The sequence below is a fragment of the Cohnella algarum genome (assembly GCF_016937515.1).
Lineage (GTDB): Bacteria > Bacillota > Bacilli > Paenibacillales > Paenibacillaceae > Cohnella > Cohnella algarum.
Genome location: NZ_JAFHKM010000002.1, coordinates 6,101,666 through 6,159,336 on the forward strand (window position 1 = coordinate 6,101,666; position 57,671 = coordinate 6,159,336).

Consider the following 57,671-nt stretch of genomic DNA (forward strand, 5'->3'; position numbering starts at 1 on the left):
GCATAAAGGACGTACTCCGTTCGCATGACCCGGTGTGGGATTCCGTAAGATTGTGCGGGGGTGTGCGGGGGGTGCGGGGGTGCGGGGGGTGCGGGGGGTGCGGGGGGTGCGGGGGTGCGGGGGGTGCGGGGGGTGCGGAACGACGCTGATTCGACGATGCTTGGTTGGAATTTATCCAACCCAAATCGGCTTTTTCGCAAACCTTTTTGGCTTGATTGGATTTTGTCCAATCTGGCGAGACCTTTACCGCGTTTTCGCCCCAATTTCAGGCTCCTCGTTGGATAAAATCCACTCTAGATCACGATTTCCCCGTTTTCCGCTCCCTTGATTGGACAAAATCCAACATAGGCCTCTATCCGCTTGAGCGATCCCACTCCGCCTCCCCTTATTTTTCATAAAACTCTTTGGCAAGGCGAAGAACTTGAACGTTCCAATATGCCAAGCAAAACGCTTGGCATATTGGAACGGCAGCGCCTTCGTAGCGGGACGAAGCGCTAGAGGGGGAGACCGGATGAGCAAGTTGCGCGGCGAACGAGCCGATGAAGGCGAAATTTTCGGGTACATTCGAGGGTTGCGCGGATTCAAAACCGGACATGCGCCCGGCATCGCGAACCGATTCAAAAAGCAAGCTCCATCGCGGCAAGCAGGAAAGGCGCGACCCCTTTCGGATCGTCGCAGACGACGGGCTCCCCGACGTAGTAGGCGAAGGAGCCGTCCCGATACGGATGGCCGCCCAGCCCGGCGACCCGGTTGATGCGGCAGAGGCGGAACGTTCCGTCCGCATCGGCGCGCGCCGCATGCCGGAGCAAGCCCGCGAAGCCCCGCTCGGCCGTCCCTTCGAAGACGGAAGGAACGACGCCAAGCCGGATTCCTTTCAAAATGGCGTAGACGAACATGGCGGTCCCGGAAGCTTCGGCGTAATTGCCTTCGCGGCCGCCCGCGTCCGTAATTTGATGCCACATGCCGGTTTCGGCATCCTGGTAAACCGTTACCGCCGACACGAGCCGCTCCAACATCGCGGCAAGCCGGCTCTTCCCGACGTGCCCGGCCGGAAACCGCTCGAGCGAATCCGCGAGCGCCATCATGTACCAGCCGATCGAGCGGCTCCAGAAATGCGGCGAGCAGCCGGTGATGCGGTCGGCCCACGCCTGCTCCCTCGATTCGTCCCAGCCGTGGTAAAGCAGGCCCGTCTTCGGGTCGCGCGCATGACGCTCCATCAGCTCGAACTGGATCGCGATATCGTCGAACTCCTCCGGCCGGCCCGATCCGAACGCGGCCGCGAGCATGCAGCGGAACGGACCTGCCATGTACAGCCCGTCCAGCCACATTTGCCGCGGATAAATCCGCTTGTGCCAGTACCCGCCCTCCGTCGTCCGGGGCTGCTTCTCAAGCTGAAGCGAAAGCAGCCGAATCGCCTTCGCGTACTTCTCCCGGCCGGTCCGCTCGTACAGCGGAAACAGCAGCCGGCCCATGTTGATCTGATCCAGATTGTAATCGGTCCGTTCGTACGTGCGGATCGCGCCGTCTTCCGTCACGTAACGGTCGACCTGCTCCCGGACCAGCCCGAAATGCCGTTCGTCTCCCGTTAGCTGGTATAGCCGGTAGATCGCATGCAGCATCGTGCCGTTCTCGTAATTCCAGGTGTCGGCGTACGGCGGCTTCCGGCCGGCACGATAGATTCGCCCGGCATAGGCATCCGTCCACTCCGCAACCTTCTCGCGCAATTCGGCCCGGTTCACATCGCTTCCCTCCCGTCCGCAGCTTTCCGCCGCGCGTCTTCCGCGAACGCGTGCCGGTGCGGCGCCGGGCGTCTTTTCCCGGCGCCGGTCGGCTCGCCCGCTCTCCGTCACTTATGGATGCTGTCGTAGGATTCCTGGAACTCCCGGATGACCTCGTCGCCGCCCGCTTTGCGCCAGTTCTCGATTTCCTTCTGCCAGCCGGCTTCGTCGATCTCGCCCATGATGTACTTGGTCATGGCGTCGCCGATCATCGTCTCCAGCTCGTTGCCCCGCTCCGAGTACATCGCCGACGTCAGCGTCAGCGCCTCGTTCGGCACCGCGTACTGCAGGTTCTCTTTGGCCATTCTCGTCCCTTTTTCGCCCTGCGGCGTATCTTTGAGCGGCTTCGTGTTATACCCTTCCACGTACAGCAGGTTGTCGCGGTACGGCTTGACCTCCAGCTGGAACGCGTCGAAATCGGTTATTTCCGTCTTTCCGTCGTCCGTGTCGGCGTAGTGCACGTCCTTGATTCCGCGGACGAGCAAATTCGCCGCGTCCTCGTTCATCATATCGTCAAGGAAGGCCAAAATCCGTTTCAGCTCGTCTTCCGTCTTGACCGACGACTTCGGTATCGCCAGGAAGCCGTTATGCCCCGGCTCGCCCGCCAGGCGAATGCCGTCCGGGCCGATAAAGCCCGAGTTGTCGACGACGGCGTCCGGATCCGCTTTCGTCAGCCGCTCATGCTGGCTTTTCAAAGCTCCGGCGACGGAATTGCCGAAGCCTGCCGTTCCCGCATCGAACTTCAGGCCGACCTCGGACCCGTCCAGAACGGCGAAATCCTGATTGATCAGCTTCTCCTCGTACATGCGGCGGAACATGCTCAGCACCTCGAAAAACTCCGGCTGCGTAAAATCCGGCGTCATCTTGCCGTCGACGATCCCCCACTTGTTGACGCTGCCGTTCGCGACCGCAAGCCTTGTGAGCAGCGCGGAAATGCCCGTGTTGTACTGTTTGTCTAGCATCCAACCGTACGTGTCGTCCTTGCCGTTGCCGTCCGGATCGCCGGTGACGAACGCCTTCTGCGCCTCGTACCACTCGTCCGGATTGGTCGGAATGTCGAGCCCGAGCTTGTCCAGCCAATCCTTCCGGTAGTTGAAGGTAGCCCTGCCCATGTCGCGAAACAGCGGCACGCCGTAAATTTTTCCTTCTACCGAGATGTTTTTGTAATGCTGCTCGTCCTGCGCGGACAAATTCGGATACTCCGGCAAGTACGGGCCGATCTCCCAAAAATCCCCCGACCGGATCGCGTTGATGACGAGCGGCACGTAGTTCAGCTTGATGATTTTCGGCATTTCCTTGGACGCCATCATGACGCTGACTTTCTCGTCGTAGGCGGACTGCGGGATCCACTGGATGTCGAGCTCCGTTTCGGTATACTCCTCGAGCAGCTTTTCGACGGCGTTGTCCTTGGCCGGAATTTCCCCGACCTGCGTAAGCGCCATGCTGACCGCCAGCGGGCCGCCGTCTTCCGCCTCTCCGGCCCCCCCGGTTTCGCTTCGGGCGCAGCCCGCGAGCACTCCCGCGGCGAGCACGGCCGCGCTCACGCCCATCCACCAACGTTTTGCTGTCATTTCGCAATCCCCCTATTCGAATTGTAGGCCGGTCAGCCTTTGACCGAACCGAGCATAACGCCTTTGACGAAATGCTTCTGCAAAAAAGGATAAACGAGCATAATCGGCAGCGTCGCGAAGACGACGACCGCCATCCGGATCGTCAGCGGCTGGATGTTCATCTCCTCTAGCCGGGACGAATCGCCGATATTGCTTTGCGCCAAAATGACGATTTCGCGCAGGTATACCTGAATCGTCCACTTCGAGCTGTCGTTCAAGTACAGGACCGCGTTGAAAAACGTGTTCCAGTGATCGACGGAATAAAACAGCGCGAACGTCGCGATCGCCGGCCCGGACAGCGGAAGAGCGATGCGGAAAAACACCTCGACATCGTTGCAGCCGTCGATTTTCGCCGAATCCTCCACCTCGGACGGAATTTGCTGAAAAAAGTTTTTGAGCACGATCAGATTGAACGCGCTGATGGCGCTCGGGATCATAAGCGACCATAACGTATTCGTCAGGCCGAGCCCGCTGACAACGAAATAAGTCGGGATCATGCCGCCGCTGAACAGCATCGTAATGAGCACGCCCAGCAGGACGCCCTGCCGGCCGCGAAGCCTCGTTCTCGACAAGGGATACGCCATCGTCGTCGTAAAAATCAGGTTGATGAGCGTGCCGACGACGGTCACGTAGACGGTGATCAGCAGGCTGTTCGTCAAGGTGCCGGTCGAGAAAATATATTCGTAGGCGGCAAGCGACCATTCCCGGGGAAACAGGATCAGCCCCCCGCGGGCCACTTCCTCGGGACTCGTGAACGAGACGGCCAATACGTAAATAAACGGCAGAATGCAAACGCAAGCGACGGCGGACAAAATCGCATAGTTGACGGCGTCGAACAGGCGCCCCCCCGGCGTCCGGTCCCGCATAACGGCGAATGCCTCCTTTCGGCCGCGACACGCGGCTTAATATACGCCTTCCTGGCCGAACTTTTTGGCGGTCCAGTTGGCGCCCAGGACGAGCGCGAGAGCCACGACGGATTTGAACATCCCGACGGCGGCGCTGTAGCTGTACTGGCCCTGCGTCAGGCCCTTCGTATAGACGAACGTGTCGAACACTTCGCCGACTTCGCGGTTGGTCGCGGTCAGCATCAGGAAAATTTGCTCGAAGCCCGTGTCCAGAAAGTTGCCCAGCCGCAGAATGAGCAGGATGACGATCGTGCTGCGGATGGCCGGCAGCGTCACGTGCCAGATTTGGCGCAGCCGGCTCGCGCCGTCGATCCGGGCCGCTTCGTACAGCTGCATGTCGACTCCGGTCAGCGCCGCCAGAAAAATGATCGTGCCCCAGCCGACTTCCTTCCAGATTTGCTGCGAAACGATGACGGTGCGGAACCACTCCGGACTTAGCAGAAACGGGATTTTTTCGCCGGTAAGCCGGTACAGAAGCTCGTTGACGACCCCGTTTTCCGTCGTAAACAGGATGTAGCAGATGCCGACGACGACGACCCATGAAACGAAGTGCGGAATGTAAACGAGCGTTTGCACGAAGCGCTTGAATTTTTCCCGGCGGACCTCGTTCAGCATGAGCGCAAGCAAAATCGGAGCGGGAAAGAAAAAGACGAGATTGTAAATCGCAAGCAGCAGCGTGTTGCGGAACAGCCGCCAAAATTGCGGCTCTCCGAACAGACGCTCGAAATGCTTCAAGCCGACCCACGGGCTGTTCGTAAACCCGAGCCCGGGCCTGAAATCCTGAAACGCCATGACGAGACCGTACATCGGAACGTACTTGAAAATCAGGAAGTACAGCACTCCCGGCAGCAGCATGATGTAGAGCCATTTGTCCCGGACGACGTCCTTGAACAGCTTCCCCGCGCTCTCCTTCCGGATGGCGGCAGCCGTTCCCGCTTGACCGGCCACGGTCGTTCCCTCCCTTCGTCTTGTCTGTCCCGATTATCGCCCGGAGCCGGATGCCAATAAATCCTCCGCTCTTAACCTCTTGGCGCCGGGGCGTTGTTGTAAGCGAATACAAAGAGGGATGCGCAGCTTTTAACCGCCCGATATGCCGCTTTGAACCTCGAAGCTCCGAATTCCGAACCTTAAAGCTGCTGCCGGCTTTCCCGGTATTTGCCCGGCGTCGTTCCCGTCGTCTTGCTGAACGTGCGAATGAACGCGCTCGTGTTTTTGTACTGCAGCTTTTCCCCGATTTCGGCGATTTTCATTTTCGTGTTTTCCAGCATGTCCTTCGCCTTGTTCATCCGGTATTCCGTCAAATACTCGCTGAACGTGACGCCGACTTCTTTTTTGAACACGCGGCTCAAATAGACCGGATGATAGCTCAAAAGCGCCGCGCACGATTCCAGCGAAATTTCGCTGTCGTAGCCTTCGTGCACGAACTTCAGCATAAGGCTTGCGATGCTCTGGTATTGGGATTCGGCTTGCTGGCTCAGCATTTCCGACACGGGCCCGAACAATCGCTCCCGGAACCACAGCACGACCTCGGCACGGGTGCCGAGCGTGAGCAGCTTTCGCGCGATTTGCTCGCCGTTCAGCCAATTTCCGGCGGCGATGCCTTGTTCCTGAACGAGCTGGACGATTTTTCCGACCAGCTGGAGCAGGAGCAGCACATGCTCTTTGAAAAACACTTCCTTTTCGAAAACGGCGGCCAAATATTCGTCGAACGCCTCGTCGCGTTTTTCCGCGTCTCCGGCTTTCAAATAATGGACGATCCGTTCCTCCATCACCTTCAAGTGCGAATAAACCGCGGTTTCTTCCCTGCTTCGCTTGCCGCTGTCGTCGAACCCGGCGATAATGCCGTTGCCGAGGCTCATCCTTCCTTTCAGCGCGGCCAGGCTTTCGCCGTAAGCTTTGACCGTGTCCGCCAGATCGGCGAACGGACGGCTGATGCCGATGCTGACGGTAAGCTTCAAATAATGCTCGACCTGCTTTTGCACCGATTCCGCGGTCCGGTACGCCCGCTCCTTGCCCTCCTGCGGCGAATCGGAGCGGTCGGCGAGCAGCGTCGACTGCGACTGGTCGAGCAGCACCGGATCGAACCTTTCGGAGGAGGGAATCATTTCCGAAACGATGTTGCTTACGGCGAACAGCAGAAGCTCCCGGTCATGTTCCCCGTAGTGCGTATTTTGCAGCGTATCGATTTGCACCGTCATGACGAAAAGCCGGTTCCACGCCTCCGGAAACGCGAACGTCTTCGACTGGGCAAGGAAATGCTGCGCCTTGATTTGCCCCGTAAACAGCTTCAGGACGAGCAGCTCCTTCAAATGGCCGAATTGACTGTGGACCTGGCGCTGAAGCTCGCTTTTCGTCGTCCACAGGGAACGAATGCTGTCCTCGATGCGGAGCATTTCGTTTTGGCGCCGGGATTCCCCCGGCGCCTCCGGCTCCGCTCCGAGTTGGCGGGTCAGGTCCAGCAGCTTCTGAATCGGCATGTACATTCGCCGGCTTCCGTAAAACGCGAGTCCGAATACGAGCGCGAAAATCAGCAGGCAAACTCCGATCGTCAGCAGCGCGATCGCCTTCGTCTGCTTCGTCATTTCGGACACGGAAGAAACGGAAACGTAAGCCCAATCCCCGCCGGGCGAGGACCGGTACGTGACGATGACGGGATCGCCCCCGAGACGGGCGTCGAACGTTCCTTCGGCCATCTGCCCGTCGCGAATGCGGGACCAAATATCGCGATGGATGGCGCGATAGGTTTCCGCCAGCATCTCCTTTTTCGGCTCCGTAATTGGAAACGTTTGCAATAAATCGTTGCCTTCGCCGTCGATCATATAATGCAGGCCGAGCGTATCGGTGTCGGCAAGCAGGCTTTCGACGTCTTTTTTGAGCAATTGGACAACGAGCAGCCCTCTTGGCGGGGCGTTCGAAATGAGCGGTATTTTTTGCACCATCGCAAGCGTTTCCGAATTCGTTTCCGGCCGGCCGGCCGTTTCGGGGAATTCTCCGGTTTCGAAGCTCGCGCCCGTCTCTCCGATCGATTCGCCCGACGCAAAGAAGAGGCTGTTCGGATGCGCGGCGAACGACTCGATCGCCTTCCGGTCCTCATATTCGTCCAGCGGCTTGAACTGGTTGTAGCCGACCAGCCACTCCCGCTCCAGGTTGACGAAATACGCCTGGTGCACCATGACCGACGTCTGCAAATTGCTCAGTCCCTTTGCCATTTCCCGAACCTTGACGAAGTCGCGGGGCGTCCAGGTTTCGTCCAGCGCCTGTTTGACGAGCGAAGTTTGGGAAAATTGCAGCGCTCCGGTTTGCAGCGTTTTGACCATTTGTTCGACGCGCATTTGCGTCTGCAGCAGCAACTGCATGTTGCTGTCCTTCACCTTGTTTTCGATATCGGACGAAGCTATGTAATAGGAAAACAATCCGATGACGATGACGGGAATCGCTCCGATCATAAAGCTGAACCGCAGCAGCCCGATCAAGTAAGTCCGCATGCTCCGAATCCTCCCCCGGTAGAACGATGCCGGACGTATGCCGAATTTAACCTGTACGCCCGTTTGTTTAGAATCGCATACGAACGCCGTTTCCGTCTATATGCAGGGATTAACCAAATCGGGAAAAACGAAAAGAAGCGAAGCCCTCGCGGCCCGCTTCGTCTTTGTCCCGCCTGCTCTTGTCTTTTACCGGTTATGCGGCGTGGCCGGCGCGTTTTGCGCCGGATGCGGAGCGTCGTTCGTGCCGCGAATCGTTTGCTCGGCGAATTCTTCCCCGCGCTTGGCATATTGATTGCCTTTGTTTTTCTTGTACTTGTCTCCCACGAAGCTTCCTCCTCCCGTTTCATGTCGCGTTTCCAAAATGCCCATCGACTCGATATGCCGCTTCGTTTCCTCCGTGCCGAGACGATGCAGCAAACCGTAAATATTTTGCAGCTGCGAATCGTAGAATTCGTTTCGGCGTTCGTCGCTTACGCTGAGCGCCGACGGAAAATGAAACGCCGCCGCCTCGTCCGCGCTCGACAGCTCGCCGAACAGTTCCTGCAGCTCGTTCACTTCCTCGTCGCTTGCCCGGATCTCGAATTCGAAAGCGGCGGCTTCTTTATCCTCCAGCACCTGACCGGCTCCGACCGCCACGTAATACGTTTTCCGGTTTGCGTCCGCGGGCGGGTCCGCGTTTTCGACAGCTCCGGTTGCACCGCCCGTTTCCTTGCCGATTGTTTCGTCGTTTTGCTCGATTGCCAACGCGACAGCCTCCTTTCACTTCCCTATGGTAACCAACGCGTCGGCTTTCATGCTTGTCCAGAGTCAAAACGGGCCCCCGCGGAATACAGTGTAATCGGGATGTTTGACTAGAGCTTTACCGTCCGTGCCCGGATGGACGAAACGGGGAGGATGAATGTTTATGTGCGGAATTACCGGTTGGATCGATTGGAAGGTCGATTTGACGAAACAAGCGAACATCGTGGAAAAAATGACGGAGACGCTGCAGCTGCGCGGACCCGACGCGTCCGGCACATGGCTATCGCGAAGCTGCGCGTTCGGCCATCGGCGGCTGAGCGTCATGGACCCGCTGAACGGCGCCCAGCCGATGATTCGCCCGACCCGAACGGCGGACGATCACGACTGCGTCATCGTCTATAACGGAGAGCTGTACAATGCGCCGGAGCTGAGAAAGGAACTCGAGCTGCGGGGACATTCCTTTCGCACGACTTGCGATACGGAAGTGCTGCTGCTCTCCTACGTCGAGTGGGGGCCGGCCTGCGTGGACAAATTGAACGGCATTTTCGCGTTCGCGATTTGGCGGACCGACGAGGAAAAGCTGTTTATGGCGAGGGACCGGCTTGGCGTCAAGCCGCTTTTTTATCGGCGGGAAGAAGGCAGGCTGCTGTTCGGATCGGAGCCGAAAGCGATTTTGGCGCATCCGGACGTGCCGGCCGAAGTGGACGGCGAGGGGCTTGCCGAGCTGTTCGCCCTCGGCCCGGCGCGCACGCCGGGAGTCGGCGTCTGGCGCGGCATGTCCGAGCTGAAGCCGGGACATTGCCTGACGTACGACCGCGACGGCATGAAAATAGCCGCGTATTGGCGGCTATCCAGCCGGCCGCATGAGGAAGACGAGCGGGCGACGGCCGAGCGGGTCGGCGAACTGCTCGACGATACGGTGCGGCGGCAGCTCGTCTCCGACGTGCCCGTCTGCACCCTGCTCTCGGGCGGACTCGATTCGAGCGCCCTGACGGCGCTGGCCGTCCGCTATTACGGGGAAACGGAGCAAGGCCAGGTCCATACGTACTCGATCGACTACGTGGATAACGACAAGCATTTTACCGCCCACGACTTCCAGCCGAATTCGGACGCTCCCTGGATCAAGAGAATGAACGAGTTTCTCGGCACGAACCACCATTACGTCCAGTTCGACACGCCCGAACTCGTCGAAGCGCTGGAAGCGGCCGTCCTCGCGAAAGACGTGCCCGGCATGGCGGACATCGACGCGTCGCTGTATTTGTTTTGCCGGGAAATCAAAAAGGACGCCACCGTCGCCATTTCCGGCGAAGCGGCCGACGAGGTGTTCGGCGGCTATCCGTGGTTCCACCGGCAGGAAGCGCTGACCGCCTCGACCTTCCCGTGGTCGCTGTCGGCCGGGCTTCGGGAAAGCGTCCTGTCGCCCGAGCTTAAAGCGCACATACGTCCGCTCGACTACATCGCGGACCGGTACGCCCAGGCGCTGGGCGAAGTGCCGAAGCTGCAGGGAGAAGACGAAGCGGCGGCAAGGATGCGCGTCATGTCGTACTTGAACATCACCCGCTTCATGCCGACGCTGCTCGACCGCAAAGACCGGATGAGCATGGCCGCCGGCCTCGAGGTGCGGGTTCCCTTCTGCGACCATCGGCTCGTCGAATACGTGTTCAACATCCCATGGGAACTCAAAATGGCGGGACAGCGCGAAAAAGGCATTTTGCGCCGGGCGCTGGAAGGCGTGCTGCCGGACGACGTGCTGTACCGGAAAAAAAGCCCCTATCCGAAAACCCACAACCCGGCCTACCTCGAAGCGGTTCGCTCGCTCCTGACGGAGCGGCTGAACGACCCGTCGTCGCCGCTGCTGCCGCTCATCGACGCGGAGCATATCCGCGGCCTGGTCCGGACGGCCGACGCGCGCTCCCATCTGCCGTGGTTCGGCCAGCTGATGTCGGCGCCGCAGCTGTTCGCCTATTTGCTGCAATTCGATTTCTGGCTGCGGAAATACAACGTGTCGATCGTGTAAAAACGCGCGCGAAAAGCCGGAAATGGCCATGGCGGCGGCCGTCCCGGTTTACCCGTTCCGGCCCGAGTCCGGCTGCAGCTGCCCGAGAAGCTTGCGCAGGGCGTGGCCGCGGTGGCTCAGCGCGTTTTTTTCCTCGACGGTCACTTCGGCCATCGTCTTGCCCAGCTCCGGCAGCCAGAAAAGCGGATCGTAGCCGAATCCTCCGGCGCCCGCCGGCCGGTCGACGATAAACCCGCGGACCTCGCCTTCCGCCGCCGCCCGAACCCGGCCGTCCGGATATGCCAGCACGAGCGAGCTGACGAAGCGCGCCGGACTTAGCAGCCTCGCCCCTTCCGGCAATGACGCGCCGGCCTCCGCGGCGATAACGGCGGAATCCGCCGAGCGTTCGCCGACGGCCGCCGCCAGTTCCCGCAGCAGCTTCGCGTTGTTGTCGGCGTCGCCGGCGCCTTCCCCCGCGTAGCGCGCCGAGTAAACGCCCGGCGCGCCTTGGAGCGCGTCGACGCAAAGACCCGAGTCGTCGGCCAGCGCCGGCAGTCCGGTCGCTTTCGCGACGGCTTGGGCCTTGATCAGCGCGTTATCGTAAAAGGTCGCGCCCGTCTCCTCGATCTCCGGAATGTCCTGCTCGAGCTCGTTCAAATCTTTCGTCTCGAGCCCCAGCTGCGCAAAGGCGGCGCGAAACTCCCGCGTCTTGCCCCGGTTGCGGGTCGCGACGATGACCGTTCCGCCGGCGCCGATCATAGGTGCACCGTCCCGATTCTCGCGCCCGCTTCGCCGAGCGAATCGCGCTGCATCGCGATCAGCTGCCGGATGCCTTCTTCGGCCGCTTCGAGCAAATCGTCAAGTTCCTCCCGCGAGAAAGGCGCCTCCTCGCCGGTCCCCTGCACCTCCACGAACGAACCGTTGCCGGTCATGACCACGTTCATGTCCACCTTGGCCTTGGAGTCCTCTTCGTAATTCAGGTCCAGCAGCGTCTGCCCTTGAAGCTGTCCGACGCTGATCGAAGCCAAATAGTCGGAAACCGGATAGGTCGCAAACGAAACCGTCTTGGATAGCTTATGTACGGCGAGAGCGAGCGCGATAAACGCTCCCGTAATCGAGGTCGTCCGGGTTCCGCCGTCCGCCTGCAGCACGTCGCAGTCCAGCGTAATCGTTCGTTCGCCGAGCGCGTCAAGGCGAACGACGGAGCGCAGCGCCCGGCCGATCAATCGCTGGATTTCCATCGTGCGGCCGGTCAATTTCCCCCGGCTCGCTTCCCGCGGGTTCCGCGTTTGCGTCGCGCGGGGCAGCATCGAATATTCGGCCGTCACCCAGCCCTTGCCCTGCCCTTTCATGAAGGGCGGCACTTTCTCGTCTACCGTGGCGGTGCAGAGCACCTTCGTATCGCCCATCTCGATGAGCACCGAGCCCTCGGCAAATTTATTCGGATGTAGCGTTACGGCAAACGGCCGCAGCTCGCGGGGTTGCCTTCCGTCGGATCGCATATCGGTTATTCCTCCTGATTCTCGTCAAATCTCTCCCATTTTACCAAAGTCCCCGGTCAAAAGCACACCGCCGGAAGGCAAACGCGGGAAGCGGCTTCAAACGTATGGCTTTCCGGCCGGCGGGCAATCTAGGGAAACCGCGTTCCGCGGCGAACGCCCGGCCGGAGCGTTTCGAGGGCAAAAGACAGACTGCGCCTCCTCCTTGAATCGGAAAAGGCGCAGCCGTTCGGCGCGGCGGAAAACGGCTTTTCGAAATCCGAAATCCCTTTTCCGCGAGGGCGTTTTTCGTTCGATGCTCTTCCAAGCTTCGGGCGGTACGTTAGCGGGTCAGCGCGTTGATTCGCTCGGGGCGGCCGACCGGTTCCGAATAGGACGTCTTGGCGGAATCGACCAGCGATTCCTCGCCGTTGATGGAAATATGGACTTTCCGCGAGCCCGCGGATTCCGTAATCGTAAGCACGACGGCCTGCATCATGTCCGCAGATACCGTTTGTTCGGGCTCCCACCCCGCATCCTTAAGCGAAACGTCGATCCGGTCGGACGCCGTCGCGAGTTCCTCCACGGTAACGGACGGGGCTACGACGGGCAGCAGATGGTCGCGGTCGCCCGGCCCTTTGATCAGCTCCTCCAAGGCGGCCCGGCCTTTGTCCGCGGTGCGTTCGACCAGGCGAGTAACCGGAATGAAGTAGCCTTCTCCCTCTTCCGATCGGGCGGAGAAGTAAAGCGTGACGGCCATCGATCGGCTGGCCTGAATGCCGGGAGTCCGCTCGAGATTGATCCCGTAGCTCCGGGTGAGGGTCTCGGCCAGCGGAAGGCCGGAAGCCGGAAGCTGGCGGAGCGGCTGACCGCCGCTTTCGATTTTGACCTGACGGATGCCGGGAATTTCCGTCATCGTCCAGACGATAGCTTCGACCGTTTTTCGCTCGCGGTCCGCGGCAAGCTTCGGAAACGGCTGGGCGAAATTCACGGTTGCGGTCCCCGTTTCTTCGTCGGTTTTAATGGATTCGAAAACCGTGCCCTCGGGCAAAATCGGGGCGAATCCTTGCGGCAGCTGCTCGGCTTGACCGGATTTTTCGACGAGCCAGGCGGCCGCTTTTTCTTCCTGGGAGCGCTTGTCCGCGCCGTTTTGCGGAAGGCTTAACGTCATCGGCGCCAAATAACCGTTGCGATCCATCAGATAGACGGTAAGCTCGTCCGCTTGTTGGCCGGCCGCTTCCGCCGCTGCGGGATGCGAGGTTCCGGACCCGGATGGCGCTCCGTTGCCGGAAGCCGCCTGCGCTCCGATTTGGGAATCGGCAGGCGTTTCCGTTTGCGCGCCGGGTTCCCCTTCCGGTTGGGCGACGGCAGGCGTTTCCGGCTCGCCCGTTCCCGTCGGGGCCTGCAGCCCGGCCTCTGCGGCCTGAATCATCTGCCGTTCCAGCTCTGCCGGCGGCGGGTCGATGGGGTTCGAGCTTTGCGAACCCAGATCGCCCAGTCCGCAGGCCGCGAGAGGAATCAGCACGGCTACGGCAAGCAGCTTGGCGTAACGGCTTCTTCGTTTTTTCCGTTTCATCCAAATTCCTCCTAGTCGGGGGATTCGTTAACACCCTTTTCCCCGTTTGTAGTACTATGTATACGAGCCCTGGGAATAAGATATGAAAGGTTTGTCCTGCCGCTTTGCGAAAACGGATCGAGAAGAGGTGCCATCAATGTCCGAATTGAACAACTACCGCCTGAACAGCAAAGAAGTGGCGCAAGCTACCGAGGAATGGTTGATCAAACGCGGTGTGAACAAGGGACAAATCGGCCAGCTGGTCATGCTCCTTCAAAAGGAATACTTCCCCGAATTGACGCTGGACGAATGCATAGCGAACGTGGAAGCGGTTCTGTCCAAACGCGAGGTGCAGAACGCGATTTTGACCGGCATTCAATTGGATATTCTGGCCGAGGAAGGAAAGCTCCTGCCGCCTTTGCAAAACATGATCTGGAACGACGAAGGCCTGTACGGGTGCGACGAAGTGCTCGCCCTCAGCATCGTCAACGTCTACGGGAGCATCGGCTTTACGAATTTCGGCTACGTGGATAAGCTCAAGCCGGGCATTTTGAAAAAGCTGAACGATCGCTCCGACAAGGAAATTCATACGTTTTTGGACGATATCGTAGGAGCGATCGCCGCCGCCGCTTCCAGCCGGATCGCGCACCGCAAGCAGGCGGAACGCGAAGCCGCCGCGGATTTCGGTTCGTCGGACTGAGTTTACGACAAGCAGGCATCGCGGATCCGCGGGGTCTGGCTCCGTCTGCGGCGCATAAAGCAAAAAGCCGTTTCCCGGCATCCGCCTGGGGGACGGTTTTTTTTGCGCGCTATTTCTTTCGCATGCGTGTCGGCGGCTCCGGAAGCTGACGACCGGGCGAACGACTTTTGTATAAACGATTGATAGGTTGAGATGGGTCAAAGCAACTCGTGCAAGTACGGTTGGATGCGTCCGGCGGGGCCAGATGAGCAACTACGACTCAACTGATTCGACGGTGGGCGCGCGGAGGGGGCCAGATGAGTCCGCCACGACTCAAATGGTTCCACAGCGAGCGCGCGGAGGGGGCCAGATGAGTCGCTACGACTCAAATGGTTCCACAGCGAGCGCGCGGAGGGGCCAGATGAGTAACTACGACTCAAATGGTTCCACAGTAGGCGCCGCGGAGAGGCCAGATGAGTCGCTACGACTCAGATGGTTCCACAGTAGGCGCCGCGGAGAGGCCAGATGAGTCGCTACGACTCAACTGGTTCCGCAGCGAGCGCGGAGGGGGCGAGATGAGTCGCTACGACTCAACTGGTTCCACAGTAGGCGCCGCGGAGGGGCCAGATGAGTCGCTACGACTCAACTGGTTCCACAGTAGGCGCCGCGGAGGGGCCAGATGAGTCGCTACGACTCAACTGGTTCCACAGTAGGCGCCGCGGAGAGGCCAGATGAGTCGCTACGACTCAACTGGTTCCACAGCGGGCGCCGCGGAGGGGGCCAGATGAGTCGCCACGACTCAGATGGTTCCACAGCGGGCGCGCGGAGGGGGCCAGATGAGTCGCTACGACTCAGATGGTTCCACAGTGCGAGCGCGGAGGGGCCAAATGAGTCGCTACGACTCAACTGGTTCCGCAGCGGGCGCGCGGAGGGGGAGAAGGCATTGGCCGGCTCCCCTTCGTTCGAGACCATCGGCGCTCGAAGCAGCCGTAGACGGCCGCCGTCATGGGGGAGCCGCTGCCCCCGCCTTGGGTTCACGGACGGATCGCGAAGCGAACCGTTTGCCGGCCGTTCGCGCCCTCCGGCCCCTCGGCCGCCTGTCGGCAAAGCGCTCCCGCCCGCTCCAGCCGAACGAGATGGGCGATTGTTTCCGCGAGGCCGAAGCGCAAATTATGGGCGTTGCCGCGCAGCCGGGCGCCGAAGATCCGTTCGCATACTTCGAACGGGGTGAGCGGCCCGGCTTCGGCAATCAGCCCGCGCATCTCCAAAAGCCTCCGGTCGTGATGGCGCAGCGTGCTCTCGATCCGGCCGGCAAAATCGGAGAACGGATCCCGATGGCCCGGAAACGCCGTCGCGACGTCGTAGCCGCTCAACTTCCGCAAGCTGTCGTAAAACGATAGCAGCGGGTCGGGATCGCCTCCGGGAAGCCAGCCGATGTTCGGCGTGATGTCGGGCAGCACCTGGTCCCCGCACAGCATCCTGCGGCCGCGGGCGTCGTAAAAGGAAACGTGCCCGGGCCCATGCCCTTCCCCGCCGATCGCCAGCCATTCGGTTCCCGCCATCGCGACGGGAAGCCTCTCGCCGGGAACGATCTTCCGCACATCCGCCGGATGCGGTACCACCTGGCGCCGAACGCCGCCCAAATGCTCCCGCATGCCCGGCACAAGCTCGTCCGGCAGGCCGAACGCGAGGAACGCCTCCACCAGCTCGTCCGAGAACGTCTCGGACTTCCCCCACATTCGTTGCGCGGCCCGGAAAGCCGCCTCGGAAATATAAACGGGAGCCCCCGTCCTCTCCTGAAACCACCCGGCCAGCCCGTAATGGTCGGGATGGTGGTGGGTCAGGACGACGGCCGCAATATCGCCGAAGCCGATGCGAAGCTCCGGGAGCAGCCGCTCCCAGCATGCTTCCGCATCCGGCCAGCGCAAACCGGGATCGATCAGCGTCCAGCCTCCGTCCCCCGGAAGCAAATAGGCGTTCACCCATTTCAAGGAGAACGGCAGCGGGACTTTGACCCGAAGCCAGCCGCCGTCATATACAGTCGTCATATCCGCATTCATAACGTAGATCCGAGCATCCCTTCCGACGCAGCCGGACGACGACGCCGTCATTCGTCCGCATCCGCTTTTTTTACCCGTTATTCGCACATGCTCATTCGCTCGCGACGGAGACTTCGGGCGCGCCCCGACCATCAAAAAAACGTTTAAAATCGTACAAACCCGCACGATAAGTATAGCCCTTTTCCGCCGATGTGGCCAATCACCGATAGATAGATGTCCTCATATGATGGAGTATTCTCGCGTGCCCCCGGGAAGGAAGCCTACGAGTCCTACGCCCAGACATTCGACACGGTGGAAGGAGAACCAAGTATGCCCACCCCGAAAATCGACGTTCAGGTCATCAGCTCCGGCATTTTGGCCGAAGACGTTTTGATGCTGGGGGAATCCGTGATGAAGCAAGCCAAAATCCCGGCCCAGCAGCAGCTTTCGCTACAGTTCGGCTCTTTCAGGCAGTCCGTATCCGTCGTGCCCGTACCGCGATATGACGGCTTGCGCATCAGTCATTCGCTCGCGCGGCGAATGGGGCTCCATTCCGGCACGCCCCTCCGGCTGCAATACCGCTCCGGCTCCCGCACGCTTGCGCTCGGTCCGCTGATCGGGGTTTTGGTCAGCAGAGATTATCCGCAGCAGCCCGACAAGCCGTTCGGAAGCATTACGATGTTCTGCCGGGAACTTGTCGACGCATGCCGGAATCAGGGCGCTTATGTGTATTTTTTCACCCCGTCGGCCATCGCTTCGGGCTCCGGCGGCGTGGAGGGCTGGATTTACAGCTCGGGCTGGCACCGGAGAGCGCTCCCCGCTCCCGACGTCGTCAACAACCGGCTGACGACCCGAAAGCTGGAAAACCAGCCCGCCGTGCAGCGATTTTTGCAGGAAATCAAACAGCGGTACGGCGCGCAAGTGTTTAACGAGAAGTTTCTGGACAAATCCGAAGTGTTCGAAGCGTTGAAGAACGACGGCTCGCTCAGGCGCTATCTTCCCGAATCTTACGTGCTGCGCAGTCTGGCGATGCTGAAAAGCATGGGCTCCCGTTACCCGGTCCTGTTTCTGAAGCCGGTAAGAGGAAGCCTGGGCAAAGGAATTATCCGGTTGTCGCGTTACGGAACGGAAGGATGGCAGGCATCGTTCACAATCGCAGGCGGGACGAAAAAAGCGACGTACCCGAGTATGGCCAAGTTTTTTTCGTCGATATCCGCCAAGTTGAAAACGAAGCGTTACTTGATCCAGCAAGGCCTTCAGTTGATCGAAAGCGGAGGCCGCCCGATCGATTTCCGGGCGTTGACGCAAAAAAACTCCAGCGGCAAATGGACGGTTACGTCGATCGTGGGCCGCATTGCGGGCAACCAGCATTACGTATCGAACCTGGCGCGCGGAGGCACGCTTGCCACCGTTCGGGACGCCGTCGCCAAATCCAATTTGCCCGCCGCATACAGAGCAGACGTATCCGCCAGACTGTCCCGGGCGGCGCTGGAAATCGCAAAGGGCATCGACGCTTACATCCCGGAGCACTTCGGGGAGCTGGGCATCGATCTCGCGCTCGACGCGGGGGGGCGAATCTGGCTGCTGGAAGTGAACTCGAAGCCGTCCAAAAACGATAACACACCATTAAACGAGGGGAAAATCCGCCCTTCGGTGCGGATGATGATTCAATATGCCCGTTTTGTGTCCGGATTTTGACAAAGTCTCTTGCGCCAGGGAAAAGATCGGGGAACTCGGCGTTCTCGTCTGCGAGCTGGACCGCCACCCGCCCTTCGCCGAAGCCGATTTCATCCGGAAGCTGGCTCGCGCGGCACCGCGTTACGGGCTGGACGTATACGCCTTTGCCCCCTGGACCTGGAATGCGAAACGGCAATCGATCCAGGCCTGGAAATGGAAGGTCCCCGAGGGCGGCTGGTACAGGGAAGAGCGCCGGGCGCCCTCGCTCGTGTACGACCGGTCGTGGCCGAGCGGGCCCGAGGAGCGCAGGCGGTTTCGCGACGGCATGAACCGGCTGCAGCATGCCGTTCCGCTGCGGCGGCTGAACGGACGTCTGCCCGGAAAAGTCGAAGTTTACGCCGCGCTGTCCCGGGTAGGCAAGCTTGCCGATTGTCTCCCGCCGACGGCTTTGTACGATGGCAAAAAAAAACTGGCGGATTGGCTCGATCGTTGCGGAGGGGCTGTTTTTCTCAAGCCTTCGAACGGTTCGCAAGGCCGCAGGGTCGCCGCGATCGTTCGTTCCGATCCTTATGACGGCACCGTGACGATCTGCGGACGCACCTCGGGCAACGTCCCGTTTCGGTTGGGCGGAATCGGCGAATCCGTCGCTTTGGAGCGCATTCACCGCTGGATCGGGGACCGGGCTTACATCGTTCAACCGTTCCTTTCGCTGACCGGAGCCGGCGGCGAACCGTTCGACGTGAGGCTTCTGGCGCAAAGAAACGGCAAAGGCGGCTGGGCGCTCGCGGGCGCGGCGATCCGGACCGGACGCTCCGGAACCGTAACCTCCAATTTGCACGGAGGCGGGTCCCCGCACCATGCGGAGACATACCTGTCCGCCCGGTTCGGCAAACCGCAATCCGATGCGCTGCTGCTCGAATTGCGCCGGATTGCCGGCGTCGTCATCCGAAGTCTCGAACAATCGTTCGGAAAGTTTGCGGAGCTCGGGCTGGATTTCGGCATCGACCGGTCCGGCCGGGTCTGGTTTTTGGAGGCCAACTCCAAGCCGGGCAGAGCCGCGATGGCTTGCGCGGGCGGCAAGGCGGCCAAGGCCGCCGCAGAGCGTCCGCTCGCTTACGCCCGATATATCCTGCTTCGACCATCTGGGAGGGTATCTCATGAGTTTGACCTTGTGTAACGTCCACTTCACGCAGCAGCCGGAGCGCATCGTCTGGCTTTCCAGCCCTCTCGCGAAGCAGCTCAAGCTGAACGGACGAAAATCGATTAACGTCAAGCTCGGCCGGGACGTCGTCCCCGCAAAGGTCCGCACCGTCAAGCGGAAAGGAAATCACGTGTTTCTGTCGGCGGGATTAAGGCGGTCCGTGCGAATCCCGAAAGCGGGCAGCGTGTATCTGACAAACGGCAGCGAGGAAATTCAGCTTGGCCCGTTAATCGGAATTTTGACCGACAGCTCGGTCCGTTCCGCCGCCTCGCCGTTCGGCGTTCGGACGGGGTTTATCAAGCAGCTGCTCGCGCTCGGGCAAAAGAAAGCGTACTTCTTTGCTTTTACGCCAAAGGATATCAACTGGCAGCAGGAAACGGTATACGGATGGTTTCTCGACGGCGGCGGCGGCTGGATTCGCAAAATCGTCCCGCTTCCGGACGTCGTGTACAATCGGCTGCCGAGCAGAAGAGCCGAAAACGGCTCCGCGATCGGCCAGCTGCGCGAGCGGTTCGTTCGAAAGCGAATCCCTTTTTTCAACTGGAGCTTTTTCAACAAATCCGACGTCTATTCGCTGCTCGACAAAGACCCCGAAGCGCTGCGCCACCTGCCGGAATCCGTCAACAATCCGACGCCCGAACAGATCAGGGAACTGCTGGAAAAGCATCATTTTCTTTATTACAAGCCGACGGGCGGCAGTCTGGGCGCCGGGATTTATCGTCTGACCTACCATCCCAAACGGGGCTATTTCGTGCGCTACCGGAGGGGATCGGGCAACGTGCTGCTGCGCTTTACGACCTTTTCCGGCTTGATCAAGATGCTCCGCGCCCGCCATGGCAGCGGTTTGTCCGGCTACGTGGTGCAGCAGGGCATCCGGTTGATCGAGATCGACAAATGCCCGATCGATTTCCGGTTCCACATGCACAAGGACGGCAACAACGACTGGGTCGTCGCGGGCATCGGCGCGAAAAAAGCCGGGCGCGGAAGCGTCACGACGCACATTAAAAACGGCGGCTCGCTGATGACGCCCGAACAGGCGCTCAGCCGCACCTTCAAAGACCGGGCGAGCGAAGTGCTGCAGGAGGCGAAGGCCGTCGCGATCAAATTGTCGGAAGCGATCGAACGCAACTACAACCATACGCTCGGCGAACTGGGCCTGGACATCGGCATCGACCAGGACGGCGCCGTCTGGATGTTCGAGGCGAACGCCAAGCCGGGCCGCTCGATTTTCAAGCATCCCGCCCTGCGGGAGCAAGGACGCGCCTCGCTCGAATATATATTGGACCACTGCCTTTACCTTAGCAAATTCCGCCGGAAGGAGGAGCCCTCTGCATGAGCGAAGCCTCCGAGCAATTGACGATGAGCGCCAAGCTCGTGCCGGCCCCGGAAGGCAAGCCGGTGCTGGCGATTCTCACGATCGACGACGACGTGCAGCTTTTTCGGGGCAACCGGCACAATTTCGCCGATCTGATCGCGGCAGGCGAATCGCTTGGCTATTTGGCCTACGTCGTCACCGTGTCGAACTTAAAGCTGAGCCGCCCGCGCGTGCTCGGGTACACGTACCGCCGGGATCGGGAAGTCTGGGTGAAAGCTCTTTTTCCGCGGCCCCATGTCGTGTATAACCGAATTCCGCAGCGGGAGGACGAACGGCTGCCGCGGGTGCGCCGGAAGCTGGTCTCCATCGCCCGGCATCCCGAAATCCAGCTGTTCAACCGCCGTTTTTTCAATAAATGGTCGATGTTTCAATGGCTGAACAGATCGAAGACGGCCAGACCCTATATTCCGGAGACGAAGCGGCTGACGGAGCCCCAGGCGCTGACCTCTCTGATGAAGCGGTATTCGCTCGTCTATTTGAAGCCCGTTCGCGGCAAGGCGGGCGTCGGCATCATGACCGTGCGGACGCAGCCGGAAAAGCATCTGCCCTTCCGGCTTCAGATTCAAAGCGAAAAAGGAAGCCGGACCTACCGATGCTCGTCGGTCCAGAAGCTGTGGGAACGAATCCGGACGCAATCCAGCGCGATCGGCGAGCCGTATATCGCGCAGCGCGGCATCGCCCTCGCTTCCTACAACGACCGCCCCTTCGACCTGCGGGCGCTGGTTCAGAAAAACGACAGCGGGCAGTGGGAGGTGACCGGGATCGGCGCCCGGCTGGCGGGGGATACGAGCATCACGACGCACGTGCCCCGCGGCGGAGAAATCGAGGATCCGGAAAAGCTGCTCGTATCGGTCTTCGGTCAAGAAAAAGCGCAGCAAGTGCTGGGAAAGGCGAGAGTCGCGGCGCTGCTGCTCGCCCGCCAGATCGAGCGCGCCTCCAAGCATCGGATGGGCGAAATGTCGATGGATCTGGGGGTGGATAAAACCGGCCATATCTGGTTTTTCGAAGCCAACTCCAAACCGATGAAGTTCGACGAGCCTCATATTCGCAAAAAATCGCTGGAGCGAATTTTTCAGTACAGCCAATTTCTGTATGAGCGCGTTCGGCAAACAAAAGAGGGGATCGCCCGATGAGCGTTGACGGCAAGCGCGCGATTCGGCCGGAGGTGAGCCCGTGGCCAAGCAGCCTGTCCTGGGAATCCTGACGCTGTATTTGAACGATAAAAAAACGCTGGAAGAACGCGCCGTCTACGAAAAAATGATCTCCGCCGGCCAGCAGCTCGGCCTGAATGTGTTCGTCTTTACGCCGGAAGACGTGGAAGAGCGGACGAACCGCATTCATGCGATGATTTACGATCCCGAGTCGCGCTCGTGGCAGCGCAAGTGGGTCCGGTTCCCCCACATGATCTACGACCGGTGCCGGATCCAGCGCTCCAAGCGCTTCGAGAAGCTGCTCAGCTTTCGCCGGAAATACGGCCACCTCACGTTTTTGAACCGGCCGCTGCGCAACAAATGGACCGTCTACCGGACGCTGGCCAAAGTGTCCGCCTTTCAAAAGCATTTGCCCGCGACCCGGCTGTACGAAGCGTCCGACGACGTCCTGCAGCTGCTTCGCAAGTTTTCGCTCGTCTATTTGAAGCCGATCAACGGCACCGGCGGCCGCGGGATTTTGCGAATCGAGCGGGCCGGGGGCAAATTGCTCGTCCAGGGACGCGATCATCGGCGCCGGATTATCGAGCCGAAGCGGATCACGCGCGAGCAATTGGCGACGACGCTGCGGACGTGGAGCGCGACCGGCGACAAATATATCGCCCAGCAGGGGCTTCATATCAAGCTGCCGAACGGGCGGGTTCACGACTACCGCATGCTCGTGCAGAAAAACGGCTCGGGCGAATGGGAGGTGACCGGCTGCGCCGGGCGCATCGGGCCCGCCCGCAGCATTACGTCCAATTTGCACGGGGGCGGCGAAGCTGCGCCGATGAACCGTCTGCTGCGGCAATGGGTCGCCAGCGAAACGGAGGCGGCGCAAATTCGCCGGACGGCGGAAACGCTCGGCATCGAGGTCGCCCGCCATCTGGAAACGTCCTACGGCGCTCTGTGCGAGCTGGCGCTCGACCTCGCCATCGACCGAAACGGGCGCGTCTGGCTGCTCGAGGTCAACCCGAAGCCCGCCCGCGAAGTGTTCATCCGCGCGGGCGAGCGGACCGTCTACCGGCAAGCGATCGTGCGTCCGCTGGAGTACGCTCTCTGGCTTTACGCCCGCAAGCGCGCCGGACGCAGCGGCATGAGCGCGGGACAGACGGGCTCGGGCGACGCGAGCCGCACCGGAAAGTCCATGATGCGGTCGATCGGGGCGGAAGCCGCCGCGGAAGAAACGGTCGAGGCGGCGCCGCAAGCCTCGGCCGCCGGCGCGGCCTCGAAGCCGGCCCTTGCCGGCAAGCGGTAGGCTCCGCGAAACGAAAGGAAATTCCCCTGCGTCAGGGGATGATTTTCAAAGCCTTTCCAGCGAAGAAGACCTCGGCCTCCGCCCGATGGCGAAAGCCGAGGTCCTCTCGTTCGCTTTTTTGCCGGTTCAAGACGATTTCGCGTCCAAAAAAGGATAAAAGTAGTAGGCGGATGGTGCCTTCACACCTCTCCCCCCTATGCTAGAATGAAATTTCAACCTAGATTTTGAGGTGAACTAACAAGCCTTATGAAGTCCGAACAATTGGCGAGCGCGCCCGAAGAAGGCGTCGTTCCCGCGCAACGCAGAGCATCCAAGCCCTCTTTCATTCCTTTTCTCATTTTGTGGGTCGTTTTGATCGGAGGCGGAATCGCCGGATCCGTCTGGTATACCGGTTATCTTAAGCAGCAGGTCGCGCAAGATCTGGAACGGCAAACCGCCGCCCAAATCGCCGCGCTTCAATCCGAATACTTAAACAGGCTCGAACAACTCGAGACGAGCTACGCCGCCGAAATGGACAAGCTTTCCGCCAAAGTCGATACGCTGAACGAGCTGCTGACGTTTACGCAGGACAACGCGAACGACAGAACCGATAACAGCAACCAGCTGTACACGCAAATCAGCGAGCTGAAAAAACAGCTGGATCAACTCAAGAAAAACCTGGACGTGCTGAAATGATGTCCCCCGTAAAAAAGATGAACCGGACGCTCTTGCTCGCGTGCGCTCCGTTCATCGGCATGATGGGGTGGATCGCCGCCTCCGACTTCTCCGTCACGCTGGGGATTTCCGATATGGGCCGCATAAGCGCCGAAACGCCGCCGGCCATCGCCGAGAAAGCGCGGCATGTCGCGGACAAGCTCGACGAAGCCGCCGGCACCGCGGAGACGATCTCGGCCGCCGTCAAAAAAGTGTCCGAACTGTACGCGAAAACGAACGAAAGCATGCAGGCGATGCTGGCGACGGCCAAGGCGCAGGTGAATCGCCCCGCCGCCATTTACGACAAGCGGATTACGAGCCGGCTCGGCACGCCGAAGGATTCGGTGACGTCGGACAAGCTGCGGGCGCAGCTGTTTGCGATCTCGGCGCAAAAGTTCAGCGGATACGCGCTGAAGGTGCAGCTCAAGTCCGCGGACGCGATGAAGCTCGCGCTCGGCAAGGACGAGCTCGGAGGCGCGGAAACGACGCTGGCCGCCGTCAAGCGGCGCGGCGCCGTCGCGGGCATCAACGCGGGCGGCTTTGCCGACGCGGGGGGCAAGCGTTATCCGATCGGCACGACGATCGTGGACGGGGAATACGCGAGCGGCTTTACCGCCAGCTATTCCGATCTGTTCTTCGTCGGCATTAACAAAAATTTGAAGCTCGTCGGCGGCAAGTTTTCCAGCCAGGAGCAGCTCGACAAGCTGCAGCCGATGTACGGGGCGTCGTTCGTGCCGATCCTGCGCAAAAACGGCGTCAACCAGGCGATACCGTCCAAGTGGCAATCCAGTCCGGCGCGCGCTCCGCGAACGGTCATCGCCAATTACAAGGACAACCAGCTCCTCTTCCTCGTCATCGACGGGCGGGACGAGAACGGAAGCTCGGGCGCCACGCTGGAGGAGATTCAAATATTGCTGGAGCGGTACGGCGCGATCGACGGCTACAATTTGGACGGCGGCGGCTCCTCGACGCTTGTCTTCAAAGGCAGGGTCGTCAATCATCCGTCGGACGGGAAACAGCGTCCGCTGGCAACAAACTTTCTGTTGTTTTCCTAAAAAAAGAACCGGTCCTGGCGACCGTTCAGCTTCGCCATCGCCTCCTTCGAAAACCCGATGCCGTCGTCGCGGATTTCGATCTCGACCGAGCGGCCCGCTCGATCGCCGTGTTGACCTGGCCGAGGATGACGTTCAAATCCTGCCGGGTCTGGTTCTCCAGCATTTCGGCGGACTTGCGATAAGCCGTCGTTCCGATGAACAACGAGGGGATGGTGCTGAGAAGAATAAAAAACAGAAACAGCTTCGTCCTGAAGCGCGTGTTTTTCCATCTTGTCATCGCTTCACCTCATGCATAACAGCGCTTTCAGGTTCATTAAAGGTAACATCGCGCCGGAAAAATTGTCAATACGCAAAACAAGGATGCTTTCGTTCCGGCGGTCTGCCGAGCGCAACGCCGCGCCGTGCCGGAACATAAAAAGATCCCCCGGCTTCCCCGCCGGAGGATCGAAATCCAAAGCTGCGATATCAGAACAACGACATGATCAAGGAATAGCCGATGACAAGAACGAACAACAGCGTAAGATGATTCAGCGAATAAACGAACATCAGCTTCGCCCATTTGGCCGAGTCCCATTTCCGGTTGCCGACGATGCTGAGCGCGAGCCATCCGGCGCTGAGCAGGAATGCCGCGAGGCGAGAAACGAGCTGACCGGGACGAACAACAGGCTGGAGAGGACAAGCAAAGCCAGATAGACGTTCGTTTGCAGATAGGTGCGGCGCATCCCTTTGACGACCGGCAGCATCGGCACGTTCGCGGCGCGGAGGCATCGCTCCCGACAGGCTGCCGACCTCCGTATTGTAGATCGTGCGGCGCTTTGTCCACATTGTATACGGAAAGACGTACAGGAACAGTCCCAAAAACCCGAACAGCGCGGCAAGCGGCGAAGCGACGTACAGGGCGAGCATTCCGACGACGGCCATGCCGATCCCGAGCAGCAGCGCGGATCGCGTTTTGATCTGGCCGGTCACGGTCGGGCGTCCCCGGGTCCGCTCCATCATGAAGTCGATGTCCCGGTCGTACACGTTGTTAAAGGCGCCGGCGGCGCCGATGACGAGCGCGGATCCGACGATCGCGAGCACGATTTCCCCGATTTTGTCGAGAAAGCGGACGTCGTTCACATACAGGGCCATGCTTAGGCCCGCCAGCATCGCGATCAGATTGGATTTGATAATTCCCGTTTTAATCGTTTGGAAAAAAATATTTTGCAGCTCCCGAAACGGAAGCACTTGAGACGGCTTCATCGATTCTTTTCCCGCATCGGCGATTTGTAAAAAAAGGCACAATAATGTCATGAAGGTGTGACAGCCCCGTTACGAAAAGAGCCACTTCTTCCCAATATTCCCGCGAATACGGATCTTTATTTGCGATAGGCTCGGCGGCGAGCGCGTCGTCCGGCACCCCGTCCGTGCCTCCGGCAAAATTCCAGGCAAGCGTAATATGGCAGTCGTCCGGATGCGTCCATTTTCGAAACGGTTCTTCGGCTATCTTTAAGGTTATACTGAAGTGTTCCTTCTCATGTTCGACACGATAAGCAACAGTCCGGCTCCCAAAAACGCGCTGACTGTACAAGCAAAATACATAAGTGAAGGACCGCCGATATCCAGCAAATATCCGTTCAGCAAGTTACCTGCAATTCCCGCTAACCCTACGAAGACCATATTGAAAATGCTTTGTCCGGTTGCCTGCAGCCTTTTACCTGCAGTGTTTGCTACATACTCCACGGCTGCGATGTAAAAAAATCCGAACGACAACCCATGCAACACCTGGATGGCGATCATGACATCGGACGACGGAAACACCCATTGGATCCCCCACCGCAGCACATAAGCCGTCGCCGCAATCAACAAAAGCCGCTCTCTTCCCAGTTTCGCGGACAAGCGCGAAGCAATCAGCATGGATGGCACATTCGTCGCGGAAGCGAGCAGGAGTGCGACGCCAGTCATGGCATAAGTGCCGCCGGCCAGTTGAAACGAAAGCGTAAAATAGGAATTAAATGCCGTCAATGTCTGATTGATCATAAAGCATCCGGCCAAAAAGAGAAGAAATCTTCGGTTTATCAGAAGCTCCCGAACGCCGTTTGTAAATGAAGCAGCCGCTACCTTTGACTTCGTTGAGGACGGCAGGAATAGAATCGCGATCAACCCGAGCAAATTGATGAAGGCGAACGGGAGCCATAATGATGTAAGCGAGAACCATGACAGATACAATCCTCCCAAGTACCCGCCCAAAGCGTTTCCAAGACTGCCAAGGCTTCGAATGGACCCGTATGTCGCATTTGATTTTTTCGCCGCTTCCACCGCATATGCATCCGCTATTGGTGCATAAGTCGCGGAAAAGACAATTGACATGATATAGGCGACGCTGATGACCGCAACCCACTGCAAATTGTAAAAGTAGGCTGCGCAGGCCGGGATCAGCATACTGAGTGCCAGCACGAACTTCGTTCGTTCGTAACGGTCAACGATAAAGCCCCACACCGGCTGTGCGAGAATGGATGCGAAGGTTCCCGCAGCCATGATCCAGCCGACCGTGCTGCTGTTCAAGCCATGATGGGCAAGAATCAATGTCAAGTACGGATTGAACACGCCGCCGGCCAGTCCGTTCGTGAAATAGAGTCCCCGAAGCTTGAATAGTGCGCTGAAAGAAAACGCATGAGCGGTTATACGTTCGGCAAACGCCAATCTTTTCATGAATCAAACGTCCGAGATGTTTCTTTTAACAAAACGGACAACACCATCCTTGGCGCTATAGTCGTAGGTTTCGCCGCGGTATCGGATACCCGCCACGCAAGTTTCTCCCCATGGCGGAGCAATCGGAACGATATTACCGTTTAGCGGTGGCATAAGACCTAGTCCGCCATACAAAACGGCAGCGGCTGGCATACCGCTCCAACCCTGCAGATCGGAACCTTTACCATAGACTGGATCGTAATATTCCACTGGCGTCAACCATTGACGTTCCAATCCGTACGTAAACCATCGTGTCAGAGGATATTCCCAATCTTTTCGCGACAGCCGCAACTTGGCCCAAGCGAGGATTCCGCTCCAATACGGCCAGTCGCTTCCGTTATGATAGCGTAAAGGGTAAGCGGACTTTTCGACCAGGTGTTCGACGTTTGAATACTGCGGGAAGACCGTCATGACCCCCCAATCGCCGTAGGGCTGTTCGTCGTTGTTTCGAGTTTCGAGGTTGGCGGTGAGCAAATCCAGGATACGCTGTTGATCTTGTTCCGCACCGATCCCGTAAACCGGAGCAAGCGCCTGCTCAACCGAAATATTATTTTCCTGTTTCCCTTCTCCCCCGATGTTTTCGTAGTTCCGGTAGCCAACAGCATCGTCCCATAACCGTTCGTGCAGCTTTACCGTCAGGCTGGTCGTATTAGCGTCCCAAATTTCCCTTTCAGTCGAAACGTTATCTCCCGAGGCAGTCCATTTTTCCGCATAAACCATGATTTCCGCAAAGCATTGGCGCGCCCTTAAATAAAGCAGTGAATCGTAAGCGACCGCACCTTGACGAACGACATTGTCGCACCAATCCCGACGATTGTCCGGTTTTACCAGCAATTGAAGTTCGCGTTCGATAATCCCGTTTAATTTTTCCATGCACAATCCGGCCCATTCAAGAAGGGTCCGACCGTTCACCGTTTCCGCAAGCAACCCTTTGTCATGCGTCCAGGCCAAGTAGTCGTGCAGCATCATGACGAAGAAAGATGGCGAATCATAGTGGTCCGGCCAAAACTGTTCAAAACGATCCCGAAGCACGTTATAAATAACCGCGCTCGGACACGAACCGTCATTCGAAATTGCATGCGCAAGCGTAACGATCTCGTTCCGAACCCATTCCGGCTTGAACGGCAAGAGCGGCAGCAACGTCCAGTAACCGTCCCGGAAGTAGGTGCGGGAAGGGCTCTGATAATTGACCCCGGCATAAAACGCGGCGAACTTTTTCCCGCTGACCTTGTAGGACGAATGCGATACGTTCAGGCAAGCCGCGACAAGCGAATTCAGAGTCTCTTGACCATTTGCCGAGAAGGATTCTTTCAGCCACGACCGGTAGCTTTCCGCCGCTTCCCAATCCGCGGCCGCCCCCTCTGCGAGCTCGTCGGAGGCCAGAGGTTCCATACCTCCGGTAATCCCCAATGTAAAGACAACCTTTTGTCCGGGCCGGGCAAGGTCGACGAAGTCGAGAACCATCCGTGGACCTTCTTGTTCGATTCTCTCAGCTCTATGACTGGAAGCAAGACGAACCGAATAATCCGCTCCGAATTCCGCCTCCCAGACGGTGCGCAATTCGTTCCAGGCTTCCTTCATCTTGGTTGCATGATAACTTCCATGTTTCTCAACCATTGCGGACATATAGCCTTTCAGGTCCCACTGCATGCCGTGCCGAAGCAAAATCCGGGCCGGTTCCGATCCCTGATTTTCAAATTCAAAGCAAATATAAAGCGCATTCCGTTCATTTCCGCTATACTGCTTCACCCTTACCGACACCCCGTCCAGTTCTTCAGCGGAGAGGTAGTCTATTTCCATCCCGCGGCCAAGCACCTCGATTCGCTTGCGGTGTCTGTAGGGCAGGCGTTTGCCGTTAACCGACCAGGCGGCAAACCAGCTTTTCTCCGTTAAGAGAGACCATTGCCCGGCAACCGAGTATTTCGAAACGCCACCGTTGCCATCGAACTGCGCAAGCAGAGAAATGTTGGAAATATCGTATTCTACAGGATTGTACCATGCGGCTTCTGTGACGATGCTGTGATTAAGGGGATAGGATACGGTGTTCATGCCAACCAGCTCCAGTCGGGTAAATGTGTGAATACATTACTTGGACGAGCCTTGAGAAAGGCCGCTAACGAAATGTCTTTGAAAGAACAGGAAGAGGATAATGATCGGAATAACCGCAATGACTGTGTAAGCTGCCATCGGCCCCAGTTCTCCCATCCGTTGGCCTAGCGCGTTGCGCAATCCTACCGGAATCGTACGAACTTCGTCGGAAGAGGTAAGGGTGAGCGCGATCATGAACTCGTTCCAGGTCCGGACGAAAACGAGGATTGCCGCGGCCGCAAGACCTGGCCGGACTAGAGGAAGCAAAATCGTAAAGAAGATGCGCATGCGGGAGCACCCGTCGATCATCGCGGCCTCTTCAATTTCCATGGACAGACTTTCGAGGAAATCCTTCATGACAAAAATGACCATCGGAATTCCTGTAGCCGTGTACGCCAGAATAACGGCCCACAGCGAATTCAGCAGCCCCAGTGCATGCATAAGGACGTAGAGCGGAATGACGGTCAGAAGCGCCGGAATCATCCGAACAGAAAATATTGCCATAAAAATCGTGTTCCGAAACGGGAATTTTAATCTTCCAAGGGCATAGCCGGCAAGTGAACCCAGCAAAAGCGACAATACGAGCGAAACCCCGGTTACGATCACGCTGTTCATGAAATAGGTGACGATCGGAGAATTTTGGATCGCGCTGATGTAATTTCCCCAAGTCGGACTTTGAGGGAAAAAGGTAGGCGGAAAGCTGCCCCATTCAGCCGCCGGCTTGAGTGACAGCATAGCGATCCAAAGCAGTGGCCCGAGCGAAATTGCCGCCCAGAACAACACGGGCAAATAGGCGACAAATGTCCAGATCCGGTCCTTTTTTTTCATCCCAGGTTATGCCTCCTTCCTTCTCAATACTCGGTAATAGACCAGGCTCAAAATCAGGTTGACGAGGAACATCAATACGGCTATGGCGGAGCCCTTTTCGAATTGACCGAGAGAGAACGCCGTGTTATACATTTGGATGCCAAGCAGATTGGTGGCTTCAAGCGGCCCGCCCGCGGTCAGCGCATAGACAAGGTCGAATTCATTGAACGTGCTCGTGGTGATCCAGATCAGCGTGATCAGCACGGTCGGCTTCAGCAGCGGCAATGTGATGTAACATAGCTGCTGAAACCCGTTCGCCCCGTCGATCATCGCCGCTTCGTATACATCCTCGGGACGGACTGCAAACCGGCAAGGAGCATGACCATGGAGAACGGCATCCCGAACCAGAGATTGGCCACAATGACCATTTCCATCGCACTGTCGACTCCCAACCAAGCAATTGGCTCGGACAAAATCCCGAGTGACATCAGCATGTAATTTAGCAGACCGGTTTTATCGGAAATGAAAAACAACTGAAAAATGACCGCGATAACGACGGGCGACAATACCCACGGGATGATAATGATGCTTCGCAAGAACGCATTGACCCTGAGCTTCTTTTTCAAAATGAGGGCCAGGATCAGCCCGACGCTAAATTGAAGGATGACGGACCAGAACGTAAAGACAACTGTTTTCCACATCGATAACCAGAATGCGGAACTGCGCAGAACTTCGACGTAATTTTGCAGTCCGACGAATCTGCGGTTGAAGACAAGAAACTTGCTTTCGAAAAAACTCATATATAAGGCGTAAAAGGTGGGATAGAAAGCAAATACGCCGATAAACAGAAGTACCGGAAGCAAAAATGCGAGGCCGATCGTCCATTCCTTCTGCCATTTCCGTCTTTTTTGGGGCACCTCGGCCTGCACCGGTCCCCGGTGCGAAATTGAATTATCCATTTCCTTCCTCCCAGAACATGATGCAAACACCTTCGGTCCTGCCGCCTTACTTAAAATAATATTTCACGCTCCATACAGCAGCCTTTGAATAAACGGCGCCGGACCGGCAGTCCGGAACGACGCCTCTACTTATGCTAATATTATTGGGATTCGACTTTACTTTGCGCATAATCAAGCGCTTCTTGAACCGGTTTTTGCTTGCCAAGTACCAATTGAATCGCATCCCGGTAAGCTTGAGACAGTGCTTCGTAAGTTTCCGTTTTCGGACGCGGACGAGCATAAGGCATAATGTCGACAAAGCTCTTGAAAATCGGGTCGGACGTGAAGGCTTCGTCTTTGTAAGCCGACAATCGCATTGGCATGTTGCCCGTTCCGTTTTTGAATATGTTGATTTCATGCTCCGGAGAAGTTACTTTCTCGATCCATTTCCAGGCTTCGTCTTTATTTTGCGAATTGTCGAAGATGACCCATGTTCCATAACCGACCGCTGTTGCCGGCTCATCCGTAACCGCATCGTCCGGAAGCGGAATCGGAGCGGATGCAAGCTTTCCTTTCAGGCTGTCCTGGGCCAGGAAGCTAGCGTCGCTGCGCCATTCCCAAGAGCCTACAATAGCCATGGCTGATTGGCCGCTAACGATGCTGGCGGCAACCTCTTTTTTTGTTTTCATATAGCTGTCGGGAGGGGATACTTTATCTTTCAATACCAGGTCCGACATAAATTGAACGGTCTTGACAATCGGTTCGCTGGTTAGTGTCGGCTTGCCGCTTCCATCCACGAAATCTCCGCCCAAATCCCAAATCCAGGGCAGCGAACGCATCGATGTATGCTCAGAATTGCCCCCGTTCATGGCAAAGCCGTACTCGATTCCTTCCGATTTGCCGACCTCCATCAGCTTTTTCGAGGCTGTCACCAATTCGCTCCACGTCTTCGGAGCTTCAAGCCCCACTTTGTCCAGCAAATCCTTCCGGTAGAGCAGCGTTCTTACGTCGCCGTCGCCGGGAATACCGTAGACTTGACCGTCAAATACGACGGATTCCCATACTTTCTCGGGGAAATCGTCCGATTGTCCCCATTCGTCCGTATAATTGTTCAATGCCGCGAGAATGCCGGTCGATTGAAATTCCGCCAACCATTGTCCGTCGAGAAACGCAGCATCTGGCAGGTTGTTAGCCGAAATGGCGGCAAGCAGTTTGGTCCGAATGCTATCGTTTGTAATTTTCTCGATTTTTAGCTCTACATCCGGGTTTTCTTTATTGTATTCGGCAATGACCGTATCCATCGGTCCGCTGATTTCCGTTTTATACGGATCGGTCCAGTCCCAAATGACGACTTCTTTCTTCTGCCCGCCACTTTCACTTCCTCCAACGTTCGAACCGGACGAACATCCGGCTGTCAACAGACTTACCGCCAATACGGAGCTTGCAATCGAAAACCATGCTTTTGCTTTCATGAATGTACCTCCTGCATCGATTTTTTCATGACATGCTTTCGGCATTTCTCGAGGACGCCCGCCAACGCTCCGAGCGCGCCGGCACGATTTCCAAGCTTAGCCGAAACTACGGCAGCCGGAATGGGCGTAAAATGTTTCATTTTCTCGCAAATCGCTTCCAAGTACACCTCCCCTGCTTCCGCAACACCACCTCCCATCACAACGAGAGCCGGATTCAGCAGCGATACGGCGTTCGCCAAGCCTATAGCCATATACGTGAGCGGCTTGTCCAGTATTTTAAGCGCCTCCGAATCCCCTTGACCGGCGGCATCGAGAACATGGCGCGCATTGATCGCCTCAAGATCAAAACCGGCCATCTCCCGGATCAAGGAAGGCTTGTCGTTACCGGTCAGATGCTCTTGAGCTCGGCGGCCAATTGCCGTTCCCGAAGCGACATTCTCAAATTGGCCGAATTCAAACGGTCGTTCTTGCGCCCGTTCGGCCGAATCGGCCCCGGAATCCGGAGCTTTGATAATAAAATATCCGAGTTCTCCTGCAGCGTGTGTCGCTCCCCGGTAAATATCGCCGTTAAGAAAAACCGCCCCTCCGATACCTGTCCCGACCGTGACCATAAGAAAATCGTCCACCCCTGCCGCCGCTCCAAGCCAATGTTCGCCCAGAGCGGCGACATTTACATCGTTGTCGAGATACAACTCTCCTTGGAAATACTTGCGGATACTCTCCTTAATGTTGGGGGCGTTCCACGGAAAAGCCGGTGCATTTCTTAAAATGCCTTCATCATCGTTAATGACGCCCGGAAACCCGAGCCCGATGCCTTCGATTGCCATTTTAGGCAAACCATTCTCGGCTGCCGCTGCTTCCAACTCTCCTATGATGCGGGCAAAGAAACGATCGGGATCCATACTCGCATCCGTCGGAAACTTCTTTTCTGCAATGATTTTGCCGTCTTCAGCAGCCAAAACCATCATTACTTTTGTTCCGCCGATGTCAACTCCCGCGAACACTGAATTCTGCGTCAATTCCAATCCCTCGTTTAACTTGATATGATGTTTTCCTTGATGTACTCGATCGTGTGGGCAACAGCCGTCTGAACTGCCCCCACAAGCACCGACTCTCTTCCGAGCGAGGCCGACTCAAGCTGAGGCTTGACCGCAAAGTACTCCGCGATATGCTGCTGAAGCAGCCTCAACACATAAGGTTGTTCGCCGATTCTTCCCCCGAGAATGATGAGCTGCGGGGCAAGTACGGTAAACAGGCTGTGAAGCCCGTATGCGACATCTCTTATATAAATGACAAAGATCTTTCGAGCGACAGAATCCCCTTCATTCACGGCAGAAAATAAAACGTCCAGGTTCAACGTAACGCCTCTGAGCGTACTTTCGGTTTTATCCTCCTCCAGTATCCTTTGAGCTAGTTCCAGAAGTCCCTTCTCCGAAATGCAGTCTTCCAGACGCCTCCCTTGTCCTGTCGTCATATCGCCGAATTCACCAGCCACTCCCCCGAGTCCTCTGAGCAGTTGGCCTCGCACCATAACGCCGGCTCCCACTCCCGCGTCGACCGACAGATAGGCAAATACATCCTTGTCGCGGGCGGCGCCTCTTTCATATTCAGCCAAAGCCGCCAAATTTACGTCATTCTCCAGCAGGATATCGCATGGGAACCATTCAGACAGCTTATTTCGGGAAAAAAAAGGGTCGAGCCCTTGCAAATTCGAAACGATCATGGATGCTTCCCCGAGCTCGTTGACCACTGCAGGTATCCCGAATGCGATACATTTGACTTTTTCCCAAGTTATCCCTTTGTGCCCGAGCAAGGCTTCCGTCTCATCCCGCAAGAAGCGAAGCAAGGACTCCGGTTTCAGTACTTGCTGCGGCATGGGGATTTCTTTTCTTGCAACGATTTCTCCACTTAGATCGGCCACCACCAGACGAACGAGCACCGCTCCGATCTCGATACCGCACACATAATAGTAGGAGCTAATAAAATCGACCAAAGTTGGTTTACGGCCGTAACCGGTGCCTCCCGGCCCGATTTCCCGAACAAGCCCCAGATCCAACAAATTCTTCACAGACGATGACACCGTTGGCTTACTTAGCCCAGTCAGACGGCTGATTTCGGCGCGGGATAATCCGCGATTCCGAATGGTCAATTCCAAAACCAATTTTTCGTTGATGCTTCGAATAAGCTGAGGGTTACCAATAGAATCATTCATGAAATGATCCGCCTTTATTAAATTTGTAAACTTTATTAACTAATTAAAAAAACGCTACCCTGGAAACAATTTAAAATACACTTGGTTAGTAAACTTTATTAACAAACAGGATGCATGTATTTTCTCATTGCTTATATAAAACCAAGTTATGTTGTGATTATAATCGAAACACCATGATGCGTCAACAAATTTAACATAAACTTGTTTAACGGAAGATTATATTCCACAACCAAAATCCTGGCTCCCCTATAAGAAAAACCGTCAGGGAAGATCTCCCTGACGGTCCTTTTGGGTTTGGAGGATATCCGAAATGTGGTATTCGTACCCGTGAACGCCTTTGTAATGCTCCGGGTACATCGTTCCCCCACAGGATTCACATCTGAATTGGGGCGGTACCGACGGATCTCCCCCATCCATTCGGTCAAAGTCACGTACCACCTTTAACGGAATGAGTTCCGCTTCCAGACAGCTTAGACAGATGTACTTAACTTGCCCGTTCGTAAGCGGATTGGGCTTTTTCTTTTTGTCTGGCTTTCGTTTCTTCGATACTGGTGAGATGGTCAATCATCCTCTCCAAACAGGCATGCGTCGTCCGGCAACGGGCATACTTCACCTGCAATTTCCCTTCTTGCAGACACACTTCTCCCTTGTATTCATCCCTCCCATGGTCACCAGCATGTGCACATGGGATTGAAGTTCAGTCTCGAGCCAAACGTATGTAATCCGGCGATGATCCCCGGCGTCACTTTCCGCTTCTTCTGAAAATACGCCTGTACCACTCGCACCGCTTCGTCCACGTAGCTCTTCAGCAAATCACGGTGCACCAAAAAAACATCCCACAGCCCCTCGTCAATCGTAAATACGACGTGACGATGATGAACCTGCAGCACGTCATCCAGCAAGAGCCGGCTCCACTCCTCCGTCTCTCCGCAGGAGCAGGTGGTGCAGAATCGCCCCTTACAACGATACGGCACCACTTTCAGGTCATGGCAGCCTTCGCAAACCATTAGCTTAAAGCCGTTCCGAGGGTCTCCGCATTTCCGGAACTTCTCCACTTCTTTTAACACGCAGGCACGGACTCGGGAACCGTTCTTTTCCACGAATCGTTCCCAGTGCCGGTTCTCGTCAAAAAAGATTCGCTTCAGGATGTTCGCTTCCATACCGCTATTTTACCAATTCAACCTTAAAACCGAAACCGATATACTTTCTTTAATGTCAAAAAATCCCCCGGCTTTCCCCGCCGGAGGATCGAAATTCAAGCTCGATATTAGAACAACGACATGATCAACGAATAGCCGATGACAAGAACGAACAGCAGCGTAAGATGATTCAGCGAATAAACGAACATCAGCTTCGCCCATTTGGCCGAGTCCCATTTCCGGTTGCCGACGATGCTGAGCACGAGCCATCCGGCGCTGAGCAGGAATGCCGCGATCGCGAGAAACGAGCTGACCGGGACGAACAACAGGCTGGAGAGGACAAGCAAAGCCAGATAGACGTTCGTTTGCAGATAGGTGCGGCGCATCCCTTTGACGACCGGCAGCATCGGCACGTTCGCCGCTTTGTACTCGTCGTGGCGGCGAATGGCGATCGCGTAAAAGTGGGGCATTTGCCAAAGCAGCATCACGACGAACAGCGCCAGCGCCCCGGGCTGGAGCAGATCGGACGAAATGGCGGTCCAGCCGATCAGGGGAGGCATCGCTCCCGACAGGCTGCCGACCTCCGTATTGTAGATCGTGCGGCGCTTTGTCCACATCGTATACGGAAAGACGTACAGGAACAGTCCCAAAAACCCGAACAGCGCGGCAAGCGGCGAAGCGACGTACAGGGCGAGCATTCCGACGACGGCCATACCGATCCCGAGCAGCAGCGCGGATCGCGTTTTGATCTGGCCGGTCACGGTCGGGCGTCCCCGGGTCCGCTCCATCATGAAGTCGATGTCCCGGTCGTACACGTTGTTAAAGGCGCCGGCGGCGCCGATGACGAGCGCGGATCCGACGATCGCGAGCACGATTTCCCCGATTTTGTCGAGAAAGCGGACGTCGTTCACATACAGGGCCATGCTTAAGCCCGCCAGCATCGCGATCAGATTGGATTTGATAATTCCCGTTTTAATCGTTTGGAAAAAAATATTTTGCAGCTCCCGAAACGGAAGCACTTGAGACGGCTTCATCGATTCTTTTCCCGCATCGGCGATTCTCATCGACGTTGCTACCCCCTTGCATGTAATGGTCACCGTACAAGAGTACCATATTTTCAAGCGCAACATCGACGATTTGTAAAAAAAGGCACAATAATGTCATGAAGGTGTGACAGCCCCGTTACGAAAAGAGCCGCTTCTTCCCAATATTCCCGCGAATACGGATCTTTAGTTGCGTCAGGCTCGGCGGCCGGGCTCGTCCGCCCGCTCTTCAATCGTGCAACGGAAACTCATCGACCTTCTCGTACATCGGCGAAGAACCGAGATGGGTGCGCATGAGCGCGAAGCGGTCGGCCTCCCAGGTCAAGCCGGCGGGCGCGGAGACGAGCGCGTCTTCCGGCATCCCGTCGTCGGCTCCGCGAAAATTCCGCGCAAGCGTAATATGCGAAGCGAAGGGCCGGTCTTCGGGAACGAAGCCGAGCGGGCTTGTCGATCGGATCACTTGCTCGTGAAGCGAAGCCAACGCATGCGTATTTCCCGACAACGCGGCCCACAGGACGCGCGGGGCCCGGCGCGGGCCGAACGTCCCGGCTCCGTCCAGCGTCAACGGGATGGGGTCGGCTTTGATTCCGCGCAAGGCCTCGCGGAGTCGGTCGGCCTTGGCCGCGGACGTTTCTCCGAGAAACTGCAGCGTAATATGGTAGTCGTTCGGATGCGTCCATTTTCGAAACGGAAGCCGCTCCCGCTGCGCTTGCGTCCAGCGGCTCAGTTCTTCGGCAATGCGCGGCGCCAGCGGCAGGGCCACGAACAAACGCATGTTTCGGTCCTCGGAACCGGTTTTTCCGCTCATCGTTTCACGTTCCTTCGTCGGTGGAATAAACCAAACCATTTTCTCTGCTTAGAGTGCCCGGCCGGCCGGCACCTAAACCATTTGCCGGCAGGAAAGGGAAAGAAATCGTCGTTACAGCAACAAGAGGGGCAGCAACGGCCGCCCCTCCTGCCATCCTAATTTTCCGTTTTTCCGTAAACCAGAATGCCGGTTACGGTCTTGTTGTCCTCCAGATCGAGCTGAAGCGTCACGACGAATTGCTCGTTGTCCTTGCGGCCCGAATAATTGAAGAAATCGGCTTCCTCCATCTTGTAAGCTTCCGAATAGCCGGCTTCCTGCGCATAACCGTAATATAAAGCTACGGCTTCCTCGAAGGGCATCTCCGTTTCGATCGATACCGTGGCGGTATCGTCGCCGCTGATGGACGATGTGACGGCTACGTTCGCCGGAATCGGCACATCCGCGGGGAACCCTTCGGGAATCTCCGCTTCGCCGGAGAGCCTGATTTGCTCGCCGTCTTCCTTCGTAATCGTCGTCACGCCTCGCCCCTCCGTATTTGGATTCTCCTCGACTCCCGAACAGGCGCTCAGGAGCGCACATGCAGTCAGGACAACGGCTGACAGGCTCCAAACGCGTTTCTCGATCATGTTCGCCTTTCCTCTCTCCTCTTCCTGATTTCCCCCTGCGGGTGAACAGATTTATTCTAAGGAAAAGAGAGGACGCCCAATAGTTACAAGTTGTCATCGTTCTTGTCATGTTCGTCACTTTTTTTCGCTTTTCGTCCAGCGAACCAAATTGGTAGCGGTTGCGCGAATGCTCGAAAAAAAGGGAAACGCCGGCAGGCCGGAAGCCCCGAAACGGCTCCCGGCCCGTGCCTTGCCCCGAGTTTCCTTCAAAACACCTTTTTCTGCCCCCGGTCCGCCTTGATGATTTCCACCGCTTCCCTGAACCGCAACGAGTGCACGATTTCCCGCTCCCGCAGAAACCTGAGCCCGTCCTGCAAATCGACATCGTCGGTCATGTCGATCAGCCATTGATAGGTCGCCCGCGCCTTCTCCTCGGCCGCGATATCCTCGTAGAGGTCCGCGATCGGGTCGCCCTTCGCCTGAATGTACGCCGCCGTCCACGGCACCCCGCTCGCGTTCTCGTAAAACAGCGCGTTGTCGTGATTGACGAAGTGCGGGCCCAGCCCGGCCGCCTCCAGCATCTCCGGCGTCGCGTCCTTCGTCAGCTTGTAAACCATCGTGGCGATCATTTCGAGATGGGCGAATTCCTCCGTGCCGATGTCGGTCAGCAGCCCGATGACCCGGTCCGGGATCGAATAGCGCTGGTTCAAGTACCGGAGGGCCGCCGAAAGCTCGCCGTCCGCCCCGCCGTACTGCTCGATCAGATAACGGGCCATCCGCGGATCGCATTTGCTCACTTTGACGGGATACTGCAGTTTTTTTTCATAAATCCACATCGGCTTCCCTCCTTATACCTGCCAAGGCCAGGGTGTGTCGTTCCACTGCCACGGGTAGCGCGTAAAGCTGTGGCCGAACTGCATGAGCGGCCCGTACTTCAATTCGAAGGCGTGGGCGATTTGGCTGCGCCGCTGCGCCAACTGATTGAATTGCTGGATCGCCTGCATGTCGGCCGGGTGTGTGTCCAAATAAAGCGACAGCTCCACGAGGGCGAAGTCGACCTTCTGCAGCTCTTCCAGTTCCTTCCGGTACTGTTCGTCTCCGCGCGCGGGTCTTGTTTCCGCTTTTTCTTCCGGCATGATGTACGCTCCTCCTTTTACGCCTTTTTCGTGCGCCTCGAAGGGTAGGGACTGTACAACGCCGGCCACAGCGTCCCTTTGCGAAGCGCTTCGTCGAGCGGGAATTGAGGCAAATTCATCGGCTGAAACGGGATGAACTGATTGGGCGGAACGACATACCATTTCGTTTTAATGGGCGGGCACGGATCGCACGGGCCTACGTAAGGGTGCCAATCTCGCCACTGTCCGTCGTACACGTCGCATCCTCCTTTAGGACCATTAACCTTCTCCCTGAATATATGATCATAGCCCATTCGACTTGCCCGTCCGGCGAAAATAAAGTCCCGTTAGCGAAAAAACAAAAACTGCCGCAACATGCGGCAGTTATCGCTAAAATCCCCTCTATTTCGGCTCCTGCGCCGGATCCGGCGCGATTTTTTCGAGTGCGCCCGTTCTCCGCTTGTAAATGTGAACGCGTTGGACGCGATGGCCTTTCGTCTGCGACACTTCGAACATGTATCCGGAAAACTCGATTTTCCGGCCTTTCGCGATGTTGCCCTCGAGCGTTTTGAACAGCCAGCCGCCGATCGAATCCACCTCGTCGTCCTCGATTTCGATCCCGAACATATCGTTGACGTCTTCGATCAGCATCCGTCCCTCGACGGAAGTGATCTCCCCGCGCACGAGAACGCTCGGCGGCTCGTCGTCGAATTCGTCGTGGATTTCGCCGACGATTTCCTCGAGAATCGTTTCGGCGGTCAGCATCCCCGCCGTACCGCCGTATTCGTCGATGACGACCGCGAGCTGCGACTTGCGCTTCTGCATCAACTTGAGCACTTTGCTGATTTCCATCGACTCCGGCACGCTCAAAATCGGGCGCAAAAACTCCCGCAAATCGTGTTCTTCGTCGGGATCCGCCGTGAACAAATCGGCGATATGCACGAACCCGATGATCTGATCCTTGTCTTCGATGGCGACGGGATACCGGGTATGGCGGGCGGCATAAGCCAGCTTCAAATTTTCGCGGAAGGGCTGGTTGATAAACATGCAATCCATATCGGTCCGCGGAAGCATGATTTCGCGAGCGACGCGGTCGGCGAATTCGAAGACGTTGTCGAACAGCGTCATTTCCTCTTTGTCGATAATGCCGCTTTTTGCGCTTTCGTTCATCAAAATCCGGATTTCTTCTTCGGTATGGGCCGCTTCGTGCTCGCTGGCCGGCCGGACGCCGAACAAGCGCAGCAGGCTGTTGGCCGCGCCGTTCAGCACCCAGATCACGGGCATGAACAGCCTGTAAAACATCAAAAGCGGCCAGGAGAGCCAAAGCGATACGCCCTCCGACTTTTGAATCGCGAGCGACTTCGGCGCCAACTCCCCGAGCACGATATGCGCGAACGTGATGACGATAAACGCGAAAATGCCGGATACGGTATGGATGACCGCTTCGTTCGTCACATGGAGTTGGTAGAGCAGCGGCTCAACGATGAGCTCGGCGATCGCGGGTTCGCCGGTCCAGCCGAGCCCGAGGGAAGCCAGGGTGATGCCAAGCTGGGTCGCGGACAGGTAGGCATCCAGCTTGCGGTTGACTTTCAGAGCGTATCGGGCTTTCAGGTTGCCTTCATTGACCAATTGAGTCAACCGGGATTGCCGCACCTTGACAAGGGAGAATTCCGCGGCGACGAAAAAACCGTTAAGGAACACCAAAAACGCCACGATAACCAGATTCCAGACGATAGACCCCCATAAAAAATCGGTATTCTCCAATGAAATCCCGCTCTCTTCCATGAATTGAAACTTTATGATCGCACCGAATCGGGCCCGATTTACACCCGGGCAGCGCGTTTCGTAAAATCGACTCCCCGGTAATACATATCGCGCACGAGCAAGTTAGGGCCGCAGCAGCCGGCCGCCGGGCAGTGACAGTTGACTTCCCTTTGCAGTCGGTGGGCTTGCCAGCGGTCGAAGACGGCATCGAGTTTCTCGGTCCGCACGTTGCCGAAGGAAGGAATCGAAGCGAAATCGGTGACGTATACGTCGCCGGTAAATAAATTGACGTTGACGCGGTTTCGGCCGTCCGGATCGTTGCGGACGGTTACGTTGGGCTCTTCGCGAAGCCGGCGCAGCAGCGCCCGTTCCTTAGCGTCGTCGCTGCAGGCGTAAAAGGGCAGCGTGCCGAACAGCATCCAGATGCCGGGGTCGCGGACATCAAGCAGTCCCGAGATCGTCTCCATCATTTGTTCCTTCGAGATGACCGGAAGATTGCTTGCGAAAGAGCTCGGGTACATCGGATGCACTTCGTGGCGAAGACAACCCATTTCGACGATCAGCCGATGGATTTCGTTCATCTTGTCGTGCGTTCGGAAGTTGATCATCGATTCCGCGGATACGAACAAGCCGCCCTCCGCAAGCTTGCGCGCGTTCTCCATCATTCGCTCGTACATTCTGGAGGAAGCGTCGGCTCCGACCTTGCGGCCGGAACGCGCAAAGCCGACCCGGTGAAAATCTTCCGCGGCGGTGTAGTTGAACGATATGTGCATCACGTCGAGATAGGGAGCGATTCGCTCGTACCGCTCGTAATCCAGCGTCACGTTGGAATTCAATTGCGATCGGATGCCGCGCGAGCGGGCATATTTGAGCAGCGGCAGCAGGATGTTGTCGACCGTCTCCTTGCGGAAGGTCGGCTCTCCTCCGGTGAGACTGATCGTCTCCAAGTGCTCCGCTTCGTCAAGCCTGCGAAAGATCAGATCGAGCGGCAAATGCGGCAGTTCGGTCATGGTCAGGCTGTCGCCGACCGCGCAATGCTCGCAGCGCATGTTGCATAAGTGGGTGGCCGTAAACTCTACGCTCGTCAGCACATGGCGGCCGTGCCGCTGCAGCGAGCGAATCGGATCCCACGGATCGTACTGGGGCGAAATCGGCAAAAAATGAGAAGGCGGCGCGAACGGAGCCGGCGCTGCCTGGGCTGGAAAGCCATGCATATTCATAAAACTCCTGTCGTAACGATTCATTTCATGTATATTTTAGCGGTCAGTGTTTCGGAAAGCAAACAAAGCCCCCGGAACGGATCGCTTCCAAGGGCCGAAAAACGCCGTCCCTTCCGAATCAATTCACTTCGATAGGGCCCGGATTTACTTTTGTAATCATCACGGACAACTGCTTGGACAGGTCGAGATCGTAAGGCGCCTTGAGCTCTTCTCCCGCCTCGTTCGCCACGACCCGGACGACCGGACGCTGCATGCTGGCCGAGTTAATGTCCACCACGACCGCCGTTTCGCCGGTGCTCAGCTGTACGGTCATGCCGACCGGATAGATCGCCACCTTGTCGCGGAAAACGCACAGCTTCTCCGTATCGTACAACGTGCCGCTTCCCGAAAACAGCGACTCCACCGCCTGATGCGGCAGCATCGCCTGTTTGTAAACCCGGTTCGTCGTCATGGCGTCGAACGAGTCGACAATGCCGATCCATTTCGCGTAATCGTGGATTTCTTCGCCCTTCAATCCGCGAGGATAACCCGTTCCGTTCATCCGTTCGTGATGCTGAAACGCGCAATGGGCCGCAATAAGCGAAATGTTCAGCTCGTCCTTGAGCAAATAAAATCCCCGTTCGGTATGACGCTTCATTTCCTCGTATTCTGCGTCAGACAGCTTTCCCGGTTTCAGCAGCACCTGCATCGAAATTTGCGTCTTGCCGACGTCGTGCAGGAGAGCGCCTACCCCGAGCGTGAACAGCTCGTCCGTGTTATACCCGTGCGCGATGCCGAGCAGCGTCGAATACACGCACACGTTCAAGGAGTGCATGTACAAGTAATGGTCCACCGTATGCAAATTCATCAGCATGATCATCGCGTCTTTGTTGCGCATCAAATCGTCCAGCACCGATTGCATCACATTGCGGACGTTGCGCCCGATATACGGATACATGCCGACGTTTCGCCGGCCGGGTTGATCGATATAATCGCGAAAAACGTTCCGAATCGTCGACAGCGCCTGTTTTTGCGTCTCCTCGTTCAACAGGTCGGGAATTTCGATGCCTTCCGTTTTCGGATCTTGTATGTACAGGTAATTTATTCCATTCTGAGCCAATTTCCGAATCAGAGTTTCCGTCAATTCGACTTCTTCCGCCAACAGCACGATGCCTTCGTCTGAGTAGATTTTCTTGCCCAGCTTCATGCCGGGTCTGCAAAGCGTGATCGGCATCATGCGCATTCTTCAATTCTCCTCCTTCCATTCGTTGCGTTTCCAGTCCAAATCTTTTAACTCATTTTAATGTAAGAGATTTCAGAAAAGACGGCAAGAGCTATGTCGAAAATTGTATAGTTTTGATTAAAAAACCGGGCCTTGCCCATCGGCAAAGTCCGGTTTTCTCCCTGCGGAGGCACGAAAACGACGATTCCCGCCGGCTTGCGTCCGAGGTTTTCGGTTATGAAGCGCCCTGTTCCGTTTTCAGGTGCCAGCGCGGCGCGTTGCAGTCGGCGAGCGCATCCGCGTCGTTAAGCGCGTCGCTCAAAAGGTCCCTAATGAATTCCGGAAGAAAATAACGCACCACGCGGCCTTCCTTCAGCCCTTTGTAGCCGACTCCGAACGTAAACATATCCAGCGTACCCACGGCGTACTCGCGCCCGTCCTCCAACGGAATTCCGCCTACGAGCACCTCGCCCACCCGCTCGTAAGGCGGCCGCGTTTGATCCGCGTACACCTCCATCCCGTCGAAGCAAAGCGTGCCGAGCTGCTTGCCGCGGAAGCCGAAGCCTTGAAACCGAAGATCGATAAATTCCGGCAGCAGGCTTTCCTCGAGCGCCCGGCGCAAAGCGTCGCCTCTCAGCATGATGAGGCACGGATTGATCGGCGAGGGACAGATGCGGTGAATGTCGCCTTTCGTTACCGCACCCGCCGACAGGCCCTCGAGCAATTGCCCGGCGTTGGTCAAGCCGATTTCCGCCCCGGTCGACTTGCGGAGCGCGGCGGCAAGCAGCGTGCCGAGCGGATTCTCGCGGGCAGGATCGGACGGAAGCGGGCGGGCGAGATGGGCGACAACGCCGTTCATGGCCGCATCCGCCTGCTCGCGAAACGACCGAACGATCGCTTCCGCATCGGAATCGGGCGGAAGGTCGGCGGTCGGGATGCAGCGCCCCCGAATGCCGATCTGTCCCGTCGCTGCGTTTTTCTCGATTTGAACGATCCCGATGTGGAACCCGAACTTGCCTGCCGCGCATACCGTCGTTCGGCCGATCGTGAGCGGCGTTTCCAGCAAATGGTGCGTGTGGGAGCCCAGGATGAGATCGATTCCGTCGACGGCCGCGGCGAGTCGTTCGTCCATCCATAAACCGAGATGGGAGATGACGACGACGACATCCGCCCGCTTTCGCAGTTCGGGCACGAGGCGGGCGGCCGTTTCGATCGGATCGTCCGCCTCCCAGCCCAATAGCCGGTAATAATCGTTAAAAGCGGCCGTAAGGCCGAGCAGGCCGATTTTCAGGCCGTCCTTCTCCGCGAGCATGAACGGGATCATCCAGGAGGGCTCGCTCCCGGTTTCGGCCCATTTCAAATTCGCGCACACGACCGGAAACGGAGCCGAGTCGAACATGCCGTCCAACTGCTCCCGGGTCCACGTAATGCCCTCGTTGTTGCCGAGCGTCACCGCGTCGTAGCCCAGCCGCTCGAGCAGCGCCCGATTGACGGCCCCGTTCGTGCCTTCCGTCTCCGGGCGAACGCGGTCCAAATAGTCGCCGCAATCGATCAGCAGGAGCCGATCCGGCTCGATTCGGCCGCGAATTTCTTTTATATAGGAAGCGATCCTCGCAGCCTCTTCCAGGTGGCTGTGAAGATCGTTCGTGTGAATCAGCGTAACCTTCGCATCCCGTTCGATCGTTCTCCCTCCCAGCCCAAGCCCGTCAGCCGCCAATTTGCGACATCCGTCTTTCCGTAGGCACGTGCGACTGCGCCTCACCCGCAAGCAGCGCAGCCATTTCGTGATTTTCCGGCTTGATCTGCATCGCCCGCCTGAACAAAGCCTCCATCGCCTCGCTCGAGCCGAGCGCTTCCCGCACGTTCAGTTCGTCCATCCAGTATAGGCAAGGCTTAATATGCCCGTCCGCCGTCAGTCTCAGCCGATTGCAGCTTTTGCAAAAATGATCGCTGATCGGATGAATCAGACCGAAAGAGCCCGCTCCTCCTTCGATCCGCCAATTTTCCGACGGGCCGCTTCCGACGGGAGCCGGCTCGGCCTGAAGCTTGAACCCGAGTCGTTCCGCTTCCTCCAGAACGCGGGTGAGCGGCAAGTAGGAATTTCGCCAGTTCGCATCGTCATGGCCGATCGGCATATATTCGATAAACCGCACGTGAAGCGGCTGTTCGTAGCTTAACCGCAAAAAAGACCCGATCTCGTCCTCGTTGATGCCTTTAAGCAGGACGCAGTTCAGCTTGATCGGGGCGAGTCCCGCTTTTCCCGCGGCCTCGATGCCTTCGACGACTCGTTTCAATTCTCCCCGGCGGGCGATGAATCGAAACCGCGAAGCGTCCATCGTATCCAAGCTGATATTGACGCGGCTGAGGCCGGCTTCCTTCAGCTTTTGCGCTTGCGGCGCGAGCAGCATGCCGTTGGTCGTCAACGCAATCTCCTCGATGCCGGGAATCGCCGACAGCTCGCCGATCAACTCGTGAAGGTTGGGCCGAACGAGCGGCTCGCCTCCCGTGATCCGAAGCTTGGATATCCCCATTCGGGCCGCCGTCGATACGATTTCGGCAATCTGAGGGTAAGTCAGCAGCCGGTCCTGGTTCATAAACTGCATGCCTTCCTCCGGCATGCAGTACAGGCATCGCAAATTGCACCGGTCCGTGACGGATATCCGCAAATACGTATGTTTTCTTCCAAACCGGTCGATCAAATCAGACATCCGTCCATCCCTCCAGACTTCCATCCTGCAATAGTTCTCGCCATTATTCCTAGCATAACATTTTCCGGGGCGTTATGGTATGCTTGAGCAAAGGATGATCTATCGCCGAACGGAAGGATGACTGACATGGAACAATCAATTCGCTGGCGCGTTTCCTTGTTCGCCGGCCTTGCCGAACGATTCGATGCAAGAATGCTGATTCTGGAATCCGAAACTTCCGAAATGACGGTCAGGGATCTGAAACGAACGATCAGCGAGAAATATCCCGATCACGCCGATCTCGTCGCGATTTCGTTTATGGCACGCAACCAGGAGTTTGCCGCGGACGACGCGAGGATAACGTCGGAAGACGAATTGGCTCTGCTTCCTCCCGTGTCGGGAGGAGAGGATGCCGGTTCTCGGGATGAGTCGGACGTCGCCCGAACGTCGGAGCGATATGCGATCCTGCAGGACAAGCTGGAACCCGACGCGGTTTTGTCCCTCGTCGCCCATCCCGATCACGGCGCTTCTGTCGTGTTTGTCGGCACGACCCGGGAATGGACCGCCGGCCAGCGAACGGTGCTGCTCGAATACGAGGCTTACGTGCCGATGGCCGTCCGGGAAATGCGGCGGATCGGCGACGAAATCGGCGAGCGCTGGCCGGGAACGCTTTGCGCGATTCACCATCGCATCGGTCCGGTCGGCATCGGCGAAGCAAGCGTCGTCATCGCCGTCTCTTCCCCGCACCGCGCGCATGGCTATGAAGCGAGCCGATTTGCGATCGAGAGGCTTAAGCAGACGGTCCCCATCTGGAAAAAAGAAGTGTACGAGGACGGCACGGAGTGGAAAGGGCACCAAACGGGACCGTGGAATCCGCTGGCCCGGCCGGAGCCGGCCGAGCCGCCCGCGAACGGATTTTAGGATTGACGGTTGCGGACCTTCGTGTTAAGTTGGCGTAATACCCGCTTTTGCGGGTCCTATCATGAGGAGTGAAAGGCTTTGACGCTTCCGATTTTTGACCGTTTTATCGAGGGCGCCGTATCGACATTAAAGGAAGACGGACCGGATCGAAAATCCCCTCGTCCTTTGGGAGCGGGACGAGGCAGCCTCGCAGGCGCTCCGTCTAACCGAGCCCTCCCCGCCGCAGCTCGATCCTCAGTGGATCGAGGACCGGTTCTGGGTTTGGGTCCATTACGGCGCCGCCAAGCTGGGACGCGGGGAGTTGTACGAGCTGATCGATCATCTCGCCTACATGCGCGGAGCCGTCCTCGGGCCTTTGATGGCGCGGGCCGCGGGGCAGATGCCGAGAGGCGTGCGCAAACTCGAAACGCTGGCGGCCGCGTACGCCCGCGAGCTCGCCGAAACCGTTCCGCGCCATCATACCGCCAGCTGCTATAAAGCGCTTCAGGCGACCATCGGGCTGTATCGGACGCTGCGAAGCCAAATTCAAGGCCTTGAACTACGAACCGAAGCGGAGGAAGTATCCGTTCGGTATTTGGACGAGGTTTTTGCCGAAGTCTCGGAACGAACCTGAAGTCGAAATCCGAAGCTGCCGCTTTCAAAGATTTACCTGACCCGCGCCGTTGTTCGGAGTGCTACAATCGATATATTATCGCGATATACGGATGGTGTACAGGTATGTTTATTCCCCCGATGCCGCTTGAACCGTGCGAACGGCCTTTCGACGACGACCGTTACTTGTTCGAGCCGAAAATCGACGGCCGGCGGCTTATCTTATCGATGGAAAACCGGATGGTCAAGCTCTATACGCGCAACCGGTTCGATGTGACTCGCCAATACCCCGAGCTCCATTTCGTCCCGATCGACGACGGCACGGATACGGTATTGGACGGAGAAGTCGCCTCGATCAATCCGGACACGGGCATGGTCGAGCTGGAAGAAATCGTGAAACGACTCCGAATGAAAAAACCGATGAGCATTCGCGAAGCTTCCGTAGGAAGGCCGGTCCGTTACTTCGTGTTCGATATTTTGCGCTACAAGGGCGAAGACGTGCGCGCATGGCCGCTTACGGAGCGCAAAGCGCTGCTATCGGAGGTGCTCGGGGAGAACCGGTTCTTTGGCCGCATCCCGACCGTCGACGGAGCCGGGACGGCTTTGTTCGAGGCGATTCGAAGCATCGATCTGGAAGGCATCGTGGCGAAGCGAAAAGAAAGCCTCTATGACAGCGAGAACGGCCGGAATTGGCTTAAAATTATCAATTACAAATATGCCACGGTATCCATCGTCGGCTACCGCAAAAACCAGTTCGGCTGGCTGGCGCAGGAGAACGGCCGGGACGCGGGCGTCATCGAGCTCGGCATCCAGCCTCCGTTTCGCCAAGCGTTTTACGGGGTGTCCAAAGCGATTCGCACGGGAGAGGACCGGGACTACGTTTACGTTCGGCCCGTCCTGCAAGCCGTCGTCCGGTTTCGGCACCGAAACGCGGCCGGAAAGCCGGTCTCGCCGGAGTTCGTGCGGTTTGCCGGATAACCGGCGCGGCGCCGGCGCTCTGACGGAGATCACGGCCCTTTACGCAAAAAAAACGATCCGCGGCACAAATCCGCGGATCGTTTTTTTGCGTTTGTTCAGGCTTACCCGATGCTGCCTTCCATTTCGAACTTGATCAGGCGGTTCATTTCGACCGCGTACTCCATCGGCAGCTCCTTTGTGAACGGCTCAATGAAGCCCATGACGATCATCTGCGTCGCTTCCGCTTCCGAAAGGCCGCGGCTCATCAGGTAGAAGAGCTGGTCCTCGGATACCTTGGAAACGGTCGCTTCGTGCTCCAGCGTCACGTTGTCGTTCAGGATTTCGTTGTACGGAATCGTGTCGCTCGTCGACTGGTTGTCGAGGATGAGCGTGTCGCATTTGATGTTCGACTTCGCGCCTTCCGCGTTGCGTCCGAACGACGCCAAACCGCGGTAGGTGACTTTGCCGCCGTGCTTGGAAATCGACTTGGAGACGATCGTCGACGTCGTTTCCGGCGCCAGGTGGATCATCTTCGCGCCCGCATCCTGGTGCTGGCCTTTGCCTGCTACGGCGATGGAGAGCACCATGCCTTTGGCGCCGCGGCCTTTCAGAATGACGGCCGGGTATTTCATCGTCAGCTTGGAGCCGATGTTGCCGTCGACCCATTCCATCGTCGCGTTCTCTTCGGCGACGGCGCGCTTCGTGACGAGGTTGTAAATGTTCGGCGCCCAGTTTTGGATCGTCGTGTAACGGACGCGCGCGTCCTTCTTCGCGATGATCTCGACGACGGCGCTGTGCAGCGAGTTCGTGCTGTAGATCGGCGCCGTGCAGCCTTCGACGTAGTGAACGAAGCTGCCTTCGTCGGCGATGATCAGCGTGCGTTCGAACTGGCCCATGTTTTCGGAGTTGATCCGGAAGTACGCCTGCAGCGGAATTTCGCATTTGACGCCTTTCGGGACGTAAATGAAGCTGCCGCCCGACCATACCGCGCTGTTCAGCGCGGCGAACTTATTGTCGGCGGCCGGAACGACGGTGCCGAAATATTCCTTGAAAATTTCCGGATGCTCGCGCAGCGCGGTATCCGTATCCGTGAAAATAACGCCCTGCTTTTCGAGATCTTCCTGCATCGAGTGGTAGACGACCTCGGACTCGTACTGAGCGGACACGCCGGCGAGGAATTTCTGTTCGGCTTCCGGGATGCCCAGCTTGTCGAACGTCGCCTTGATTTCTTCCGGCACTTCCTCCCAGGTTTTCCCTTGCTTTTCGGAAGGTCTTACGTAGTATTGAATATCGTTGAAATCGAGATCGTCCAAATCGCCGCCCCAGCGCGGAAGCGCCATCTTGTTGAACTGCTCCAGCGACTTGAGGCGGAAGTTCAGCATCCATTCCGGTTCGCCCTTGATTTCCGAAATCGTGCGGACGACTTCGGGGGTCAGCCCTTTGCCGGATTCGAACACCGCTTTATGCTCGTCGCGGAACCCGTACTTGTAATCTTCCAACTCGGGCATTTGTTTCGCCATGACGATCAACCTCCTTGTTAAAAATGGTTATTGAAAACGAGCATGCCTTATTCTTCTATACCCTCGTGCCGGCCCTGTCCGTGCTCGACGCCTTTGCGCAAAGCGTTCCAGGCCAGCGTCGCGCATTTGATGCGGGCCGGGAATTTGTTCACTCCGGACAGCGCCTCGATCTCCTCGTCGTCCCCGAAATCGACTTCTTCGCCTTTCATCAGGGACGAGAACTTCTCGGCCAGCTCCAGCGCCTCGGCCGTCGTCCGCCCTTTGACCGCTTCAGTCATCATCGAAGCCGACGACATGCTGATCGAGCAGCCTTCTCCGGTAAAACGGGCGTTGCGCACGATCCCGTCCTCGATTTGCATTTGCAAGCTGATGCGGTCCCCGCAAGTCGGATTGTTAAGGTTCACCGTGACGGACTCGTCGTCCATCGTTCCGCGGTTGCGGGGATTTTTATAATGATCCATGATGACGCGGCGATACAGGTCGTCAAGGTTCATAGCCGAAAAACTCCTTTGTTTTGACCAGAGCGTCGGCCAGACGGTCGACATCCTGTTCGGTATTGTACAGGTAAAAGCTCGCCCTTGCCGTCGCGCTGACTTCGAGCCAGCGCATCAGCGGCTGGCAGCAATGGTGTCCGGCCCGGATGGCGATGCCTTCCGTATCCAATACGGTCGCAACGTCATGGGGATGAATGTCGCCAAGATTAAACGTAACGAGTCCCGCGCGTTCCTCGCGAGGCCCGTAGATCGAAATGCCGTCGATGGCGGAAAGCCGCTCGATCGCATAGCGGGTCAACTGCTTTTCGTGCTTGTCGATGGCGTCCAGCCCGACCGACTCGAGAAAATCGATCGCCGCCCCGAGTCCGACCGCCCCGGCGATGATCGGAGTCCCGCCTTCGAATTTCCACGGAAGCTCCTTCCACGTCGATTCGTAAAGGTCGACGAAATCGATCATTTCCCCGCCGTATTCCACCGGCTCCATCCGCTCCAGCAGTTGCGCCTTTCCGTAAAGCGCGCCGATTCCGGTCGGGGCGCACATTTTATGGCCGGAAAACGCATAAAAATCAACATCGAGCGCCCGAACGTCAACCTTCAGATGAGGCGCGCTTTGGGCGCCGTCGACGACGATCACGGCTCCGTTCCGGTGGGCGATCTCGGCGATTTTGGCGATCGGATTGACCGTACCCAGCACGTTCGAAACGTACGTGACGGAAACGATCTTCGTGCGCGCGGTTATCGTGCTTTCCACGTCCGCGAGCGAAATCGTGCCGTCCGGCTGGAGCGGAATATATTTGAGCGTCGCGCCCGTCGCCTTGGCCGCCTGCTGCCACGGAATGAGGTTGCTGTGATGCTCCATCGGGGTGATGACGATTTCGTCGCCTTCCTTGAGCGTCTGCCGGGCGTAGCCGGAGGCGACAAGGTTGAGGCCCGCCGTCGTTCCGCGATTGAAAATGATTTCGCGCGCGGAAGCGGCGTTCAGAAATCGGGCGACCTTTTCCCGCGCTCCTTCGTAAGCGTCCGTCGCCCGGGAACCGAGCGTATGGACGCCCCGGTGAACGTTGGCGTTATCCCATTCGTAATAACGTTTCACCGCTTCGATGACGCTGCGGGGCTTTTGCGAGGTGGCCGCATTGTCGAGATACACGAGCGGATGATCGTTCACGTTTTGGTGCAAGATCGGGAATTCGGCTTTAAGCGCGTTAACGTCCATTTAGCCCAGCTTCCTTTCCAGAATCCGGTGGAGGTCTTCACGCAGCCCTTCGAGCGGGATTTCCGAAACGACCGGATCGAGGAACCCATGGATGATCAGCCGTTCCGCCTCCTGCTTGGAGATGCCGCGGGACATCAGGTAGTACACCTGCTCCGGATTGACCTGGCCTACGCTTGCCGCGTGGCCGGCTTTGACGTCGTCTTCGTCGATCAGCAAAATCGGATTCGCGTCTCCGCGCGCCTTCGGGCTGAGCATGAGCACTTTTTCCGTTTGCTGCCCGTTCGCTTTCGTGGCGGCTTTCTCGATTTTCGTAATGCCGTTGATAATCGCCGTCGCTTCGTCTTTCATGACCGCGCGGGTAATCATGTCGCTTTCGGAGGAGCGGCCGAAGTGAACCGCCTGCGTCGTGACGCTCATCCGCTGATTTCCCGTGCCCACGGTAATGATCTTGGCGTCCGAAGAAGAGCCGTTCCCTTGCAGGATCGACTTCGTATCCGTCAGCGTGTTGCCGCTGTGCAAATCGCCTACGATCCATTCGATGCGGGCGTCGTTATCCACGACCGCGCGCCGGTAAGACACGTCGATCGCCGCCTGTTCCATATGATGCACAGCCGCGTAACGGACATTCGCGCCCCCCTTGGCGAACACTTCGACCGCTCCGTTATGAAGCAGCGTGCCCGAAGCCTCGCCGAGCGAACTGAACAGCTGTTCCACGAACGAGACCCGGCTGTTCGCGTCGGCCACGATCAAAATATGCGGAGCGAGCGTCGCTTCCGCGTCGTCCGCGTAAACAAGCGCCTGGATCGGACTGTCGATCTCCACGTTCCGGGGAACGTACAGAAACACCCCGCCGTTCCACAGCGCGCCGTGCTGCGCCGCCAATTTGTGTTCGTCGCGCTTGTACGCGGTCATCAGATGCTTGCCGACGATCTCTTCGTGCGTCTTCGCGGCTTCTTCCAGGCTGGAAAGCACGACGCCCTTCGCCTTGAGCTCTTCGGACAGACGCGTATACACGACGGAAGAATTATGCTGAACGATCAACGCTTCCGGCATTTGCTCCGGAAGCAGATCCGCGATTGCTTTCGGCAGTTGCGAGAAGTCGGCCACGGGATTGCCCGGCCGATAGGCGCCGTGCGAATCCAGGCTCCACCGCTGGATCGGCGTTTTCTCCGGTTTCGGAAGCTCAAGCTCCGTCGCCCATTGCCCCGCTTCTTCCCTCCAGGCGACGAGCCATGCCGGCTCGTTCTTGCTGCGGGCGAGAGCGGCTGCCGCCTCGCGGCCGAAAGAGGTGGTCGGTGTACTCATGATTGCTAGCCTCCCTTATCCTCTTACGCTTGGCCAACCGTCTCGTCGACGATTCCCAGCTCTTCTTTGACCCAGTCGTAGCCTTCGGCTTCCAGACGCTCGGCCAATTCCGGCCCGCCCGACTTCACGATGCGGCCTTGCATCATGACGTGCACGAAATCCGGCTTGATGTAGTTAAGCAAACGCTGATAGTGCGTGATGATCAGGAAGCTGCGCTCCGCCGTACGCATCGCGTTGACGCCCGCGGCAACGATTTTCAGCGCGTCGATGTCAAGACCCGAGTCGATTTCGTCCAGAATAACGAGCTTGGGCTCAAGCATCATCATTTGCAAAATTTCATTCCGCTTCTTCTCGCCGCCGGAAAAACCTTCGTTCAAATAACGGTGCATGAACTCGGGATTCATTTCCAGCTCTTTCATTTTGCCTTCCATCAGACGGATGAACTTGATCAGCGAAATCTCGCTGCCTTCCTCGCGGCGGGCGTTGATCGCGCTGCGCAGGAAGTCGGAATTCGTCACGCCGGTAATTTCGCTCGGATATTGCATCGCGAGGAACAGGCCGGCGCGGGCGCGCTCGTCCACCGCCATTTCCAGAACGTCTTCGCCTTCGAGAAACACTTCGCCTTCGGTCACTTCGTATTTGGGGTGTCCCATAATAGAGGAAGCGAGCGTGCTTTTGCCGGTGCCGTTCGGTCCCATGATGGCGTGAACTTCCCCGCCTTGAATGCTCAGGTCGAGACCTTTCAAAATTTCTTTGCCTTCAATGGTCGATTTCAGACCACGGATTTCGAACAAGCTGGACATTGTGCGATTCCCTCCAGAATTCAGATGCGACAAGCTGCGGTTGACCGCTTCGCTTCCAGCCATGCCACCTGCTGCCGATCCTTATTTATAATTATTTTAATTTGATTCTCAATGATTCTCAACCACCATTTTATGAAAAGGCGATGAAAAAAGCAAACCGGGCCTGCCCGCTTTTTGCGGAATAAACCCGGAATGCGGCAAGATCCGTCGCTCAGCCCCGAACAGCGCGCGACAGAAGCTCCGCTTGGTTCGCGAATTGCCGATCGTCCAAAACCGGCTTGCGCGTCCGTTGCGCGATCTCTTCCTCCAGGCGCAGCCACGACTTGCAGCCGCCGTAGCTGTCGCTTTCGGGGATTTCGATCGGTTCGTCGAACTTGAAAACTCGCAGCAGCAGCACGTGCAGCGGCTTCGTTTTTTTCCACTTCAGCCGTTCCTCCGCATAGTCTGCCGTCCATATGTGCAGCTCATTCAGCCGTTCCAGCGTCTTTGCGTCCGTCACTTCGTAATCCTCCGCCGCCTCGGCGTAGGAGGTCAACCGAACCCTTCCGGGGTTCGCGGCCGCTTCCGCGCGCGTCGCTTCGACCGCATCCCGGAATTCCGGCTTTACCAGTTCGGGGCGCTGATGTTCATAGGAAGGAAAAAGATAAAATTCCGGGCTTTCCAGCCGGAACTCCTTCGTCTCCTCGGCAATTCCTCCCTTGCGCAGCACGATCGCCTGCCGGCCTTCCTCCAGCGCGCGCACGGCGACGGCCCATTCCCTGAGCGCAATCGGTCGTTCCATGGAGTCGTTCCTTTCTGTGCTGTTTTTCGTGCAGCTTCCATTATAACACATTTGACGGTACGAAGCCGCTGATCTTGGCACCGATGTTGTCAGACGGAACCAGGAATAGCGAATTCAAGCTCTAATTCGTTCAGGAATTCGCGAGTTTTCGCAGGCTGCGTAATGAAGACAAGCTCGGCATCTTTCGGGACCGGAGCGAATTCCTTTTCATACCGGCGCTTGAAAGGATCGAGGGTTTTCTCCGCTTTCATCGGATTTCGGGGTACGTCCGCTCCATCGGCCGTTTCAAGCGACAACATGTTCGCTTGCTCTTGCGGACTCGAGCCGATAACATCGTAGCGTACGACCGTTTTGTCCGCTTCTAAAATAACCTCGGTGATCCGCAATTCTCCTGACTCTCCTTGGGGCAAGACGAGCGGAGCGTCCTCGGAGGGCATTTCGTTCATCCGTATGCGGTATTCCGCTTTGGGCGCATTTTGATAAAAATAGGGACGAAAAAAAAGCTTGGTCGTATTTTCAGGTGCGGGACCGAACTGAATTTTCCAGCTTCCCCGCGATACGGCGCTCCCGGCTTCGGTCGTCATCCCGGATTGGGAAGAGATCAGCTCCAGCGCGATTCCATCCCCGTCCATCAGTTCGAAGCCGATCGGCAAATTAACTCCGGAAGGCTGGCTGTAATCGAACTCGATTTCCGTCGTCATTGGAGTCAGCTTCACTTCTCGGACTGAAATTGAGATTTGGCGGTTGGAAGAAGCCGCTATTGGCTCGATTATTTTCGAGTTTTCCTTAAGCGAGGAGATCGGGAACGAGAACGACCAATCGCCCGTTCTATCTCCTATTTTCGAAACTTTAAGGCCGACGACGAACGAATCCGGCAACCGCTCCGGCGGTGTTACATCAATAAATCCTACAAGCTTTCCCGATTCGTCTTCCACCGCGCTCCCTTTTCCAGCGTAACGCTCGCTTTCTCCTTTTATGTTCCAAGCGTAATCCATTGTGATGCCGTATTCTCCCGGTGCCGGTTCTACCTTGCGTCCATCTGCCGTTTTCATGGCAAATGCCGCCGAAAATCGGATGCCATCATACACGGCCTTTTCTAGCGTGAGACGGATTCCGTTCGACGTATCCGTCAGTCCAACGGCTGTTGTCAGTCCGGCAGTATCCGTTTGTCGAAGCCCCCAATCATGGGCTTGGGCAAAAATCGATCCGACCAAAGGCAATTGGCGTAACGCGGCCTCTGCCTGAGGAGATAATGCAGCGGCGGCCAACGCCGATCCGACCGCAATCGCCACCGCGGACGACATTGCCACAATGCGTGAGGCCAATCCGCGTCGTTCTTTCATTCTCCGTTCGGGAAGCGATCGGAGCGTCTCGTCGATTTTCCGTTCGATTGTCTCCGGCACTCCGGATACGGCTGCTTTATTTCGGACAGCCCGCAGCGCTCTTTCCACATCGCTAAAGTTCATCGTTTATTTCCTCCCATCCCTATTTCTCAAGAGCCGAACCTCCCGGCACTTCTCCTGCCGGCGCGTTTTCTTCCGGTCCCCGGAGCCATTTTGCCAGTAGCCTCCGCGCCCGGTGCAGCCGCGATTTTAACGTTCCTTCCGGCACGTCCATTACTTTCGCGATTTCTCCCAATGGCAAATCCATAAAGTAGTGCAACCTGACGACCGTCTGCAGGGACTCGTCCAGTTGGCGAACGGCCACGTATAAATCGATCTCCGGCTCCCGAACGTTCCCGTACTCCTTTCCCGCTAACGCTTCCGTCCACGGAACCGTAATTTTTATCCTTCTCCGCATCCGATGGCATTCCCGCAGCAAAATCCGAAACATCCATGTCCGGAAATAAGCCGGTTCTTTCAGTTTCGGCAGCCCTCGATAAGCGCTCAGAATCGCCTCCTGGATCGCATCCGCACAGTCGGCGTCGTTTTCCATGAATGAGCGGGCCATTCGGTACAAATCAGTCTGCATCTCTTTTACCAATTTTGAAAAGGCCTCGTTGTCGCCTCTTCGCGCGCGTTTGACGTCTTCCAAATGTTCATATTCCGGCAAGCATGCCTCCTCCTTTCGCGCAACGGCAAATATTCTTTAACGTTCCTATTTATTAGAGGCATGGCGTGCCGAATCGGTTCGATTGCCGACCTTAAACGCACCAAAACGATATATGCCCCCGTGCTTAAGCATCGTTTGCGCTTTCCGGCTTTTATCCGCCCCCGAATTGCATTATACTGACTAGTGACGCGAATGGACCCTACGACGGGACAAGCAGCCAACTTCTCGATGAGGTGAAAATATGAGCAATTATCATCCGTTAACCGAAGCCGAGGCGATCGAGATCGCGAAGACGATCAAGGAGGCGTTTCCGACCGGCGAGGAGCTGGTCTGCCGGGAGATCGGCGACGGCAATTTGAATCTGGTCTTTCATATTACCCAGCCCGCGACCGGGCGCAGCCTGATCGTCAAGCAGGCGCTGCCGTACGCCAAGGTCGTCGGCGAATCGTGGCCCCTCTCGCTGGACCGCGCCCGCATCGAAGGCGAAGCGCTG

At 57.5% G+C, this 57,671-nt stretch carries 51 protein-coding genes and 2 pseudogenes (1 of these 53 cut by a window edge); 13 read left to right on the plus strand and 40 right to left on the minus strand.

What is annotated here, in order from left to right; translation table 11 throughout:
- Positions 1-617 precede the first annotated feature (617 nt).
- The 6 genes from JW799_RS27685 to JW799_RS29100 form a co-directional block, all read right to left on the minus strand.
- Positions 618-1,739: a glycoside hydrolase family 88 protein gene (locus JW799_RS27685; protein ID WP_205432708.1), complete on the minus strand. Its 1,122-nt coding sequence runs from the start codon at positions 1,737-1,739 to the stop codon at positions 618-620.
- A 107-nt stretch (positions 1,740-1,846) separates the two neighbouring features.
- Entirely contained in the window at positions 1,847-3,349 is a 1,503-nt protein-coding gene (locus JW799_RS27690) for an extracellular solute-binding protein (RefSeq protein WP_205432709.1), read from the minus strand.
- Between the two features lie 32 nt (positions 3,350-3,381).
- Positions 3,382-4,254 carry a carbohydrate ABC transporter permease gene (locus JW799_RS27695; RefSeq protein ID WP_205432710.1) on the minus strand — a complete coding sequence of 291 codons (873 nt, stop codon included), beginning with the start codon at positions 4,252-4,254 and terminating at the stop codon, positions 3,382-3,384.
- Positions 4,255-4,290: 36 nt separating this feature from the next.
- A complete protein-coding gene (locus JW799_RS27700) occupies positions 4,291-5,211 on the minus strand; it encodes an ABC transporter permease (RefSeq protein WP_338026376.1) in 921 nt (306 codons plus the stop codon).
- A 209-nt stretch (positions 5,212-5,420) separates the two neighbouring features.
- Positions 5,421-7,778, minus strand: coding sequence for a helix-turn-helix domain-containing protein (locus JW799_RS27705; RefSeq protein ID WP_205432711.1), 2,358 nt, complete (start codon positions 7,776-7,778; stop codon positions 5,421-5,423).
- Between the two features lie 186 nt (positions 7,779-7,964).
- Entirely contained in the window at positions 7,965-8,522 is a 558-nt protein-coding gene (locus JW799_RS29100) for a hypothetical protein (protein ID WP_240353433.1), read from the minus strand.
- Between the two features lie 160 nt (positions 8,523-8,682).
- Here JW799_RS29100 and asnB point away from each other — a divergent pair, with 160 nt between their 5' ends.
- Positions 8,683-10,536: an asparagine synthase (glutamine-hydrolyzing) gene (gene asnB / locus JW799_RS27715; RefSeq protein WP_205432712.1), complete on the plus strand. Its 1,854-nt coding sequence runs from the start codon at positions 8,683-8,685 to the stop codon at positions 10,534-10,536.
- Between the two features lie 48 nt (positions 10,537-10,584).
- Here the strand turns inward: asnB and JW799_RS27720 are convergent, their stop codons facing one another.
- The 3 genes from JW799_RS27720 to JW799_RS27730 form a co-directional block, all read right to left on the minus strand.
- Positions 10,585-11,274 carry a non-canonical purine NTP pyrophosphatase gene (locus JW799_RS27720; RefSeq protein WP_080836902.1) on the minus strand — a complete coding sequence of 230 codons (690 nt, stop codon included), beginning with the start codon at positions 11,272-11,274 and terminating at the stop codon, positions 10,585-10,587.
- A complete protein-coding gene (gene rph, locus JW799_RS27725; RefSeq protein WP_080836901.1) occupies positions 11,271-12,017 on the minus strand; it encodes a ribonuclease PH in 747 nt (248 codons plus the stop codon). The genes JW799_RS27720 and rph overlap by 4 nt, the downstream gene beginning before the upstream one ends.
- Positions 12,018-12,336: 319 nt before the next feature.
- Positions 12,337-13,569, minus strand: coding sequence for a GerMN domain-containing protein (locus tag JW799_RS27730; RefSeq protein ID WP_080836897.1), 1,233 nt, complete (start codon positions 13,567-13,569; stop codon positions 12,337-12,339).
- Positions 13,570-13,705: 136 nt separating this feature from the next.
- Here JW799_RS27730 and JW799_RS27735 point away from each other — a divergent pair, with 136 nt between their 5' ends.
- The gene (locus tag JW799_RS27735; protein WP_080836896.1) at positions 13,706-14,248 is read left to right on the plus strand and encodes a phosphatidylglycerophosphatase A family protein; all 543 of its coding nucleotides are present in this window, start codon (positions 13,706-13,708) and stop codon (positions 14,246-14,248) included.
- Between the two features lie 1,013 nt (positions 14,249-15,261).
- Here JW799_RS27735 and JW799_RS27740 read toward each other — a convergent pair.
- A complete protein-coding gene (locus JW799_RS27740) occupies positions 15,262-16,338 on the minus strand; it encodes an MBL fold metallo-hydrolase (RefSeq protein ID WP_240353434.1) in 1,077 nt (358 codons plus the stop codon).
- 258 nt (positions 16,339-16,596) lie between these two features.
- On the opposite strand from JW799_RS27740, the gene JW799_RS27745 reads away from it, so the two are divergent.
- The 7 genes from JW799_RS27745 (at position 16,597) to JW799_RS27775 (ending at position 24,712) form a co-directional block, all read left to right on the plus strand.
- Positions 16,597-17,964, plus strand: a complete 1,368-nt coding sequence (locus tag JW799_RS27745; RefSeq protein ID WP_205432714.1) for a YheC/YheD family endospore coat-associated protein — start codon at positions 16,597-16,599, stop codon at positions 17,962-17,964.
- Positions 17,939-19,120: a YheC/YheD family endospore coat-associated protein gene (locus JW799_RS27750; protein ID WP_205432717.1), complete on the plus strand. Its 1,182-nt coding sequence runs from the start codon at positions 17,939-17,941 to the stop codon at positions 19,118-19,120. The genes JW799_RS27745 and JW799_RS27750 overlap by 26 nt, the downstream gene beginning before the upstream one ends.
- Entirely contained in the window at positions 19,101-20,480 is a 1,380-nt protein-coding gene (locus tag JW799_RS27755; RefSeq protein ID WP_080836890.1) for a YheC/YheD family endospore coat-associated protein, read from the plus strand. Before JW799_RS27750 ends, JW799_RS27755 begins: the two co-directional genes overlap by 20 nt.
- A complete protein-coding gene (locus JW799_RS27760; protein WP_139787235.1) occupies positions 20,477-21,652 on the plus strand; it encodes a YheC/YheD family endospore coat-associated protein in 1,176 nt (391 codons plus the stop codon). Before JW799_RS27755 ends, JW799_RS27760 begins: the two co-directional genes overlap by 4 nt.
- A 40-nt stretch (positions 21,653-21,692) precedes the next feature.
- Positions 21,693-22,964 (plus strand): YheC/YheD family endospore coat-associated protein, encoded by a 1,272-nt coding sequence (locus tag JW799_RS27765; protein ID WP_139787234.1) that lies wholly within the window; start codon positions 21,693-21,695, stop codon positions 22,962-22,964.
- A 246-nt stretch (positions 22,965-23,210) separates the two neighbouring features.
- Positions 23,211-23,639 carry a hypothetical protein gene (locus JW799_RS27770; RefSeq protein WP_080836888.1) on the plus strand — a complete coding sequence of 143 codons (429 nt, stop codon included), beginning with the start codon at positions 23,211-23,213 and terminating at the stop codon, positions 23,637-23,639.
- Positions 23,636-24,712: a phosphodiester glycosidase family protein gene (locus tag JW799_RS27775; RefSeq protein ID WP_205432718.1), complete on the plus strand. Its 1,077-nt coding sequence runs from the start codon at positions 23,636-23,638 to the stop codon at positions 24,710-24,712. Before JW799_RS27770 ends, JW799_RS27775 begins: the two co-directional genes overlap by 4 nt.
- Before the next feature lie 25 nt (positions 24,713-24,737).
- Here JW799_RS27775 and JW799_RS27780 read toward each other — a convergent pair whose 3' ends face one another.
- The 22 genes and pseudogenes from JW799_RS27780 to moaA all read right to left on the minus strand — a co-directional run bounded on the left by JW799_RS27780 (position 24,738) and on the right by moaA (position 46,562).
- Complete coding sequence (locus JW799_RS27780) at positions 24,738-24,989, minus strand: hypothetical protein (RefSeq protein ID WP_176220799.1); 252 nt, start codon at positions 24,987-24,989, stop codon at positions 24,738-24,740.
- 188 nt (positions 24,990-25,177) lie between these two features.
- Positions 25,178-25,954 (minus strand): annotated as a pseudogene (locus JW799_RS27785) (UbiA family prenyltransferase).
- A gap of 252 nt (positions 25,955-26,206) precedes the next feature.
- Positions 26,207-27,403, minus strand: a complete 1,197-nt coding sequence (locus JW799_RS27790) for an MFS transporter (protein ID WP_080836885.1) — start codon at positions 27,401-27,403, stop codon at positions 26,207-26,209.
- A gap of 3 nt (positions 27,404-27,406) precedes the next feature.
- The gene (locus JW799_RS27795) at positions 27,407-29,491 is read right to left on the minus strand and encodes a glucosidase family protein (RefSeq protein ID WP_080836884.1); all 2,085 of its coding nucleotides are present in this window, start codon (positions 29,489-29,491) and stop codon (positions 27,407-27,409) included.
- 36 nt (positions 29,492-29,527) lie between these two features.
- A complete protein-coding gene (locus JW799_RS27800) occupies positions 29,528-30,358 on the minus strand; it encodes a carbohydrate ABC transporter permease (protein WP_080836882.1) in 831 nt (276 codons plus the stop codon).
- A 6-nt stretch (positions 30,359-30,364) separates the two neighbouring features.
- The gene (locus JW799_RS27805) at positions 30,365-30,667 is read right to left on the minus strand and encodes a carbohydrate ABC transporter permease (protein WP_205432720.1); all 303 of its coding nucleotides are present in this window, start codon (positions 30,665-30,667) and stop codon (positions 30,365-30,367) included.
- Positions 30,664-31,296 (minus strand): carbohydrate ABC transporter permease, encoded by a 633-nt coding sequence (locus tag JW799_RS27810; RefSeq protein WP_205432721.1) that lies wholly within the window; start codon positions 31,294-31,296, stop codon positions 30,664-30,666. The genes JW799_RS27805 and JW799_RS27810 overlap by 4 nt, the downstream gene beginning before the upstream one ends.
- A 140-nt stretch (positions 31,297-31,436) precedes the next feature.
- Entirely contained in the window at positions 31,437-32,792 is a 1,356-nt protein-coding gene (locus JW799_RS27815) for an ABC transporter substrate-binding protein (RefSeq protein WP_080836880.1), read from the minus strand.
- The gene (locus tag JW799_RS27820) at positions 32,744-33,766 is read right to left on the minus strand and encodes an ROK family protein (protein ID WP_080836878.1); all 1,023 of its coding nucleotides are present in this window, start codon (positions 33,764-33,766) and stop codon (positions 32,744-32,746) included. Before JW799_RS27820 ends, JW799_RS27815 begins: the two co-directional genes overlap by 49 nt.
- Positions 33,767-33,780: 14 nt before the next feature.
- Positions 33,781-34,959 carry an ROK family transcriptional regulator gene (locus tag JW799_RS27825; RefSeq protein ID WP_080836876.1) on the minus strand — a complete coding sequence of 393 codons (1,179 nt, stop codon included), beginning with the start codon at positions 34,957-34,959 and terminating at the stop codon, positions 33,781-33,783.
- 654 nt (positions 34,960-35,613) lie between these two features.
- Positions 35,614-36,119 (minus strand): annotated as a pseudogene (locus JW799_RS30380) (IS91 family transposase); the annotation flags it as partial.
- Positions 36,120-36,226: 107 nt separating this feature from the next.
- A complete protein-coding gene (cyoE, locus tag JW799_RS27835) occupies positions 36,227-37,162 on the minus strand; it encodes a heme o synthase (protein ID WP_205432722.1) in 936 nt (311 codons plus the stop codon).
- A gap of 208 nt (positions 37,163-37,370) precedes the next feature.
- On the minus strand, positions 37,371-37,949 hold the full coding sequence (thpR, locus tag JW799_RS27840) for an RNA 2',3'-cyclic phosphodiesterase (protein WP_240353435.1): 579 nt from the start codon (positions 37,947-37,949) through the stop codon (positions 37,371-37,373).
- Between the two features lie 155 nt (positions 37,950-38,104).
- Positions 38,105-38,467, minus strand: coding sequence for a hypothetical protein (locus JW799_RS27845; protein ID WP_080836870.1), 363 nt, complete (start codon positions 38,465-38,467; stop codon positions 38,105-38,107).
- A gap of 353 nt (positions 38,468-38,820) precedes the next feature.
- Complete coding sequence (locus JW799_RS27850; protein WP_080836868.1) at positions 38,821-39,390, minus strand: manganese catalase family protein; 570 nt, start codon at positions 39,388-39,390, stop codon at positions 38,821-38,823.
- A 12-nt stretch (positions 39,391-39,402) separates the two neighbouring features.
- Positions 39,403-39,690 (minus strand): spore coat protein CotJB, encoded by a 288-nt coding sequence (locus JW799_RS27855; protein WP_080836867.1) that lies wholly within the window; start codon positions 39,688-39,690, stop codon positions 39,403-39,405.
- Positions 39,691-39,707: 17 nt separating this feature from the next.
- Positions 39,708-39,926 (minus strand): spore coat associated protein CotJA, encoded by a 219-nt coding sequence (locus JW799_RS27860; RefSeq protein WP_205432723.1) that lies wholly within the window; start codon positions 39,924-39,926, stop codon positions 39,708-39,710.
- Positions 39,927-40,071: 145 nt separating this feature from the next.
- The gene (locus tag JW799_RS27865; RefSeq protein WP_205432724.1) at positions 40,072-41,454 is read right to left on the minus strand and encodes a hemolysin family protein; all 1,383 of its coding nucleotides are present in this window, start codon (positions 41,452-41,454) and stop codon (positions 40,072-40,074) included.
- Between the two features lie 38 nt (positions 41,455-41,492).
- Positions 41,493-42,647: a radical SAM/CxCxxxxC motif protein YfkAB gene (gene yfkAB / locus JW799_RS27870; RefSeq protein ID WP_080836863.1), complete on the minus strand. Its 1,155-nt coding sequence runs from the start codon at positions 42,645-42,647 to the stop codon at positions 41,493-41,495.
- 124 nt (positions 42,648-42,771) lie between these two features.
- Positions 42,772-43,875, minus strand: a complete 1,104-nt coding sequence (locus JW799_RS27875; protein WP_205432725.1) for an HD-GYP domain-containing protein — start codon at positions 43,873-43,875, stop codon at positions 42,772-42,774.
- Between the two features lie 214 nt (positions 43,876-44,089).
- The gene (locus JW799_RS27880; RefSeq protein WP_240353437.1) at positions 44,090-45,571 is read right to left on the minus strand and encodes a bifunctional metallophosphatase/5'-nucleotidase; all 1,482 of its coding nucleotides are present in this window, start codon (positions 45,569-45,571) and stop codon (positions 44,090-44,092) included.
- On the minus strand, positions 45,561-46,562 hold the full coding sequence (gene moaA / locus JW799_RS27885) for a GTP 3',8-cyclase MoaA (protein ID WP_080836860.1): 1,002 nt from the start codon (positions 46,560-46,562) through the stop codon (positions 45,561-45,563). The genes JW799_RS27880 and moaA overlap by 11 nt, the downstream gene beginning before the upstream one ends.
- 126 nt (positions 46,563-46,688) lie before the next feature.
- On the opposite strand from moaA, the gene JW799_RS27890 reads away from it, so the two are divergent.
- From JW799_RS27890 to JW799_RS27900, 3 genes are all read left to right on the plus strand, one after another.
- Positions 46,689-47,462 (plus strand): molybdenum cofactor biosynthesis protein, encoded by a 774-nt coding sequence (locus tag JW799_RS27890; RefSeq protein ID WP_080836858.1) that lies wholly within the window; start codon positions 46,689-46,691, stop codon positions 47,460-47,462.
- Positions 47,463-47,763: 301 nt separating this feature from the next.
- A complete protein-coding gene (locus JW799_RS27895; RefSeq protein ID WP_205432727.1) occupies positions 47,764-48,075 on the plus strand; it encodes a hypothetical protein in 312 nt (103 codons plus the stop codon).
- A 104-nt stretch (positions 48,076-48,179) separates the two neighbouring features.
- Positions 48,180-49,031, plus strand: coding sequence for an ATP-dependent DNA ligase (locus JW799_RS27900; protein ID WP_080836855.1), 852 nt, complete (start codon positions 48,180-48,182; stop codon positions 49,029-49,031).
- Positions 49,032-49,132: 101 nt separating this feature from the next.
- Here JW799_RS27900 and sufB read toward each other — a convergent pair whose 3' ends face one another.
- From sufB to JW799_RS27940, 8 genes are all read right to left on the minus strand, one after another.
- Positions 49,133-50,530, minus strand: a complete 1,398-nt coding sequence (gene sufB, locus JW799_RS27905; protein WP_080836853.1) for a Fe-S cluster assembly protein SufB — start codon at positions 50,528-50,530, stop codon at positions 49,133-49,135.
- Between the two features lie 47 nt (positions 50,531-50,577).
- Positions 50,578-51,024 carry a Fe-S cluster assembly sulfur transfer protein SufU gene (gene sufU / locus JW799_RS27910; RefSeq protein WP_080836852.1) on the minus strand — a complete coding sequence of 149 codons (447 nt, stop codon included), beginning with the start codon at positions 51,022-51,024 and terminating at the stop codon, positions 50,578-50,580.
- Positions 51,014-52,237 (minus strand): cysteine desulfurase, encoded by a 1,224-nt coding sequence (locus JW799_RS27915; protein WP_080836850.1) that lies wholly within the window; start codon positions 52,235-52,237, stop codon positions 51,014-51,016. The genes sufU and JW799_RS27915 overlap by 11 nt, the downstream gene beginning before the upstream one ends.
- Positions 52,238-53,542: a Fe-S cluster assembly protein SufD gene (gene sufD / locus JW799_RS27920; protein ID WP_080836848.1), complete on the minus strand. Its 1,305-nt coding sequence runs from the start codon at positions 53,540-53,542 to the stop codon at positions 52,238-52,240. It abuts the gene before it with no gap.
- A gap of 23 nt (positions 53,543-53,565) precedes the next feature.
- A complete protein-coding gene (sufC, locus tag JW799_RS27925) occupies positions 53,566-54,345 on the minus strand; it encodes a Fe-S cluster assembly ATPase SufC (protein ID WP_080836847.1) in 780 nt (259 codons plus the stop codon).
- A gap of 211 nt (positions 54,346-54,556) precedes the next feature.
- Positions 54,557-55,126: a DUF1802 family protein gene (locus JW799_RS27930; protein WP_080836846.1), complete on the minus strand. Its 570-nt coding sequence runs from the start codon at positions 55,124-55,126 to the stop codon at positions 54,557-54,559.
- A gap of 89 nt (positions 55,127-55,215) precedes the next feature.
- Positions 55,216-56,592, minus strand: a complete 1,377-nt coding sequence (locus JW799_RS27935) for a DUF4179 domain-containing protein (RefSeq protein WP_080836844.1) — start codon at positions 56,590-56,592, stop codon at positions 55,216-55,218.
- A gap of 19 nt (positions 56,593-56,611) precedes the next feature.
- Positions 56,612-57,178, minus strand: a complete 567-nt coding sequence (locus tag JW799_RS27940; protein WP_080836843.1) for a sigma-70 family RNA polymerase sigma factor — start codon at positions 57,176-57,178, stop codon at positions 56,612-56,614.
- A 241-nt stretch (positions 57,179-57,419) separates the two neighbouring features.
- Between JW799_RS27940 and mtnK the strand changes: the two genes are divergently transcribed.
- Positions 57,420-57,671: the 5' end (the start) of an S-methyl-5-thioribose kinase gene (gene mtnK, locus JW799_RS27945; RefSeq protein ID WP_080836841.1), read on the plus strand. Its footprint extends 957 nt past the window's final position; 252 of the gene's 1,209 nt are visible here — the first part of the coding sequence; the start codon lies at positions 57,420-57,422; the stop codon falls past the right edge of the window.

What these genes read in the sequence shown, in the direction of transcription:
- JW799_RS27690 (WP_205432709.1), bottom strand. Translation starts at nt 3,349, where the DNA reads ATGACAGCAAAACGTTGGTGGATGGGCGTGAGCGCGGCCGTGCTCGCC.
- JW799_RS27695 (WP_205432710.1), bottom strand. Translation starts at nt 4,254, where the DNA reads ATGCGGGACCGGACGCCGGGGGGGCGCCTGTTCGACGCCGTCAACTAT.
- JW799_RS27705 (WP_205432711.1), bottom strand. Translation starts at nt 7,778, where the DNA reads ATGCGGACTTACTTGATCGGGCTGCTGCGGTTCAGCTTTATGATCGGA.
- asnB (WP_205432712.1), top strand. Translation starts at nt 8,683, where the DNA reads ATGTGCGGAATTACCGGTTGGATCGATTGGAAGGTCGATTTGACGAAA.
- JW799_RS27720 (WP_080836902.1), bottom strand. Translation starts at nt 11,274, where the DNA reads ATGATCGGCGCCGGCGGAACGGTCATCGTCGCGACCCGCAACCGGGGC.
- rph (WP_080836901.1), bottom strand. Translation starts at nt 12,017, where the DNA reads ATGCGATCCGACGGAAGGCAACCCCGCGAGCTGCGGCCGTTTGCCGTA.
- JW799_RS27730 (WP_080836897.1), bottom strand. Translation starts at nt 13,569, where the DNA reads ATGAAACGGAAAAAACGAAGAAGCCGTTACGCCAAGCTGCTTGCCGTA.
- JW799_RS27735 (WP_080836896.1), top strand. Translation starts at nt 13,706, where the DNA reads ATGTCCGAATTGAACAACTACCGCCTGAACAGCAAAGAAGTGGCGCAA.
- JW799_RS27740 (WP_240353434.1), bottom strand. Translation starts at nt 16,338, where the DNA reads ATGACGGCGTCGTCGTCCGGCTGCGTCGGAAGGGATGCTCGGATCTAC.
- JW799_RS27745 (WP_205432714.1), top strand. Translation starts at nt 16,597, where the DNA reads ATGCCCACCCCGAAAATCGACGTTCAGGTCATCAGCTCCGGCATTTTG.
- JW799_RS27750 (WP_205432717.1), top strand. Translation starts at nt 17,939, where the DNA reads ATGCCCGTTTTGTGTCCGGATTTTGACAAAGTCTCTTGCGCCAGGGAA.
- JW799_RS27755 (WP_080836890.1), top strand. Translation starts at nt 19,101, where the DNA reads ATGAGTTTGACCTTGTGTAACGTCCACTTCACGCAGCAGCCGGAGCGC.
- JW799_RS27760 (WP_139787235.1), top strand. Translation starts at nt 20,477, where the DNA reads ATGAGCGAAGCCTCCGAGCAATTGACGATGAGCGCCAAGCTCGTGCCG.
- JW799_RS27770 (WP_080836888.1), top strand. Translation starts at nt 23,211, where the DNA reads ATGAAGTCCGAACAATTGGCGAGCGCGCCCGAAGAAGGCGTCGTTCCC.
- JW799_RS27775 (WP_205432718.1), top strand. Translation starts at nt 23,636, where the DNA reads ATGATGTCCCCCGTAAAAAAGATGAACCGGACGCTCTTGCTCGCGTGC.
- JW799_RS27780 (WP_176220799.1), bottom strand. Translation starts at nt 24,989, where the DNA reads ATGACAAGATGGAAAAACACGCGCTTCAGGACGAAGCTGTTTCTGTTT.
- JW799_RS27790 (WP_080836885.1), bottom strand. Translation starts at nt 27,403, where the DNA reads ATGAAAAGATTGGCGTTTGCCGAACGTATAACCGCTCATGCGTTTTCT.
- JW799_RS27795 (WP_080836884.1), bottom strand. Translation starts at nt 29,491, where the DNA reads ATGAACACCGTATCCTATCCCCTTAATCACAGCATCGTCACAGAAGCC.
- JW799_RS27800 (WP_080836882.1), bottom strand. Translation starts at nt 30,358, where the DNA reads ATGAAAAAAAAGGACCGGATCTGGACATTTGTCGCCTATTTGCCCGTG.
- JW799_RS27805 (WP_205432720.1), bottom strand. Translation starts at nt 30,667, where the DNA reads ATGATCGACGGGGCGAACGGGTTTCAGCAGCTATGTTACATCACATTG.
- JW799_RS27810 (WP_205432721.1), bottom strand. Translation starts at nt 31,296, where the DNA reads ATGGATAATTCAATTTCGCACCGGGGACCGGTGCAGGCCGAGGTGCCC.
- JW799_RS27815 (WP_080836880.1), bottom strand. Translation starts at nt 32,792, where the DNA reads ATGCCGAAAGCATGTCATGAAAAAATCGATGCAGGAGGTACATTCATG.
- JW799_RS27825 (WP_080836876.1), bottom strand. Translation starts at nt 34,959, where the DNA reads ATGAATGATTCTATTGGTAACCCTCAGCTTATTCGAAGCATCAACGAA.
- cyoE (WP_205432722.1), bottom strand. Translation starts at nt 37,162, where the DNA reads ATGAGAATCGCCGATGCGGGAAAAGAATCGATGAAGCCGTCTCAAGTG.
- thpR (WP_240353435.1), bottom strand. Translation starts at nt 37,949, where the DNA reads ATGAGCGGAAAAACCGGTTCCGAGGACCGAAACATGCGTTTGTTCGTG.
- JW799_RS27850 (WP_080836868.1), bottom strand. Translation starts at nt 39,390, where the DNA reads ATGTGGATTTATGAAAAAAAACTGCAGTATCCCGTCAAAGTGAGCAAA.
- JW799_RS27855 (WP_080836867.1), bottom strand. Translation starts at nt 39,690, where the DNA reads ATGCCGGAAGAAAAAGCGGAAACAAGACCCGCGCGCGGAGACGAACAG.
- JW799_RS27865 (WP_205432724.1), bottom strand. Translation starts at nt 41,454, where the DNA reads ATGGAAGAGAGCGGGATTTCATTGGAGAATACCGATTTTTTATGGGGG.
- yfkAB (WP_080836863.1), bottom strand. Translation starts at nt 42,647, where the DNA reads ATGCATGGCTTTCCAGCCCAGGCAGCGCCGGCTCCGTTCGCGCCGCCT.
- JW799_RS27875 (WP_205432725.1), bottom strand. Translation starts at nt 43,875, where the DNA reads ATGCGCATGATGCCGATCACGCTTTGCAGACCCGGCATGAAGCTGGGC.
- moaA (WP_080836860.1), bottom strand. Translation starts at nt 46,562, where the DNA reads ATGTCTGATTTGATCGACCGGTTTGGAAGAAAACATACGTATTTGCGG.
- JW799_RS27890 (WP_080836858.1), top strand. Translation starts at nt 46,689, where the DNA reads ATGGAACAATCAATTCGCTGGCGCGTTTCCTTGTTCGCCGGCCTTGCC.
- JW799_RS27900 (WP_080836855.1), top strand. Translation starts at nt 48,180, where the DNA reads ATGTTTATTCCCCCGATGCCGCTTGAACCGTGCGAACGGCCTTTCGAC.
- sufB (WP_080836853.1), bottom strand. Translation starts at nt 50,530, where the DNA reads ATGGCGAAACAAATGCCCGAGTTGGAAGATTACAAGTACGGGTTCCGC.
- sufU (WP_080836852.1), bottom strand. Translation starts at nt 51,024, where the DNA reads ATGAACCTTGACGACCTGTATCGCCGCGTCATCATGGATCATTATAAA.
- JW799_RS27915 (WP_080836850.1), bottom strand. Translation starts at nt 52,237, where the DNA reads ATGGACGTTAACGCGCTTAAAGCCGAATTCCCGATCTTGCACCAAAAC.
- sufD (WP_080836848.1), bottom strand. Translation starts at nt 53,542, where the DNA reads ATGAGTACACCGACCACCTCTTTCGGCCGCGAGGCGGCAGCCGCTCTC.
- sufC (WP_080836847.1), bottom strand. Translation starts at nt 54,345, where the DNA reads ATGTCCAGCTTGTTCGAAATCCGTGGTCTGAAATCGACCATTGAAGGC.
- JW799_RS27930 (WP_080836846.1), bottom strand. Translation starts at nt 55,126, where the DNA reads ATGGAACGACCGATTGCGCTCAGGGAATGGGCCGTCGCCGTGCGCGCG.
- JW799_RS27935 (WP_080836844.1), bottom strand. Translation starts at nt 56,592, where the DNA reads ATGAACTTTAGCGATGTGGAAAGAGCGCTGCGGGCTGTCCGAAATAAA.